This window comes from Psittacicella melopsittaci (assembly GCF_003585925.1).
Classification (GTDB): Bacteria; Pseudomonadota; Gammaproteobacteria; order Enterobacterales; family Psittacicellaceae; genus Psittacicella; species Psittacicella melopsittaci.
Window position 1 is genome coordinate 1 of the sequence record NZ_NRJH01000045.1, and the last position, 57,671, is coordinate 57,671.

Sequence of the window (57,671 nt, forward strand, 5' to 3'; positions counted from 1 at the left end):
AAATCAAACTTTTATAAACTTATTTTAAATTAAGAAAAAAAATATATTGATTTTATTTTTTTTATTGGTTACAATGGATTCATACTCAGAAAGATAATAAAAAATCAAAATATCTTTCTTCACTTATCACCCAAAATTATATATAAACGAGAAACTAAATATGATTATTATTAGCAACATTATTAATGTCATTATTATTTTGTAACTTCAAGTTGAGTTTTAGCTTAATTTCTTTTAACCTAACTCAACCGAGAGTTACGCATACTAAAAGAAATTTAAGTTCTAAGATTGACTTGAAGAAGGCATTAAGTTACTAATAAATAACATCTAAAGTTTAACGTCACACTTATCCTTCCTCTTTTCATTTCCCTTTATATCTTTGTTTCCTGCACTAAAATTATTGTTTTGGTCCTTTGTTTTCTTCTTTAAAGATTTTATTGTAGGCAAACCCTAAGTTATTTCACCTTATTTTTCATTTTAGTAAGCTAACTCTTAGACATTAATAATTGCTATTCTAAGCATATAAAGTTGTCTCCACCACAGTGGTTGATAATTTTATCAAAGTTCAGTGCTTTTGAACTATTACTTATGTTTGTTTGATTGATTTTTTTCCAAATGCAAAATATTCTTAAAAATATCTTGCAAGAATTGGAGAAACTGTTTACACTATACAAGTGTTACTTTTAAGATTATTTTTATAATCTTTTATATTAAAACGCCAATTATATTTCTATCGGAGTAACTAAAATGACAAATGCTAAAGTTCGTGTTGAATTAACTCAAAATCCTAAAGAAAAAGTTCCAGAAGATAAATTAGGTTTTGGTACAGTATTCACAGATCACCTTTTCCTTATGGATTGGGATGAAGAAAACGGTTGGCATGATGCCCGCGTTGTGCCATATAATGCATTACAATTAGACCCATCTTGCGGTGCTTTACACTATGGTCAAGCAATCTTTGAAGGTTTAAAAGCTTATAACAATGGTGGTAAAGTTTACCTCTTCCGTCCTCAGAAAAACTTCGAACGTTTAAACAACTCAGCAGATCGTGTATGTTTACCTAAATTAGACGAAGAATTTGCTCTAGAAGCATTAAAAGAATTCGTTACTGTAGATCGTAGCTGGGTTCCAACCACTCCAGGTACTTCATTATACTTACGTCCTTTAATGTTCAACTCAGAAGCAAGCTTAGGTGTACACCCAGCTAAGAAAGTAACATACCTTGTTATGGCTTCTCCATCTGGTGCTTACTTCACTGGTGGCTTACAACCTATGCGTTTATATGTTGAAGACGAATATGTTCGTGCAGCTGTAGGTGGTATCGGTTTTGCTAAAACAGCAGGTAACTACGCAGCTTCATTAAAAGGTCAATTAAAAGCACAAGAATTTGGCTGTCAACAATGTCTATGGTTAGATGCTAAAGAACACCGTTATGTTGAAGAAGGTGGTGCTATGAACGTATTCTTCAAAATCAATGGTGAATTCTACACTCCAGCATTAACTGGTTCAATCTTACCTGGTGTTACTCGTGACTCAATGTTACAATTATTAAGAGACCGTGGTGAAAAAGTACACGAAGCTCGTTTAGATGTAAATGAACTATTTAAACAAGCACAAAACGGTGAATTAGAAGAAATGTTCTGTACAGGTACAGCTGCAGTAGTTACTCCAGTAGGTACTCTTGTTCGTCAAAACCATGAAACAGGTCAATTAGAAGAAGTTTCAATCAATGGTGGTGAAACAGGCGAATATACTCGTTCATTATACGAAGAATTAACAAACCTCCAACTAGGTAAAGGTGAAGACAAACACGGTTGGTTAGTTGAAGTTTGTGATGCAGAATAATTGAGGTATAATAGTATGAAGATTTTAGTTGCCGGTGCTGGTGCTATGGGTGCTACCTTTGGACATGTTTTACATAAAGGTGGTAACGATGTTACTCTTTGTGATAAATGGGAAGAGAATCTTGCTGCGGTTAAAGCTCGTGGTCTAAAAATCACGGATGTGGATAAAAAAGAAGATTCTCCGTTAAAAATGTATCACCCTTCAGAGGTTTCAGGTGACTTTGACTTAGTGTTATTTTTCACTAAGTCAATGCAACTTGAAGATATGATTGCAGATGTAAAACATTTAGTAAAAGAAAATACTAAAGTATTATGCTTATTAAATGGTTTAGGTCACCTTGAAACTTTACGTAAACATTTTGATGATAAACACATTTTAATGGGTGTTACCGTTTGTACTGCAAAATTATTAGGACCAGGTGAATTTTTACTTTCATCTCACTCAAATACTGAAATTAAAAATATCGATCCTAATGAAGAACAAGCGTGCAAAGCTGTTATTAAAGCGTTTAATGATAGTACAATGCCTGCAACTTATTCAGAAGACATTGCCTTTTCTACATGGCGCAAGGCTTGCTTAAATGGAATGACTAATACCGTATGTGCTCTTTTAAATATGAACATGCGTCAACAAGGACAAATGGACGATTCAAAAGAGATTGTACGCCAAATCATTACTGAATTTGCCGCTGCAGCTGCGTTAGAAGGTGTACATTTCGATGTAGATCAATTTACTGAATGGGGATACTCATTCTTAACTCCTTCATTTGCAGGGGTTGATCACTACCCTTCAATGTGGCAAGATCTAGTAGCCAACCAACGTCCAACCGAAGTTGATTACTTAAATGGATATGTAGCTCGTAAATTAAAAGCTGCGGGTCAGTGGGCTCCTTACTGTGAATTAATTACACGTTTTATTCACGGAAGAGAAAAAGTGCAAGGGATTCCATATACTTTTGTTAAATAATCACTTTGGTATCAAATGTCAGAGCAAAATAATAATAAATTAACAGCGAAGCAATTCACTCTGAATGTACTAAACGGGATGGCCATAGGTATTGTGGCCGCCCTGATTTCAAATGCGGTAATCGGCGGTTTACTTTCTGCATTTGCTGAAGAGTCTGCAATTGCTCGAGGCTTGCAATTTGTTGCAACTGCAATTCAGTTTGCAACGGCGCCATTAATTGGCTTTTTAATTGGCCTTAACTTTAAATTCAATCCTTTCCAATCAGCTTGTTTAAGTTTAGTAGCTTACATAGCTGCAGGTAACGTTCAATTTGTTCCTGCTCAAACCTTAACTGTTTTAGTTGACGGAGTAGAAACTACTAAAACTATTGCTGCAGGCTTTGTGGTTAAAGGAATTGGGGACATTCTTAATGTTCTAGCTGCTACTTCTATTGCAGCCTTACTCACTTTATTTATTAAAAATAAATTCGGGTCTCTAACTCTTTTATTACAACCTATTGTTGTTGGGGTTGGTGTAGGCTACCTAGGTTACATCATGGGACCTTATGTGGGTGCTGTTACTAAATACCTCGGTGAGTTAATTCGTTACTTTACAGAATTACAACCATACATCATGTGTCCTTTACTTGCAATTACTTTCTGTTTTGCAGTATCATCACCATTATCATCTGTTGCATTAGCACTTATTACTGAAGTGAATGGACTTTCTTCTGGTGCTGCAAATATTGGTGTGGCTTCAGCTGCAACTTTCTTAATTATTGCAAGCTTTAAAGCGAACCGTATTGGTGTTCCAGTTGCAATTTTCTTCGGTACAATCAAAATGATGTTACCTAAGTTAATTATGCGTCCATATCTCTTCTTACCAATGTTTGTTCTAGCAGCAATTAATGGTATTTTTGTTGCTTTCTTTGGTATTATCGGAGATACAGCTTCTGCTGGTTTCGGTTACATTTCTTTAATCGGACCATTAAAAGCTTACGCGCTGATGGACTCTTCATTTAAATTATTATATATTGTCCTAGCATACTTAGTTATTCCATTTACTGTGGGATACATTATTCACTTTGTATGTACACGCGTATTAAAACTGTACAATAACGAATACTTCAAATTTGAAGCATAAACCGAAAAAAGAGGAGCCTTGGCTCCTCTTTTTCAGTTTTACGCTAATTCTAATAATTTTGCGTAACGTGCGTCTACTTTTACCACACATTTTTTTACTACCTCAGGGGCTAAAACTGCAAAGCCCGCAAAATGAGCTATCCCTGGAGAGATAATAATTCCTTCGTGCGCATTTAAGTAAGTAGTTTTTAAGTAAGGTAAATTATAAGCAAAGATAGTATCATGCGCTTCAACTGGATCTTTTTCTAGCTGGGTATTTGCCTCTAGGCTACCAAGTTGATAAATATATTGCTCTTTGCCTGAAAAAACTAAATGAATATCATAGGTATGCTCATGAAACTCACTGCGCGTTAAGTTTAAAGGAGCACTCTCGAACTCATTAAATATTACTTTGTTAACGAGGTGATTTATATTTCCTTGTTCTAAATCATCTTGCTCTAAAGCAATTAAAGATTTTAGTTGTGCTGATAATTTGTGCTGAGGAATTTCTTTTTCTACTTGGGCAAAAAAGTCAGCAAAGTATAAGGTTTGCTTTTGGGGTTGCACTTTAGCTTGAAAAGCTACTAATAGTTGCAGAAATTCGTTTAGAGTTGGTCGCTGAGCAAAAGCGTGATTAAGATTCTGAACATGGAAAAATTTCATTGAATCTCCTTAAAGTAATAACGATTCTTATTTGGTCGGAAGGATCTATAATTTACTTTTAACAGTTGAACAAATATGTTGTAAAATATAGAACAGGAAAAAATACTACTTTTAATATTATATATCTATATTAACTAATTGTAATGGAAATTATATTAGCAAATCCAAGAGGTTTTTGTGCCGGTGTTGATCGAGCTATTTCTATTGTAAACCTTGCCTTAGAAAATTTTGATCAACCTATTTACGTGCGTCATGAAGTTGTTCATAATCGCTACGTAGTTGATGATTTACGCAGTCGTGGAGCTATTTTTGTTGAAGAGCTTGATGAAGTTCCTGACGATAGCATAGTTATATTTTCGGCGCACGGGGTATCACAAAAAGTACGCCAAGAAGCAAGACAACGTAAACTTACAGTTTTTGATGCAACTTGCCCTTTAGTAACTAAAGTACATATGCAAGTAAGCCGAGCGGCTCGTAAAGGCGTAAATGCAATTCTTATAGGTCACCAAGGACACCCGGAAGTAATTGGGACTATGGGACAATATGTCTCAGATAGCTCTAAAATGGTACTCGTGGAGTCAGTAGATGATGTTGCCAAACTAGATTTTGTTGATGGGCAACCTCTAACCTATATGACGCAAACTACTCTTTCTTTAGATGACACTAAAGAAGTTATTGAGGCTCTAAAAGCTAAGTATCCAAATATCGAAGGACCAAGAAAAAATGATATTTGTTACGCTACTACCAACCGACAAAATGCCGTACGCGATCTAGCCGTACAAGTAGATATACTCTTTGTTGTTGGTTCAAAAAACTCTTCTAACTCTTCTCGCTTAGCAGAGTTAGGCAATCGTCTTGGCACTAAAAGCTATCTAATTGATGACAAAAAAGATGTACAATTAGATTGGTTAGCTGGAGTAAATAAAATCGGTATAACCGCAGGGGCTTCGGCACCAGATATTTTAGTGCAAGAGTTAATTAATTTTCTCAAAGATAATGGGGTTAATAAAGTAAGCAATCTTACAGGTTTAGAAGAAGATGTTTACTTCCAAGTACCCAAAGAACTTCGTATCAAAAATATTACTGAGTAAATTAAAGGATCTTAACGCAAGTTAAGACCCTTTTTTTTATTCATATTTTTTCCCTGTAACAGGGCAAGTAGCACCTGGACGGGCTTGTTCGCGTGTTACAAATGGACAAGTTTGCTCGTCAGAGTATTCTCCTTGTGCCTGAGGATTTTGCTTTTCCTCTGGCTTTTGGGAAGCTGCTTGAGCTTGTTCTTTTCCTTTTACAGGACATTGAGCAGGCTCTGGCTTTTGGGAGTCTGCTTGAGCTTGTTCTTTTCCTTTTATCGGACATTGGGCAGGCTCTTGCGTTTGCGCAGCTACACGTTCAAGGAACGTAGTTTTGTCTTCGCTTTCTTTTACTTCCCCTTTGTCTAAAAAGGCAAGATATTTTTCTCGATATTGCCCTTTATAAACTTGTAGCACCTGTTCAGTGATTTCGAGTTCTACTTTAACACTTTGCCCGTATTTAAAGCCAACTAAAACAAACTCTGCTTCTAAATGTAAAGGTGAGTCTAAAGCAATAGCAGCTTCTACCGCAATTTCTTGAGCTAAAAACTCTACATCACGCACTATTTTATGCCCGATAAAACTATTGATATACTTTTCAAAAGTAAAAACTTCGAGCATTTTATTATGAGCAGGATAACTAATTTTTAAGTAAGATCCTTTACCTGGATTTCCTGTTGCAGTACAAAAGGCTGGAAGGTTAACTATATTAGTTATTTGCGTTTGAATTAATGGGTTAGGGTTTTTAATTGTCTTAATTGATTTACCCGTGTGATATGAACGATAGTCACTTTGGGTATCAGGTACATAAACGTGAGAATCCTCAATCCCCTCGAGAGATTGCCCACTAAAATCTATCTTTTGCGTCATTGCTTGTTTCTATAACTTTTTTCTTACTATAATCTATCACTACATAACTTGCCGTGTAAAACGGAAAAGCAAAAGTTTTACCTAAAGCTAATTCCACTAAGTCATAAACAATTGGAATATGCGAAACTAGAACCACCGCTTCATTTTCTTTTAATACGGCTTCGAGTTCGCCTAACTTAAGGGCAAGACTATGTAAATCTTCACCAGAGATTGATAAGTCTGGTGTTAAAGATAATTCTCCTTGCGTGAGTTCGGCTACTTGAGCCCCAGTTTGGGCAGCTCGATCATAATTTGAAGCCAGAACTTGCACTACTTTTAAGTCAGGATTTGCCATAATTGCTTTTGCAGCTTCTTGGGCTTGTTTTATTCCATTAGGTGATAACTGGCGATATCTATCTCCAGCTAAAGTATGACAACCTTGGGCTTCACCATGACGCATTACAATTACAATCATAAATTCCTCACTTAAAAAATGTATTTTATTGCTATATATTATAGCCTAAATTAGCCTCACAAAAAATTTTGCCCATTAATCTTTTTTCATCTTTGTTAAATTAGCTCCTCTATATGTTTTAATTTTGTTAAATAAGTGTTAAATATAGGCTAAATTATCGCATCACTTAACAAATTTTTACATTTTATTAAATTCTGAGGCAAAGAGAAAAAATTTAGCGGACAAAAAACCTATCTCACTAATCAAGTTTAAAGAAAAAATTCTTATTTTTCTTTTTTGTTCTTGTCCTTAGATCTGCATAATTATCAAAATTAAAATAAATTGTAAAACCTAGGTTATACGGGAAGAAAATCCGAAAAAAAATTATATAAATCTTCTCTTACTGTGGTAAAATATGCACTGAAAAGTTTGGATTTAACTACTTTAAAAACGATAAATTAGTTGACAAGTTTAGCTTTTCCTTTGTGAATTCGACATACTAAAAATAAAAATTAGACGCTTACATTAAGTTTTACTTTGAAGTCGCTTAATGTGCTAGTTTTAGTAAACAATTTTAATTAATTTAATTAGAATTGGAAAAACTTTTTTAGACTTCAAGCTATTTCAATTGGAGAATAATAATGTCTGAGATTAGAAGACGCCGTACAAAAATCGTATGTACTATGGGTCCATCAACAGATGCAGGTGACAATTTAGAAAAAATCATCGCAGCTGGTGCTAATGTGGTTCGTATGAACTTTAGCCATGGTTCACCAGAAGAACATATTGAACGTGCTGAACGTGTTCGTTCTATTGCGAAAAAATTAGGTCGTGAAGTTGCTATCTTAGGTGACTTACAAGGTCCTAAAATTCGTGTGTCTACTTTCAAAGATGACAAAAAAATCTTCTTAAACGTTGGTGATAAATTCATCCTAGATGCTACTTTAGGTCGCGGTGAAGGTACTCAAGAAGCAGTAGGTATTGACTATAAAGAATTACCAAAAGACGTACAACCAGGTGACATTTTATTATTAAACGACGGTTACGTTCAATTAGTAGTAGACGCTACTGACGGTATCCGTGTTCAAACAACTGTTATCGTTGCTGGTCCTTTATCAAACAACAAAGGTATCAACAAAAAAGGTGGTGGTTTAACAGCTCCTGCATTAACAGCTAAAGACCGTGAAGATATTAAACTAGCTGCACGTATTGGTGTTGAATACTTAGCAGTATCTTTCCCACGTACAGGTGCTGACTTAGATCTAGCTCGTGGTTTAGCTGAAGAAGCTGGTTTATACGCTAAAATCGTTGCTAAAGTAGAACGTGCTGAAGCTGTAGAATCTATTGAAGCTATGGATGATGTAATTAAAGCTTCTGACGTAATCATGGTTGCTCGTGGTGACTTAGCGGTTGAAATTGGTGATGCTGAATTACCAGCAGTACAAAAATTATTAATCGAACGTTGCCGTGCTCATGGTAAAGTAATTATCACTGCAACACAAATGATGGAATCAATGATTAAAAACCCATTCCCTACTCGTGCTGAAGTAATGGACGTGGCAAATGCTATCATTGATGGTACAGATGCGGTGATGACATCAGCTGAAACAGCTGCAGGTGACTTCCCAGCAGAAACAGTTAAAACTATGGTAGAAGTTGCACTAGGTGCGGAAAAACTACCTTCAGTTTCAACTACAAACGTAATTGAAAGTGAATTTACTTCAATTGAAGAATCTATTGCGATTTCAGCAGCGCACTTAGGTAACCACTTACCAGGTGTTAAAGGTATTATCACTATGACTTCTTCAGGTCGTACTGCGTTACTAACATCTCGTGTAAACTCTTCATTACCAATTTACGCTTTATCTAAAAACCAAACTGTATTACGTACTTGTGCGCTATACCGTGGTGTTTACCCTTACTTCTTTGATGGTAACACTCGTTCTAACGAAGGTATTCGTGCTGCAATTAATATGTTACGTGATAAAGGTTTATTCAGCAAAGGTGATAAAGTTATTGTAACTTCAGGTGATGCTGAGACTTTAGGTTCAACTAACTGTGCACGTGTTTTAATCGTTGACTAATCAACAAAAAACAAAAAAAGGATCTACATTAAGTAGGTCCTTTTTTTTTATGGCTATTGTAATTTAGTAAGAATTTCTTCGATCTTAAAAGAAAAGGCTTCACGATACTGCTGTGTCTTAGGATCATGAGCTAAAATATGATTATAACATATTGAATCTTGTCCAAAAACTTTAGCATAGAGTAAAGAAGATGATTGAATTCCGTGTAGCACTAAACTACCATGTGGCATGTTTACACACTCCAGTTCTAGTGAAACACTATCATCTAACTCATCTAAAATAATTGGTAATTGAACTAGTTTTTCCCGTAATTTTTCTCTAACTTGAGCTGGACTTAAAGGGTGAAACTTGTACTGGGCATATTTTATCCCACGGGCAATTACTTGTTGCACTAACTCAGTACAATAATCATAGAACTTGCTACCATCTAATGTATCCCCAATCCCCTCAAAAACAATTACATTTAAAACTTGAGCTTGTGGGTCTCCGAGTTCAGGATGTTTGAGATAAGCTTGTTTTTTCTTCTCTACAAGTTTATGCTCATCTATTTCTCCTTTAAGCAAATCTGTATCTAAAACAATTAACTTATCTCCTGCTCTAGATTCATATGGATAACTAAACTTAGTTAAACCATAAAACAGAGAGTCTTTATCATTTAAATAAGGATGATCATTGGCAAAGTCTTTTAAATGAAAAGAAGTAAACTGACGATAGAAATTAATGCCTGTACTTGAGTATTTTAATTCGGGCGTAATTTCTAACGCCTTTTCCATTCTTGCGGTTAACTCAGTATTTTGATACTCGACATTAATATAGTTTAAAGTACCTTCTTCAAAGTAATTAACTTGCACGCAATTAGGTAATCTTACCACTAGATTACAAAGATAATCAGCTAGGTGAGGAACATAAGCAATATATTTAATATTTTCTGGTTTATGCTCGTCGTTGTAATTATCTAACTTATGACGATCTATAGGCTTGAATGCACTTTTAGTATCATTGCGGTTAAATGCTGACTGAATTAACTGACTTAGTAAGCGCGAAGCTAAGACCTTTTTTAAAACTGAACTATCATGTCCACGTTCACGAGTAGTGTTACTTATTAGATTATCTGCAACAATTATTTTGGCAGCAGGAAGAATTTTTTTGCATGCTGTAAAATATTTTGCCGACAAACAACTACTACATCTTCCACATCTAATTTTAATTGCAAAGTAATTAACTTAGCCACTAAACTGGTAATAGGACTATGGATAACAAATATATGTTTGAGACTCATAACTAACTTTATAAAAAAATACTATTTGACCTTACCATTATAACAAAAAAAGAGTACCACTTTTTTAGTGATACTCTTTTTTTCTTAAGCTTGAGCTTGTTCTTTTTTGAGATAAACCTTGTTACATAGGTTATAGAAAATAAAGCTCATAAAAATTAAAATTGAGAAAATTCCCATCGCCATTAACATAGTATAGCCACGATAAGGATCAATATTTTGCGTAATTGCAGTAACTATTCCAGGAAGAATCCAACGGGAAATATTTACTAAACTCGAAGCTGTACCTGATTGACGATAGTGAATTTCGAGGTAAAGGGCAATACTGTTAAGGAAAATTAATGGGCTCGCTGACATAGCTAAAATAACCCCAATTAAAATTCCGTAAAAGCCTGTATCTAATAACGAAGCTAGAATACAGAAAATACCCGAAAAGAGTTGCCAGCACATACCGATTAATAAGAGCTTAGCTGGAGCCATATATTTAACCATCTTAGTGTTAAAAATATTAAACAATACTTGGGTTATAACACTTAAAACAAAAATATATGGGAACATGCTTTCGCTAATGCCATAAAAGCCTTGGAATACTCCCGACGCCATAGATACATAAGCAAAAATTACACAAGTAGAACAAGACATAAGAATTATTAACCAGAACGAACGTCCGTCACCTAATACTTGCGTAAACACTTTAAAAGTTTGCTTAAAGTTTACCTTACGTTTAAATGCAGGATTTAAAGTTTCAGGAATGTATTTAATAAATAACACAAAGCAAATTAGCGACATTAAGGCAATACTATAGAAAATATAATGCCATGAGCTAGCTACGGCGATATAAGCACCTACTAATGGAGCTAAGAAAGGAGCAGCGAAGAAAATTAAAGTTACAATACCATTAATACGAACAAAGTCTACGGTTTCGTAGATATCTCTTAGAATGGATGTTGAAGTAACAAGAATAGCTGCACAGAAAAAGCCTTGGGCAAATCTTAAAGCGAATAAAGTGGTCAGGTCATCAATATTGGCAATAATAACCGAACTTATTAAGACACAGATAAAAGCCACACAGGTTATTCCCTTTCTCCCTATCGAATCTGATAAAGGTCCCCATAAAAGTTGCCCTAAAGCAATACCTATAAAGTAAATGGAAAGAGAAAACTCAATTCGACTAATGTCTACACTATACTCTCGTGCCATTGCAGGGAAAGCACTTAAATACATATCGATGCAAAATGGTAAGAGCATCGAGGTTAAAGCGAAAATAATAATTACCAAACTTTGTTTTGGTAGTAAACCTTGCAGGTATTTTTTATGTAAATGATCTAATTCTTCTAAGTTATTTTTTGGGGACAGAACATGACTTACTTGTTCTAACTCATGATCTATTTCCTTAGCAACACTTGGGGCAGCATTAGCCTTGGTTAAAAGAACAGTATCTTCTTTTAGTTTTTCTAACTCAGTTTCCATGAGTTGACGTCGACGTTGATTAATTTGTTCAACATCAGACTCTTCTAAAAGCTCTACCATCTTTTTCCGAATTGCTTCCCGGTCGAGATAAGAATAATTGTAATTTGTGTTCTCTGACATGAAAAACTCAATTAATTATTGTAAAAAAAGCTAGTGTATTATATAACAAATTTTATTTTTTCCCATAAAAAACATCAAAGACATATGCCTTTGATTTTTTTATTTGGCTATTTATTTTGCGTAACTAAGAATTTCTCTTAATACTGCAGGAGTATAGATTTCATTTAAGCCCCAACTATACGTATCACGCTCAAGAACTTTTAGAACATGTTCAAGGGTTGCGTCATCAATATTACCTTGGCTTAAAGTAGTTGGTGTACCTATTTGGTTATACCAATCTTTTAAGGCTGCAATACCTTCCTCGGCTGTATCCTTAGCAAAAATCTCTTGAGCAAAACGTTTAAATTGGTCTGGATTTTGCTCTTTATACCATTGCATCCAAGCAGGTACAACAATTGATAAACTTGCTCCGTGGGCAATATCATTTACGGCTGACATAGCTTGACCGATCATATGGCTCGGATAAGAAGCCCCTTCAAAACCAATTAAAGTTGTACCATTTAAGGCAAGAGTAGCTGCCCAAGCAAACTCACCACGTGCTTCTGTGTCATTAGGGTTAGCTAATAAAGCATTTGTGGTACGAATAATAGTTTTAATGTTAGCTTCAACTAAAAGGTTGATTAGCTCAGGACGATCTTTAACCGTTAAGTAAGCTTCGAGCGAGTGAGTTAGTATATCAGCTGCTGAGTAAACTAAGTATTCTTTACTTACGCTGTTTTGTAATTCAGGGTTAATTACTGATAGTTTAGGGAATAAAGCAGGGTTCATCACAAAGAATTTTTCTTCAGTATCTTCTTTTGTAATCACCGCTCCAGTATTCATTTCCGAGCCTGTAGCAGCTAAAGTAATAATAGAGAAAATATCTAAAGCTTGCGTAATCGGGGTACCTGAAAAGAAATCCCATACGTCACCGTCATATTTAACACCCGCAGCTACAACTTTTGCGGTATCCAGTACCGAACCGCCACCTACAGCAAGCACAGCATCTACATTTTCTTGACGGGCAAACGTAATTATTTCTCTAGTTTTAGTGAGTACTGGATTAGATTTTACTCCACCTATTTGAGCGTAGGCAATATTGTTTTCTTCGAGGCTTTTTACTACACGATCAAACAGACCGTCTTTTTTAATGCGTTCTGAACCATAAATGATCAGAGCTTTTTTTACACCAAACTCAGCCATATATTGGCCAATGTTGTTTTCTTTATCTTTACCAAATTCAATACGAGTTGGATTTACAAATGTAAAATTTTTCATAACTAATTGATTTCCTATTGTGATTGTTACTAAAAATATAGGCGTTGTCTTATACCTTTGTGTTATGTGCCTTATTATATCCTTAGCAAAATCGGAGATAAACTAGCTAAAATTACAAATGATCTTGAATTAAATTCAACAAAGCAAAAATATTGGTGCTCTTGTTAATTTTTAGACATAAAAAAAGGAGGTCTACCACCTCGCTCTATGAAAAAAATCCTTCGAGCTTTTGATAAAGTTCGAAGGATTTCTTTGCAGTCTATATTACTTACGTGGAAAGTTGTCACGGCGAGTTTGTACTGCATTAGCTAACATAGCTAAAAGTTGTTCAGTAGTTTCCCAACCTACACAACCATCGGTAATCGATTGTCCGTAAGTTAGCTGATCAATATTATCGTCTTTAAGATCTTGTCTACCTTCTACTAGGTGAGATTCAATCATAACGCCGTTAATACTGTATGAGCCTGATTTAATTTGTTCTGAAATATTTTCACATACTTGGCTTTGACGACGATAGTCTTTTTCTGAGTTAGCGTGTGAACAGTCAACCATTACTGATGTAGTGAATGGAGTTTTTTCTAATTTTTCTACTACGTTTGCTACAGAGGCAGCATCATAGTTAGGACCATTAGAACCACCGCGCAGAATAACATGTACGTCTTTGTTACCAGTAGTTTCGATAATTGCCACTTGACCAAATTTGGTAATACCTAGGAACGTATGTGGATAAGATGCAGATACCATAGCATCTACAGCAATTTGTACAGATCCATTAGTAGCATTTTTAAAACCAATTGGACAAGATAAACCTGAAGCTAATTCACGGTGAAGTTGAGATTCTGTAGTACGAGCTCCAATAGCACCCCATGACATTAAGTCGGCAATGTACTGTGGAGACATAGTATCTAAGAATTCCCCAGCCGTAGGAACGCCCAGTTCATTAATTTCAACTAAAATTTGACGCCCTAAAGCAATACCTTCGTTAATTTGGAATGTATGGTTTAAATAAGGGTCATTAATTAAACCTTTCCAACCAACAGTTGTACGAGGCTTTTCGAAGTAAACACGCATTACAATACATAATTGGTCACGATATTTTTCAATTTGACCTTTTAGTCTTTCTGCATATTCACGTGCAGCTTTTACATCGTGAATTGAACAAGGTCCAATTACTACTAGTAAACGATCATCTTTACCATGTAAAATTTCTGATACTTCTAAACGTGTTTTAGCAACACGATCTACCCCTGCTTTTGAAAGTGGGAAACGTTCAATAATTGATACTGGCGATAACATGTCACGGATTTTGTGAACACGAACGTTATCATTAGTGAAATTAATATCGCCTTTTTTGAAATTAGCTGCTGACATAAAGTTAAATTAACACCTCTGACGAGGCTTTTTATAAAAATTTAGAACTTACGTCTCCTTTAGAAAAAAGAGACACCATAAAGAACTAATTTTTTAACAACACTTACTGAAAATATTTTAACAAAAATCACAATTAACTGCAAACCATTATTCTAAAGGTTCATAATCATCGTCATAGTAAATGTCATTAAATTTAGAGTTATCGACTCGACTCTTATTAATATGAGCAATAAGACTGTCGTAATTTTTTGCATCCTGTTCTTTTTTCTTAGTACTTGCTCTTTGCGCAACTGCTTCATTTACCTCAAGCACCTCTTCAGGTAATTCACCGATAAAGCGCGAAACCTCAAGATCTTGCACCTCTTGGGCACGTTTAGCTTGCAGAGAATAGTTTAAGGTAAGCTCTTTTTGAGCTCGCGTAATCCCTACGTACATTAAACGTCTTTCTTCCTCAATATTGTCTTCTTCAATACTGTTTTTATGAGGAATAGTTTCTTCTTCACAACCTATAATGTGTACATAAGGAAACTCTAATCCCTTGGAAGCATGAATGGTCATAAGTTGCACAAAGTTATCTGTGTCGTCTTTGGCTTTACTTGCCGAAAGCTCACGTAAAAATAATCTCTGTACCACTTCGCTCAGAGTCATAGGTTCATAATAAGAATCTGACATCCATCTTCTTACCATATCGAGTAGATTCTCGATATTTTTCATTTGCGTTTCAACTACTTTTTTATTGTCGCTTTGCTCGTAGAGAAATTGCTCGTAATCTAACTCATCAAAAAATTGTTTTAAAGCCAGAAAATCATTATTTTCATTTATTCTCTCGGCAGTGTGCGTAATCAGCTCCAAAAACTCTTGCAGTTGAAATAAAGCTCGCCCATTTACTCGCGTCAATAGATCTTCATGAAAACAAGCGTCAAAGAAACTACAATTGTAGAGTTTAGCCACTTCACCAATTGCCGTTACCGTTTTCGAACCAATTTCCCTTCTTGGTACATTTATAACCCGCATTAGCGCTTTATCATCGTCAAAGTTGCTTAAAAGTCTTAAATAGGCAACACAATCTTTAATTTCTGCTTTTTCAAAGAAAGAAGTATCCCCGTTAATAACTATAGGGACATCATTTTCAGCAAATTCTTTTTCTAATAAGCGCGATTGATGGTTACCACGATAAAGTACGGCATAGTCACCAAACTTGGTATTATGCTCAAACTTGTGACTTAAAATACTATTAACCACATAAAAAGCTTCCTCTTCAGGATTTTCATGGGCAACTACTTTGATGAGCTCGCCTTTACCATGTACAGATTTTAATTGTTTTTGATAAACATGGGGATTATTAGCAATGAGCTTATTGGCTGCCTCTAATATATTTTCGGTCGAACGATAATTTTGTTCTAGGAAAATTACTTGCAAGTTCGGAAAGTCTTGTTGTAAACGAACAAGGTTTTCTGGTTGGGCTCCACGCCAAGAGTAAATACTTTGGTCATCATCACCTACCACCGTAAAGTTAGGATTTTCTCCTACTAATAATTTGACAAACTCATACTGACTCGTATTAGTATCTTGATACTCATCTACGAGTAAATACTGCACACGTTTGTTATATTTTTCTCTTACTTTACGATTGTATTTTAATAAGGTTGTAGGTAATAAAATTAAATCATCAAAATCTAAAGTCGAAATACTTTGCATATAGGTAAAGTAGTAGTGATAAAGCTTACTATAGATTTGATAATTTTGGATAAAGTCAGGATTTTTAGAAAACTCAAGCGGATTTTCAGGTAAGTCACCTGGGAGCATTAATTTATTTTTGGCCGTAGAAATAAAGTTCATTACCAAAGAAATTTGTTCATCAAGCACCCCTTGCAAATTAGTATGGAGAATTAAATCTCGCAGTAAAACGCGTTGATCATGAGGGTCACTGAGAATTACTCTTTCTTTTAAATTAAGACGCTTGTATTCGCGTTTAACAAAATCTAAACCTAAAGTATGGAAAGTACTGATATTTACTTTGGCATTTGATTTAAGATCGGCTTTTAAACGCTCGCGCATTTCGGCAGCTGCCTTGTTGGTAAAGGTTACAGCATAAATATTTTGTTCAGGAATACCATTTTTTATTAGGTTTTTTATTTTATTAATAATTACCCTAGTTTTCCCTGAACCTGCTCCAGCAATAACCAGACACGGTCCTTTGATCGTCTCTACCGCTTGCTGTTGTTGAGGATTTAATTGCATAAAATATTAAGGATTGTTTAGGAAATGAGAAATAAAAAGAGCTTAAGTAAAGTTTACTAAAGCTCGTTTATTATACCAATTTTATTTGTTTAAAGTGTTGATTTATCGACTGGCAACCTTATCAATAATTTCAACATATTTTAAGTGCTTAATTCTAAAGCCTAAAATAAAGAGAATTACTCCATAAACTATAACCCCACTTAGACCATAAAGAGCTAAAGTGAGAATTTTTGCCCACAGAGTATAGTGCATCCATTCTTGATAAGCTACTGGAAGATAATAAAGCACTAAGGCTAGTCCTAAAGTTGCCCCTATAGCTCGTCCTAAAGTTAACCAAGCTAATTTACCAAAATGATAGTAACCTTTTTTGCCTAAGAGATAATAAATAATTACCATATTTAGTAAAGAAGCTATCGACGTAGAAAGAGCTAAGAACCAGAAGTTAATTTTTAAGGCAATTAGATTGAGAATTATATTTACCCCTATAGTAAACAGACTAACATACATAGGAGTTTTTGTATTCTCATGAGCATAAAAGCCATTATTTAAAGTTTTAGTGAGCATTGAAGGTAAAATAGCTAAACTAAAACAGATTAAGGCTATATTGGTCATACTCAAATCGTGTAAAGTAAAACGACCATGGAAAAAGAGTAGATCAATAATATAGCTACTTAAGAAAATTAAAAATACACTTGCAGGTAAAGAGATTAAGAAAATCATCCGCACGCCCCAATCCATAGCTGCATTAAAGCCAGCCTGATTAGCTTGGGAGTTATCTTCTTTTAAAAGTTTTACTTTACGCGACAAAGTAGGTAAGAGGATAGTTGAAATAGCTACGCCAAAAATACCTAACGGAAGCTCAATTAAACGCTCGGCATAGTATAACCAACTCATAGCTCCAGCAGCAAAAAATGAAGCTACTATAGTGTTTACCAGCATATTTAGTTGCGAACCAGAAGCTCCTATTAGAGCTGGCACCATGTTTTTAAACATGGTTTTTAAGCCTGAGGTAAAACGTAAGCTAGGTTTTACTAAAAAACCAATCCGATAGAGAAAAGGAATTTGAATCGCAAGTTGGATAACGCCACCGATAAAGGTTCCTAAAGCTAGAGCTAGGTTAACATCGCCACCTAAATATTGCGGTAATACTAAAGCACAAACTATTAAACTTACATTAAGTAAAGCTGGGGTAAAAGAAAATAGCGCAACCTTACCTACCACATTTAATATAGCTCCCGAAAGAGCAACTAAAGAAACAAAAAATAAATATGGAAAGGTTATTTTTAGTAAAAAGGAAGCTTGGACAAATTTATCACTTGTACCTTGCAAATAATCTTGATACCAACCATTAGCCAAGGCTATAGTAAACCAACCGCTTCCTAGCACCCCAATTATGGTAATTGACAAAGTAATAAGCGAAAGCCAACCAAAAGCACTTGCAATTAGAGCTTTCATTTTACTTTGGTCTTCTTCGGTATAGTACTTAGAAAGAATTGGCACAAAAGCTTGAGAAAAAGAACCTTCGGCAAATAAACGGCGAAAAAGATTAGGAATTCTTTGGGCAAAAACAAATACATCGGAAGCCGAACCTAGTAGGTTAGCGGTAACCATATCACGAATAAAGCCCAGAATTCGTGAAAATAAAGTAAAACTAGAAAAGATTAATCCAGTTTTTAAAAGACTATTAGACTTTTTCATGGCTATGTCCAAAGCAAAGATAATATTTAACAACTTGTAATTATAAAACAACTACTCTAAAATCTAACAATTTTTTCTGCAAAGGTAAGAAAATATTTTCAAAATCACTAGGTCTTTAAGTTATAATATAAAAACACAAAGCAAACCAATCTCCCACTTTTGAGGTCTTTTACAATGGCTAATATTAAGCTTTTTGCTGGTAATGCTACACGCGAACTAGCAGAAAAAGTTTCAAAACGCCTTTATTCTAAAATAGCAGAAGCAACTTTAGATAAGTTTAGTGATGGCGAAGTTCATGTACAATTACATGAAAATGTACGTGGTGATGAAGTATTCTTAATTCAATCAACATGTTCTCCTGCAAATGATCATCTAATGGAAGTATTATGTATGGTTGATGCACTTCGTCGTGCTTCAGCTGGTCGTATTACTGCGGTTATTCCTTACTTTGGCTATGCACGTCAAGACCGTCGTGTACGTTCACAACGTGTACCAATTACCGCACGTTTAGTTTCTGACTTATTACAAGTTGCTGGTGTAGATCGCGTATTAACTGTTGACCTACATGCTGAACAAATTCAAGGCTTTTTCGACATTCCTGTAGATAACATCTATGCTACAGATTTATTAGTTGAACACCTCCACAACACTTCTGACTTAGTAAATCCAATTATCGTTTCTCCAGATATTGGTGGGGTTGTACGTGCACGTGCTATGGCTCGTTTATACAATGATTCAGAAATTGCTATTATTGATAAACGTCGTCCAGCTCCAAACGTTTCTCAAGTAATGAACGTAATTGGTGATGTTAAAGATCGTGACTGTATCTTAATCGATGATATTATCGATACAGGTGGTACTTTAGTAAATGCTGCTAAAGCCTTAAAAGATCGTGGTGCAAGACGCGTATTTGCTTACGCTTCACACGGTATTTTCTCAGGTAATGCAGTAGAAAAAATCGCATCAGACTTATTAGAAAAAGTGGTAGTAACTGACTCAATTCCACTTAGAAAAGAAGTTGAAGCTTTAGGTAAAGTTGAAGTATTAAGCTTAGCTGGTACTTTAGCAGAAGCTATTCGTCGTATTAACAACGAAGAATCTGTTTCAGAAATGTTCTCTTCTTTAAGTTAAAGCGTAAAATATCTCAAAACAAAAAAGCTAGGGGTTTATACCTCTAGCTTTTTTTGCATGCGCAATTATTTTTGCATTGTGTTATAATGTACACGACAAAGATTATTATATAGTGAGCAATTGTCATATGACACAGAATTTTAAATTAGAAGGCACTGCTTTAAGTCGTATCCAACAAGCAGCAAAAGCCCTACAAGATAATCGCGGGGTTTTAATCCTTGACGATGAAAATCGTGAAAACGAAGGGGATTTAATCTTTCCTGCAAAAACTATTAATATCCAACAAATGGCACACCTAATCCGTTACGGAAGTGGAATTGTTTGCCTTTGTATTGGCCAAGAGTTAGCAGACAAGCTCGAACTACCTTACATGGTAGAAAAGAACACCTCAGTAAATAAAACTGCATTCACTGTTACTATTGAAGCAGCTAAAGGAGTAACTACAGGGGTTTCGGCAGCCGATCGCGTAACTACTATTCACGCTGCAGTTAAACCAGGGGCAGTACCTGAAGACCTACACCGCCCAGGACATGTATTCCCTTTAATTGCTAATCCACAAGGCGTGCTTGGTCGTAGAGGCCATACTGAAGCTTCAATCGATATTACTCGTCTTGCAGGCTTAGGTAACGAAGCAGTTATTTGTGAAATTACCAAGGATGACGGTACTATGGCTCGTGCTCCTGAAATAGTTGAATTTGGGAAAAAATTCAATTATCCAGTAATTACCATTGATGATCTCGATTGGTATTTAAGAGAATACGGCTATAATTTAGTATAAAAAAATGGAGAGGTTTTGCCTCTCCATTTTTTTATTTGGTTCCAAAGATTTTATCACCTGCGTCACCTAAACCAGGGATAATGTAACCATGTTCGTTTAAGTGGTCATCTACTGATGCACAGTATAATTCAACATCAGGATGTGCTTCTTGTAAAGCTTTAATACCTTCTGGTGCAGCTACTAAAACTACGCACTTGATAGAAGTGCAACCTTTAGATTTTAAAAGGTTAATAGTTTCAATTAACGAACCACCAGTAGCTAACATTGGATCTACAATGATAGCTAGACGTTCTTGAATGTCACCAGCTAATTTTGAAAAATAAGGAACTGGTTTTAAAGTTTCTTCATCACGGTAAATACCAACTACAGAGATACGAGCTGAAGGAATGTGCTCTAATACGCCGTCCATCATCCCTAAACCTGCACGTAGAATTGGTACTACTGTTACTTTTTTACCTTTAATACGTTGAACTTTTACAGGTCCATTCCAACCTGAAATCTCAACTTCTTCAAGCTCTAAATCTTTTGTTGCTTCATATGTTAATAATGAACCAACTTCACGTGTTAAAGTACGGAACTCCATAGTACTAATATCTTTTGCACGCATTAAACCTAATTTGTGCTGTACTAATGGATGTTTTACTTCTACTACTTGCATAAAACCATTATTCCTATTCATGATACACTTGCTTATATTATAGCAAAAATTATCTTAAAGAGGTTATAAAATCAGTACAGATTTAGTATAATAAAACAAAGAACCTTATTTTTAGATTTTTTCAAAAAAATAAGGCAGGGTAGGATGGAAAAAATAATTATCTTTTAAGGAAAGTAGAATGTCAAATCCTATTTTACGTGGTTCTATTGTTGCAATTATTACGCCATTAGATAATCAGGGCAATGTAGATTACCAAAGTTTGAAAAATCTCGTTGAATATCATATTCAATCTGGAACTAAAGGTATTGTTGCTTGCGGGACAACTGGTGAAGCTGTTACTCTAAGCGATGAAGAAAGTTTAGAAGTTATTGCTAAAGTTGTTGAGTTTACAAATAAACGTGTACCTGTAATTGCTGGTACTGGTTCAAACTGTACTGCTAAAGCTATTGCTTATACTAAAAAAGTAGAAGCTCTAGGAGTAGACGCTTGCTTAACCGTGGTTCCTTACTATAACAAACCAAGTCAAGAAGGTTTATACCAACACTTTAAAGCAATTGCGGAATCTACCCATTTACCTCAAGTACTTTACAATGTACCAGGACGTACTGTTACTTCATTAGATGTTGATACAATTGTACGTTTAGCTCAATTACCTAATGTTATTGCTATCAAAGATGCACATCCTGATCTCCATCGTGTAGGACAAATTGTTTCTCGCACTAAAGACTTAAACTTCATTCACTTATCAGGTGAAGACGGTACAGCTCTTGATGCTATTGCTTTAGGTTCAAGTGGCGTAGTATCAGTAAGTGCTAATGTAATTGCGAGAGAATGGGCAGAAATTGTTGATGTTGCTCTGCAAGGTGATTATGCTAAAGCACTTGAATTAAATAGACCATACGAAAAACTTCATGCAAGCTTATTTATTGAGCCTAACCCAACTCCGGCTAAATGGGTTGCTCATCAACTAGGCTTAATTGCAACGCCAAATCAAAGATTACCTTTACTAACTTTAAGTGAAGCAGGTGAGAAAAAACTTACCCAAATCTTTACCGAAGCAAAAATTTTTAAATAAAAAAAATATAACAAACCCAGCTTTTTTAAAAAAGCTGGGTTTGTTAGTTTTCTAATTTATTATTTATTCTTATTTATTCTCTAAAGGAGTAAATCTTACAATTTCAAAAGTATAGATTTTGAAGATTTTAATGAAAATAAAGTGCACAAGAGAACAAATTACAAATGGTATAGCAATATAACCAATTAATAAACGAATAATAGCTTCGCCACTGGTAATTACTTGAGCTGCCATATAGTTTTCATAAGCAGCTAGAGGTCCAATTAAACCACTATAACCAAATCCGGCTGCAAAGGCTGTACCGTGGATATCTAATAAATATGCACTTAAGCCACATAGAGCACCAGAAATAGCTAAAGGTAAAGCAAGAATTGGGTATTTTAAGAGGTTACCCACAAGCATTTTAACAATTCCTAAACCTACTGTAATTGATACACCAGGTTTATTTACAAAGATCGAACCGATTAAAACACTGATCATAGTTGCCGAACAACCTAAGTTAGCAATTCCTGAGTTAACCGCATTTAGTTTAATTGCTAAAGCAATTACTACCGAAGATACTGGAGAAATGATAATAATTGCAAAAGACGCCCCAATTAATAAAGACATAAGAACTGGGTTTAAAGTCGTAAAGTATTCAACTGCGTCAGCAATACCTGTTGTCACATAACTTACAACAGGAAGAGAGAAATCACGCCCGATGTAAGCAAGAGCTACCCCGAAAATAGGTAAACAAATAATCTCTAACGAACGGAAGATATTATTCATTTTTAAAATTATAGCCGAACTAACTCCAGCCATAAAAATTGCGTTAACTAAGTCGCCTAAACCTCTGAGTTGGAGAACACTCACCGCTTCTCCTGAAGCCGTAAATAAATTCGCTACACTTAAGTTAGCTGCCGAGATAAAGGAAATAAAACTTACAACCCCTGCTCTTAAAGGGTTAAGCCCAACAAATGTACCCACCAAAAAACCGATTAGAATTGGGGCTACACCCTGAATTTGTTGGCTATACTTTAAAAAGGAAGCAATTACACTGTAGTCAGCAGCTAATGGTTTTAATAAAGTGCCAAGAATTGCATAAGGAATTAAAGGTAGTACAATACCCAATCCCCCTGCGTTCAATGTTTTAATACTAAAATCTTTAATAGACATACAAGCAAGTCCTTGAATAACAAAAATAAATACGCATGCAAATTGAACGCAATGGCAAAATTAAGAATTTGTAAATAATTGACCTTTTACAAGACGTTGTAATAGATTTAAATTTCTTACATACTCTATATCAGCGTTAATTTGAGCTTTTAGTTCATTTATCGAAGCAAATTTTTTCTCTGCTCTAATAAACTCTACAGGGGTAATTTTTAACTCTTTACCATAGAGGTCTTCGGCAAAATCAAGAATGTGAACTTCAACCAGCCAACGTTCTTGATCTGAGTTTACTGTAGGTTTAAAGCCGATATTACAAACGCCTGGATAAATTTTTCCTTTTCCTTCCACCTTAACTAAACAAGCGTAGGTTCCATGTAATGGAGATAAGACCCGATTAATAGGTATATTAGCCGTTGGAGCATCTAGAGTGCGGGCTAACTGACGTCCTTTTTCTACTTGACCAGTAAAACTAAAGGGTTCAGCTAGTAAGCTATTTGCCGTAGCTAATTGACCTTGAGCTAAAAGGTTACGGATTAAAGTTGAACTAACCCGTTGCTGTTGGGCATTAGTTATAGTTTCAATTACTTCAACCTTATAACCGTATTTTGGCGCTAAAGCTTGAAGTTGAGCTAAATTCCCACTCCGGTTTTTGCCAAAATGAAAATCATCACCGATAAAAATAGTGTTTATTTGTGCGGCTTGACATAACTCTTGCACAAAGTCATCTGCTTCCATATTTGCTAGATTAGCGTCAAAGTTTAAAACCAGCACATTATCTACTAGCTTGTACTTTTCAAGAACATTAATTTTATCTTGTAAGGTTAGTAAGCGTGCTACCTTTTTTGTAAAAAACTCTAAAGGTTGCGGTTCAAAGACAATTAATAAAGTTTGCCCATTAACTGCTTTTGCCTTCTTCTCTAAAGCTTGCAAAATAGATCTATGTCCATAGTGTAAGCCATCAAAGTTACCTATGGTAACAAAGACTTTTTTTAAATCAGAAGCTTTTAGTTCTGAAAATGATTTAAATACTCGCATAATTGATAAATAATTTTTAATTTTTTAGTTATTTAGCCTTTTGATTATAACACAGACAAGGCGGTCTTTTTTACTAGTAAATAAAGAAATATGGTAAAATAGGACAGAAAATTTTCGTTATCTTATAATCGGAAAATTTAAAGAAGGAAATTAATTTTAATGTTAAAAAGACTAACTCCAAGCGAACTCGATATTAAGTTCATTCTTGATAACTATAGTCGCTGTCTCGATGCTTCCAGTCTTTCTCTTTTATCGTTTCTTGGCAATAAATCACTTACCAACTCCCTTAGCTTATTAGCAGGAGAGTTTTTTACTTATAAAGTAAATAATAAAGCCAAAGTTTTACAAGATTTAGATCTAGAAATTTCTTTAAAAGAACACGAATCTTTTAATAATGAACAACAATTAATTGAGATTCTCAAATATAAAAGAGAAAATGAGCAAGCTCAACTTGATCAAACTTATATTCGCAATTACTTTTTAGCTAAATGGCTGGTTTTTGATAACCTCGAAGTAAAATTAGGCGACTTTATCTCGGGTAAAGCCCCTATTTTAGCTGTACAACAAAATTCGAGCTTACACCATGTGCAAGCAAGCTTTTTCAAACACATGCTCAATCAAGCGAGCAAAACGGCTTTTGCCCACCAAGCATTTAGCCCTGAAGAAGTTTGGCAGTACAAAAACAATCTTGCCCGTATTGAAGTAAACTCTTTATCTACGACCAAAGATAAAAGTAAAGTTACTTTAAATATTGCCAGAGAGCGTATTGAAGCTAATATTTTTAGTAGCATCGAACTTACCGACTTTTCTCGTGGGGCTATCTTTGGTAGCTATGATGCACAAGATCCAGACTCTAAGTATACGCCTGGGATTCTTGCCCACCCTAATAGTGTAATTATCGTTCAAGCGCAAAAACTCTTTAATGATGTAGAGTTGGCGCATGAGCTAATTAGTGCAATAGTTAACCAAGAGTTTAATCTAACCCAAGCCGAACAAATTGACTTAATGCATAAGTCACGTTCAATTAGTGTTGAAACTAACACCAAACTGATTATTCTCTTTAATAGTGCTGAACAAGAACTAATCAATAGTATTCTTGATGATTATGATCCTTACCAAATTCTGGGTGCCTATAGCTATCATTACAGTGAGACATCCTTTTTAACTCAGGCTGGGCAAATTAATCGTCAAGCTTATTTACAAGCATTTTTAGCTCAAACTAAAAGTATTGTAGAAAGCTCGAAAGAAAATAAATTCCCAGATTATCTTTATAAAGATAAGAAAAAGCAAGAGCTAGATGAGCAAAGTACTTATTTACATACAGACTTAGATCAAGAGACTTTAGACGAAATAGCCTATAACCTCACTTTTGCTTTACCACCAGAAAAAGAAACTGAGCAAGTAAGTAATACCGCTAGTTACCCTAATTACTCACCTACTGAGTTAATTGCCCAACAAGTTAAAAATGCACGTCTACAAAAAGACAAGGTTGCGCAAAAATTAGAACAAGCAACTAGTATTGACTCGCAAAGTCTTGTCGAGGAAGGGAAACACCCACTTGAGCATCTCGAAAAAGTGCGTCAAGATTTTCTCAAACAACAAGCTAAACTTACTGACAATAGCTATCAGTATTTAGTTTTACTTTGTCGTTTAGTATCTTTACAACACCTCTTTGCTCTGAGCGGTACTTTATCTTTACAGTATCTTAATAATCTCCTTTATCAATTACTTCGTCTTAACGAGACTCTTGATAAGGTTTATTGGTCAGTAGATCGCTTACACTACCTCATGCTTCGGGCTGGCAATAGTGAGCAAAAGCTCGAACAAGTATTACAAAGCCTAGACGCAAGCCAAGATACGCAATACCAAATGTTCTTAAACTATGTCCTTGATGGTTATCAAAGAATTGATACCCAAGGCTTTAAAGTTGGTACGGCAAATGGTTTAGCTTATGCCGAAGCAAGCGAATACTCTAAAGATCCTCAAGGTCTTGTATTTCGTCTTTCGTGCTTAGCCCAAAGTGATGCTGGTTCTACTTTTGATGTGGATGCTGAAATCCAACTTGCAGGTGGCTTAGCAAGAAGAGCTAATATTATTAGTACTTCTTACTTAAAATCTCTTTTTGAAGATTCACTTGAGTTTGCAGCTACTATAGTAACCGAGCAACTCTATGAACCTACTGACGGCGATAGTGCTACAGTTTGTAGCTTTATTGCTTTAGCTTCGGCATTAGGTAAAATTCCTGTTAACCAAGCCTTTGCGGTTACAGGAAGTATGGATCAATTTGGTCAACTTCAAGCTATTGGTGGCGTAAACCAAAAAATCGAAGCTTTCTATGATATTTGTAAAAAGCGTGGTTTTACTCGTGAACAAGGGGTAATTATTCCTGAAATAAACTGTAAAAACCTTGTCTTACGCGATGATGTACTTGCCGATATAGCTGCAGGAAACTTTTCTATATTCTCAGCACAGCACATTAGCCAAGTCTTTGAGCTTATGACCAATACCCCATTTGCTCTTGCTGATGATAAAACTACGCTTAACCAAGAAAATGAAAAATACCAACAAGCTTACTTCCAAGTAGAACAAAGTAATACTTCTTTAATTTCAGCTATTCATCAACATATAAATGGTGAAGATAAAGATCAAAAAAGCTGGTTAAAAAACCTATTTTCATTTTTCTTACCTAAGCAAAATTAAACAAATATAACCTTCTCTGCTATAATATGCAGGTAATTCTAATCTAATAACAAACTAAAGGACATTATGACTCGACCTACGTCTTATTCATATGAAGATCTTATTAAATCTTCACAAGGTAAACTTTGGCAAGATGGTCCACAATTACCAGCGCCAAATATGTTAATGATCGATTCAATTGACGTTATTGAAGAAAAAGGTGGTAATCATAACTGTGGCTATATCGAAGCTACATTAAACATTAAGCCAGATTTATGGTTCTTTGGCTGCCACTTTATTGGTGATCCAGTAATGCCAGGTTGTCTTGGTTTAGATGCCATGTGGCAATTAGTGGGCTTTTTCCTAGGTCACTTAGGTCACAAGGGTAAAGGTCGTGCTTTAGGAGTAGGTGAAGTTAAATTTACAGGTCAAATTTTACCTACAGCAAAAAAAGTACAATATCGTATTAACCTCAAACGCGTAATTGCACGTGGTTTAATTATGGGTATTGCTGACGGTGAAGTTCTTTGCGATGGTGAAGTAATCTATGAAGCAAAAAACTTAAAAGTTGGCTTATTCCAAGATACAAGTTCATTCTAATATGGCAAGATTTAAAAAAGATTTTGACTGGGATCAAATTGCAAGAGATAATCAAGCCGACGAAGAAATCATTTACGTAAGTAAATCTGAAATTAAACGTGATGCTAAAGATTATCGTAAAATTGCCGCTCAATTAGTAGAACTCAATATTACTAAAATCATTCCTCTTGGTTTTGATAATGCGACTTTAGATGCCATAAAACAAGCTAAAGTTATGAAAAACATGGAAGCTAAACGTCGCCAAATCAACTTTGTTGCTAAACAACTGCGCAAATATGACCTTGAAGAGTTAAGTCTTCTTCTAAAAGAGACAGATCCTACTGGGCAAGTGGCTGCAGGATCAGATGTGCAACTTGATAAACAAATTCGAGTAACTATAGATCGTTTACAACAACCTCAGTTCCAAGAACGTGCCCTTGATTCCCTTGAGCGTCAAGATCCTAGTTTTGATCGTGCAAAAGTACTTGAGCTTTTAGCTCAAACTAAAGCGGGCGAAGATCCACTTAATACTGAATTATGGAATTATTTCTTTGCTCTTTTCCGCAATCGCATTAGTAAATAAGAAAAAAAGACAGGCACTATACCTGTCTTTTTTTCGAAGCTTTTTAAAGTGATTGAGGCAAAAATGATGATTTGGGCTGATAAAAAATCTGACTTGCCATAACAAAAAAGTACATAAAGTTAATATTTGCCACTCGTAGCAAAGGAGAGCTTATAATATAAGGGGATTTACTTTGCAACATGCGATAATTAAGCACTTCTGAGTCTGTATCTGTACCATAATAAAAGCCTACGGCATAAGTATAAATACTATACATATTTCGTAGTACGGTATTTAAGTAATCGTACATTTGTTGCAATACTAATTCCACGAGCTCTAAATCATGACGCGAAACAAATTTATCTAAATGAATTTGTTCATTTGCCCAATCGCGTGTTGAGTAAAGATAACTATAAACTTCATCTAGATCAACATACAAGCGTAACAGGGCCATGCTTTGCTCAGATTTTTCACTTTCAAAGTTACTGGCAAAAGTTGATAATGGATTTAATAAAACCCCATATCTTAATCTCTTTTGCACTCCTTCAGAAATTTTTACCGTTTCTAGTTGCTCAGGTTGATTTATTCTGCGAATAAAAGCTCTGACACTAGGAATGAGTTCACGATAATAATTTACTAAAGCATTTACTTGAGCTTGGTGTTCGATTTTATGCTCTTTTTCTGGAATCTTGTAATTTTCCACCAGAGTTTGAATACGATTAGCATCAATCTTATCTAAATTAGTTGGTTTCATATTATATGAGTTATTTTATTCGTTCGGATATTTATGCTATAGCTAAAGAGCTCCTTGCCCCTGAAGTAGATTTGCCTGATGCTAATCTCCTTCCGCAATTAAATTTGCTCGAGCTCGAGCTAAAGCTTAAAAAAAGTTTTTCGCACCACCCCTTGTGGCAAAAAAGTAATTATGTGCATCCTTACCCTATACCTCACATTTATGTAATTGTCGATAACTATCAATACTGGCAACAAATATTTAGTGCGTTAAACACTATTCAACAAAACTTTGCCACCGATTTTTATAATCCTTATAATGCCCACCAGCACTTACCCTCACGCTATAAATTAGCAAAAGGCTTTTCTTGGCTCAAAAAGCTATTTAGATTAAGACCGAACAAAGCTATAGAGCTAAAGCAAGTGCTTTTGCGTCTTGCAAAAGAGCAAGGAGATAATTTATCTTGGTGGAAAGAACATGTTGGGGTTGTTAAGAGTTTACTCTTGGTATATTTAATTAAAAAGCAAGGCTGTTTTAGTCTTTTACCTTTAGTAGCTTGTGAGCCAGGAGAGTATATTCCCGTAAATATAAAAGCCGAGCAAGTTAATGATCCGACTTTAGAACTTTATTATGATCAAGAGCAAGGTTACTGTTTAAAAACCTACGCTTGGTATAATTCATCTTACCAAAAGCTAGAAAAAGATGCAAAAATCGACAATAAATCCTATGCTTTTAGTTTAAGTCAAATTATGTTTGCTCAAGAACATCCTGAATCTCGAGTTTACCAAACTTTAGGAAGTAATCTTGCTAGTTTACATGCGCTGGGAATAAGTTTAGGACAAGGCAATAATTTGCATAGTTGGGTATATAATTCCCAACGCCAAAGCTGGACAGTTTTAGACCTTAGTAAGGCTAAATTGCACCTTGGTTATAATGCTTATTATAGCAATGAAGATATTCGAAATCTCTTAGATCAAATAAATATCACCAATCAAATTTATATGGGATATTTTTTCTATGAGGATTGGCAAGTTATAGCCAAGGGATATGAGGAATAAAAAAAAGCTTTGTTACCTTACGATAACAAAGCTTGATCAAGAACTCTATTTAATAATAAAATTAAACAGGATATAAAACAAAATGGCGGAGGAAGTGAGATTCGAACTCACGGAAGGCTACAAACCTTCGCCGGTTTTCAAGACCGGTGCCTTAAACCACTCGACCATTCCTCCGAAATAAAATCTGGCTAAAGAAAAACAAGTGGCGGAGGAAGTGAGATTCGAACTCACGGATGGCTACAAACCATCGCCGGTTTTCAAGACCGGTGCCTTAAACCACTCGACCATTCCTCCGTTCTAATTAAATTGTTTTGTTTTCTTCAACGAGGGTTATTATATCCCGAATAAGTTTTTTTGTAAATAGTTTAAAACTAACTTTTTCGAAATATTTCCTCAAGTTAATGATTTTTATTTAAAAAAAATTGACTATTTTTAGCTGACAAAATTAATTTATTTTCTCATTTTTCTCAATTGCGGTATAATTTACAAGCTGTACTAAAACAATTTTTGCAAATAATTATGGTAAAAAAGAAATCAACTCTCCACCAAAATGCTAATAGTAAAGGATTTATAAATATTCAAGCTGGGGCATTAAAAGGAAAAAAACTAGAAGTTATAACTAGTCCTGGTTTACGTCCTATAGGTTCGCGAGTAAAAGATGTATTCTTTAACTGGATTCAATTTGAAATCCGTGGTCGTAGAGTGCTTGACTTATTTGCAGGTTCAGGAGCTTTAGGCTTTGAAGCTCTTTCCCGCGGTTGTCAAAGCTTACAAATGTATGAATATACTAAAGCGGTATATGATCGCTTAATTCTTAATTACCGCAGCTTAAATCTTGCAACTCTCGAACGCAACTATGGAGCTATAGCTGAGGTTAAAATTAATCTTGCTAACTCTTATGAAGTAATTAAAAAACCTGCTTCGAGCGCTTATGATCTAGTTTTTGTTGATCCACCATTTATGCAAGAGCACGAGCTCGAGGTCTTAACTGACTTAGCTAATAATGGCTATCTTGCTGACCAAGCGTTAGTTTTCTTACAGCTTGACGGAGCCTATGCTCACCTTGTTTCTAATTTAGACGCAAGATTTAGTCTAACTAAAGAAAAATCAATCGGAAACGTCTTAATTTACCTCTTAACTTTTTCATTAAAATAAGCACGTTTTTTGATAAAATATAAGAATATTTTGGGGTACATTAAACCTTGTTTAATGTATGTAGTTGCAACAATTCTTTGCTTTTATTCTTTTAAAGAGTACTAGCACTGAACTAAGATATCGAGAGTTTTAATGACTCTTAATAGGAAAAATCAATATTATAGTCAGCGCTTTTCTGTAGCGCCTATGCTTGATTGGACTACGCGCCATTGTCGTGTTTTCCACCGTACTCTTTCCAAGCATGCAGTGTTATACACCGAAATGGTGACCACTACTGCAATTTTACATAGTAAGTCAGATCAACTTTATTTTCGTCCTGAACATGAAGGTAACGTAATTCTGCAATTAGGCGGTTCTGATCCTTCTGACTATGAAGCAGTAGGCAAAATTTTACAACAAAATAAAGATAAATATCCTTATTTTGGCGTTAACATTAATGTAGGTTGTCCTTCGCCTCGCGTTTCAGAAGGAAACTTTGGAGCTTGCTTAATGCAAGATCCTGAAATAGTTGCTAACTGCATTGAAGCCTTTGCTTCACAATGTGATATCCCTGTTTCAGTAAAAACACGAATTGGGGTAGATGATGTAGAATCTTTTGAATTTCTTGAAGATTTTATTTTACCGCAAATGGAAGTTGGGGTAAAAGATTTTACTATTCACGCTCGTAAAGCTTATTTAGAAGGGCTTTCACCAAAAGAAAACCGTGAGGTGCCACCATTAAACTATCAACGCGTATATGACTTAAAAGCTGAATATCCGCAGTTAAATATTACGATCAATGGAGGCATAACTGATATGCTTCAAGCTCGTGAACATTTAGCTCATGTTGACGGAGTAATGATTGGGCGTCAAGCTTATAACCAACCTTCGGTTCTCTTAGAAGTAGATGCTCTCCTTTTCGATGACTTTGACAATGCATTTAGTGAATACAATCGAATTTTCGATAATTCATTTATTCTCGATCAAGAGTTCACTTTAAATCCTGATAAGGTTGATTTCCATAAAACCTCACATACAGCTTTTGAAAATCGTCTCAAACACTCATTAGCTGCTGGTTTTAATGTAATGGATTCTTACGATCCTTTACTGGAGAAAATTGAACACTTAATTTGGCAAATTGATCGTAAAGCAGCTAAGCGTTTTGATATTGCTATTCGCGAAAAACGCAAATATGCTTTTGAAACCTTACAAAATCCGCGTGCTTCCCGTGTCCATGCCCCTAAATCGGATATCTCAGATGCTGCACGTTTTAAACGTGCCCAACAACTAGCTTCAGGTCAAGCTATGTTTGAAGCTGTTGATAGTCTGCGTCCTTATTGGCAAGAAGAGTTTGAGCGTGGTGTAAGCTTAAACCATTTAATTCGTCCAATTATGGGGGCTTTTAATAGCTTCCCTGGGGCTCGTCAATTTAGACGTTATTTATCTGAAAATGGTTTCCGTCCTGATGCAGATGTAAGCGTATTACTCTATGCAATAGATTTAATGCACGACAAATACATGCAATTTTTAGAAACCTCAGCTGATATGTAATCTTTTATACACCTAGGTCATTTGTGACTTAGGTGTTCTTTTCTTACCAACAGGATACCAATTTTTATGACACATCATTTTTTCATTAGCTGTCAAATCGGTTTTGAAGAGATGGTTAAAAACGAGTTGTTACATCTGCTTGTAGCCTCGAGCCAATTAAATAATCCTCAAGAAGACCCTATTCCGCAAAAATGGGATTTTAGTAGTGCCGATGAACTTGCTTTGCTAAGTGAAAAGCACCAAATTAAAATTAAAGTAGGGGGAGTTAGTGCACATTTAGAGCTCTACCAAGCTTACCAATTTATTCTTTGGTCTCGTATAGCTGCACGTACTCTATTAGTTCTAAACACTACCTATGTCGAAAACGACTTAGATTTATATAATGCAGTTTATGCCCATAATTGGTTAGATACTCTTCTACCAGGCTTTGATTTTAAAGTAAATTTTAATGGCTCTAATGAGTTCTTAAAAAATACTAAATACTCATCTTTACGGGTTAAGGATGCTCTAGTTGATTATTTCCAAAATAAAAACCTCCCGCGTCCTGATGTAAATACCGAAGAACCAGATGTTCTCCTTGATTGTCGTTTGCACAATAATCAACTGCAAATTGCCTTAGATCTAACCGGAAGCATGAATAAGCGTTACCGCAGTCGAGCAGGTTTTGCACCTATGCGTGAAACTCTAGCTGCTAACCTTATTTTACGTTCGGGTTGGGATAAACAAAGTCCAGTATATAACCCTATGTGTGGTTCTGGGGTGTTAGCTATCGAAGCGGCTTTAATTGCTTTAAATATAGCACCAGGTCTTCATTGTCAACATCATTTAGACTACTGGAAAGAGCATGACGTGCAAACTTGGCTTAAAGTAAGTCAACAAGCCAAAAACTCACAAATTACTCCTGCTCCTGACTTTAAAGTATACGCTTCAGATAGTGATCGCCCAGTACTTATTGTGGCACAAATGAACGCTCAAAGCGTAGGCGTTGAGCAATATATCGAGTTTAGTCAAACTGAAATAAAAGACCTGCAAAGAGCCGAAAATAGCTCTACAGGTTTAGTTATTGTAAACCCACCTTATGGGGTGCGTTTGGCAAATGAACGTGCTCTTTATAACACTTATTTTACCCTTGGAGCTGCCTTAAAATCTCTGTTCCCAGGTTGGATTTGTGGGGTAATTTCTTCTTCAACCAAACTTTTAGACGTAATAGGTCTAAGTGCAAATCGCAAATGGCAAATTAAAAACTCAAATCTTGATTGTCAGTATCGCGTTTATTCAATTCGTGCTAATACTGAACAAGATCTCGGACAAGTAAGCCTAGACGAGCAAGCTCAAGCTTTATATAACCGCTTGCCAAAAAATGCTGCTCGCATTAAAAGCTATTTAACGCGTAATCAAGTGCAAAACTTCCGTCTTTATGATGCCGATATCCCTGAGTATAATGTTGCCGTTGACGTTTATACCAATACTGAAAATGAACAAAAATACTATGTTGTGCAAGAGTATGCCGCAAGTAAAAAAATTCCGCTCCATAAATCGGTAAAACGCAGTATGCAAGCTCTGGCGATGGTACAAAAATATGCCCAAGATCAAGTTAAAGGAGCATATGAACCTTTAGTGATTGATAAGCTCAGAGAAAGACAAAAAGGTGAAGCACAATATAACCGCATTACCCATGAAGGTCTGGAGTTCTATATTGACGAATATGGTTGTAAATTTAAAGTAAACCTCACTGACTATATAGATACAGGTATTTTCCTTGATAACCGTGAGTTACGTTACTTCCTTCGCAGTTTAGTTAAAGCAAAACAAACACGCTTTTTAAATTTATTTAGTTATACTTCTACAGCTACAGTGCATGTAGTTAAAGCTCAGGCTGCTTTTACTAAATCGGTTGATATGAGTAATAACTACTGTAATTGGTCTGCTCATAACTTTAGAATTAATAACGTTAATCCTCAAACTAATAAAATAGTGCAAGCAGATGTTTTAGCTTGGTTAGATGCAGCCCAAACTAATGAAGAACGTGAAGCTTATGATTTAATTTTCTGCGATCCACCTACGTTTTCTAATAGTAAACGTATGGAAGGTACTTTTGATGTGCAAAGAGATCATATTGACTTAATTGGAAAAATTGCTAACTTGCTGAAATCTCAAGGTCAATTGGTTTTCTGTAATAATAAGCGTGGCTTTAAACTTGATACGCAAGCTTTAGCTGACTTAGGCTTACAGGCACAAGATATAACGCAAAAAACTATGCCTAAAGACTTTGAGGGTAGTAAAATCCACCAAGCTTGGTTAATTCGCAAAATCTAAGGAGACTTATGTTTACCGGAATTGTACAACAAGTAGGGCAAATTTACTCTCTTGTTGATAAACCTAATGCTCGCTCTTATACCGTTAAACTTCCTCTTAGCTACTGCCAAGGAATAAATATTGGTGACTCAGTAGCTAATAATGGTTGTTGCCTAACGGTAGTAAAATATGAGTATTACCACCAAGGTAAGTTAATTAGCGAACAAGAATTAGAAAACCTTGAGCAAAAATACTTTACTCTGGAGCAAAATACTTATGCTCTTTTAAGTTTTGATTTAATTAGTACCACTTTAGAGCTTACTAATCTAGGTCAACTTAAAGTAGGTGATAGTTTAAATATTGAACGTAGTTTTAAACTCGGAGCTGAAGTAGGTGGGCATATAATGTCAGGTCATATTGACCAAAAAATTCAAGTGGTTAAGCTCTATCAAGAAGATAATATTTACCAACTTGAATTTGCCCTCCCTGACGAATTTAAGCCGTTTGTTTTTAATAAAGGCTTTGTTGGCATCGATGGTATGAGTCTAACCGTAAGCTCGCTAACCGAACGCGGCTTTACGGTTAACTTAATCCCAGAGACTCTCGAAAAAACTACGATTAAGAAACGTCAAGTAGGTGATTACGTTAATTTTGAAATTGAAAACAATACTAAAGTTATTGTTAATACCGTTAACGCCTATTTAGAAAAACTTAAATTAAAATAGAAAAAAAACCGAGGACAAACCTCGGTTTTTTTTAAATGTATTTGGCGTAAAAATCACTTAATTCAAAATTAGTCATGGTGGCAAGAAAATCACAAATAAAGCGATTGCGTTGCTTTTGGCTCTCCAAAGCAAAATATTGTAAGCTTTTCTTTCTCCCTAAAATATAAGGATTACTTTGAATATTAGTAAAACATTTAGCCAGCATATTTTTTCCGCGATTATTCACCCCACGTATATCTTGCGATAAAATCGGAATATTATATTCTAACTCTTTTAAAAACTTACACACTTTACTTATTTTTTCAGGTAAGTAAGCTTCTAAATCTAGTAAAGGTTCGCTAAAAATATTCTTTTTCCGTACCATTACATGCGAAGTTAAAATATCAATTAGCGTAGAGTAAATTTGGCGACGCACTATTATATCTTTACTAAATAGACGATCAACATAATCTTCTGGGATATATTTTTTCTCTACTAATTCAGCAAAAATCTCTCTTACTTGTGGATCATGATAGTTGGCAAAAAACTCTTCCCAATCTTCGCGTTCTACCTCCAAAATATTAACGGCATCTTCAAGATCATGTACCGAATAGGCTATATCGTCAGCAAGTTCCATAATCGAACAATCAAAGCTCTTATGCAGTGTAACAGGACGATTATCTTTAATTACATATTCTTGAAAGCGTTGACTATCAGCTTCACTTAAAGGGGCTAAAACCCAGTTAAAAACATCTTGATCGTCTTTGTAAATTCCTTTGATAATTTTTATATTGTCATTTTGCTTGAGTTGTTCGGGCGTTAGCTTTTCTGGAAACTCTTCAAAAACAAAAGGATATTTAATTACACCTAAAAGAGTACGACGAGTTAAGTCTAATCCATACTCACGAGAATAGTTTGCCAAGCGCGTAAGCACTCTAAAAGTTTGAGCATTACCTTCAAAACCACCTGAGTAATACATTAGACTACACAGAGCGTATTCGCCTGAGTGCCCAAAAGGAGCATGTCCTATATCATGCGTTAAACAAATTGACTCCATAAGAGCGTCAGGTGGTAAATAGGCTTGAATAAGTTTTCTTAACTCAAGATCTGCATTAAGATAGTCATTTTCTACTAATCTAGATTCAGCATCATAATATCGTCTAAATTCAGGATCATACTTAGCTTTAATAACTCTGAGTAAGCCATTTGAAATTTGGCTTACTTCTAAAGTATGCGTTAAACGCGTATGGGTTTTATCTGAATCTTCAATATTAAAAAGTTGCGTTTTATGTTGTAAACTCCGGAAGCTACTATTATGAATTATGCGAGCACGGTCTCTTTCATACGGGGTACGCATGTAAAAACTACCGTCATCTTCATAGTATTTTTTCCCTGAGTATCTTTCATGCCATACTTTGTTATTGATCATAATTTTTAGCTAAAATAAAAGGCTTACTATTGTAACAATAGTAAGCCTAAACTGTTAATTTGTACTACCTGAAATAGAACTTAAAGGTATCTCAAATTGTAAACTTGTGCCTTGACGGTTCACTTTTAAAATTACTGTTGAACCTAAAGGTAAGCTACTAATACGATTGAAAAAGTCGTTAACTTGATTAATAAAAGTTCCATTTAAACTAACTACTCGGTCTCCTAGACGCACTCCCGCTTTGTAAGCTGGACCATCTGGATCTATGTAACTAATTACTAAGTAGTTGTTATTATTAACATCGGTCATTAAGGTCGTTTGAGCCCCTATATAAGGGTGTTCAGCATAACCTTTTTGAATAATTTGATTCATTATTAGTAAAGCTTCACTCGTAGGTACCGCAAATCCTAAACCAGAAACTTGTTGACCATAAGCTTGGTTTACAATTAGGGTATTAATCCCAATGAGATTTCCCTTTGAGTCTATTAAAGCTCCACCAGAGTTACCTACATTTAAGGCAACGTCAGTTTGAATAAGATCTTGGTAACCTACTTTATCTACGGTAGCTCGTCCTAAGCCCGAAACTATCCCCATAGTTGCAGATTGACCTAAATTTAATGGATTTCCTAAAGCTACAACAACTTCACCAACTCTTACGCCTGTAGTACGAATAGTTTTAATTGGCGATAAGGTTGCATAGTTTGTAGTCACAATTTTAAGAACGGCTAGATCTGTGAGAGTATCTCTACCTACAAGTCTTGCTCTATATACGGTTCCATCAACAAGGGTAATGGCAAAATCAGTGGCATCAGCAACAACATGGTTGTTTGTTAAAACGTAACCATCTTGTGTCATTATTACTCCCGAACCGTAAATATTTACTACATCATTACGGTTCTGTAATTGTGCATACACATTCACTACTGAAGGAGAAACTTTGGCTACTGCTGCACTAAATGAGATTGCATTAACGTCAAGATTATCGCCATCAGATAAAGCTGTTGTTACTTTATCCATTTTAGGCTCTTGGTATATAGGTAAGTTGACTATTTGTCTTGGTACTTTAGCAAGCTCTGCGTCTTGGTTTTTTACCATTTTGTAGACATATACCACACAGAAGGCACTAGCTATTCCTAAAGCTAAGAAAATTAAAAAAGAAATCGCTGTCTTGAGTGCATGCATAATTCAATAGAAGTAAAACTACTTTACTTTATTTGCTGTGTTATCTTAAATATTAATCATTAAATTTTGAACATATATTAGCTTATTATACTATACTTTGGACAAAATTTAAGCATAAACGATTAAATTTATTCTTAACTAACGTTAAGGGACAAATTAATGCTTGATTTTTAAATATTTAGTTACTTATTCTTTATATGCAGCAAACTTTTTCGGATAACCTTTATTTTTCTTATCTCTTGCTCTTACTTTAACCTTAGGTTTTTGTTCTTTTTTCTTTTTCTGGTTATCTTTTTGTTTTACCTTTCTTTCCCCTTTTAAGGCATCAGGACTAACTGAGGTAGTAGGTTCAAGACCTGGAAAAACTTTTGCAGGAATAACCACTTTCATAAAGCGCATAGCTTTACCTAAAAGCTTATAATCATGAGCTTGTACTAAACTAATCGCTAAACCTTTTTTGCCAAAACGTCCTGTACGTCCTACACGGTGCATAAAGGTTGCTCCGTCATATGGCAGATCATAGTTAAATACAGCTTTTACATCTTCAATATCTATACCGCGAGCCAGAAGATCGGTAGTCACTAGTACATTGATTTTTCCTGCTTTAAATAAACCTAAAGCTCTTTCTCTTTCTTCTTTAGTCATTTCCCCAGAAATACCTGTAGCTCTTAAGCCCATTCTCTGGTTCATTATATATTTAGCTAAAGGTTGTACTGTATCTACTTTACGCACAAATACTATCGTACGTGTTAAAGCTAAGTCCTTTAATAAATTTACTAAGAGTTCTTTTTTGTGCTCGATATTATCAGCATGATAATAGTATTGCGTTAAGGTATTTTTCTCTGCACGTGAATGCGAACCGCGAATGGTTACCGGATTATTTAAGGCAATACTACTAAATAAATCTACTACTCTTTGCTCTAAAGTTGCACTAACTAATACAGTGTTTTCGCGTTTAGGTAAATGCTGAACAATTTTGTTAATATCTTCACCAGCACCCATTTCTAATAAACGGTCTGCTTCATCGAGAATTAATAAAGATACGCCAGTAAGATCTATATCGCCGTTAGTTTCAAGTTGTTTTACTAAACGTCCTGGAGTTGTTATTACCAGTTGATGTTGCGAAAAAATAGTAAAAGCTTGCTCGCGATCTTGCTTGCCACTGGTATTATTAATATCGCCAATAAACGAAGCTACTTTATAGTAAGTATTAGCTAATAATTCCTGAGCTAAAGCATGAATTTGGCTTACTAAATCACGTGTTGGAGCAACAATTAAAACATGACAATGTTGTTGCACACCTGGTGGCAGGGTAAATAAACGTTCAATTGCAGGAATTAAATAAGATAAGGTTTTACCTGTACCTGTTTCAGCTGAAATTAGCACATCATGCCCTTCGGCAATCACAGGAATTGCCTTAGCTTGAATATCTGTAGCACGATTGTAACCATGCTGTTGTAAATTTGCCAGAAGCTTAACAGGGAGAAAGTAATTATTAAAATCTCTATCCACTTCCCCTTGCGCCATGCGTTGCGCTTTTTCTTGGGCTTTTTGTGCTTTTTTCTCCGCAACTAATTCTAACAGCTTTTTATCTAGCTTAGGTTGCTTGAATTTTTTCTTTTTTTCAACCTTAACTTCGGGCTCATTAGCTGGGGCTTCTACTTCTTGATTTAGCTTATCTAAAAGTAAAGCTATACTGTCTACTTTATTTTCACTATTTGACATAAACTTTTAAACTAAAGAAGAACCCACAACTCAAAATTGCGGGTTCCAAAACATTTTTAGAATGGCTTACGACCACGACCAAACATATTAGCAAGACCTGAAAGACCGCCACCACCCATAGCTTTTAATAACCCACTTAAAGCTCCAGATGAGAACATAGATTGTAATTTTTTCATTTGTTCAAACTGAGTTAAAAGTTGGTTAATTTCTTGTACAGGTTGTCCACAACCTTTAGCAATACGTAATTTACGTGAGTGCTTAATGATTTTTGGATTACGTCTTTCTTCAGGCGTCATTGATTGAATAATTGCACGAGAAATTCTTGTTTTCTTCGCAATAGTTTCGTTATCAATTTTACCTGCTAATTGACTTTGTAAAGCCTTACCACCAGGAAGAGCAGAGAATAATGAATCAGAACCACCCATTTTTTCCATTAACGCAGTTTGCTCTAAGAAATCTTCTAAATCAAATTCTTTTTTGTTTTTTAAGATTTTATTAGTGCGTTTAAGTTGCTCTTCGCTAACTTCATTTTGTAACTTATCAATATAAGTTAACATATCACCCATGTCAAGAATGCGGTTAGCAATACGATCTGGGTGGAAAGCTTCTAGGGCGTCAGTTTTTTCCCCAACCCCTAAGAATTTAATTGGTTTACCAGTAATTTGACGAATAGATAGAGCCGCACCACCACGTACGTCACCATCTAATTTAGTTAGGATAACCCCTGTTAAAGGTAAAGCTTCATTAAAAGCTTTAGCTGTATTAGCAGCATCCTGACCTGTCATAGCATCTACGGTAAATAGAGTTTCAATTGGCTTAATCGCAGCGTGAATTGCTTTAATTTCATCCATCATGGTTTGGTCAACGTGAAGACGACCAGCCGTATCGACAATTAAAACATCATAATAGCCACGTTTAGCTTGTTGTAGTGCATTAGTTGCAATTTCTACTGGATTTTGCCCTACTTCTGAAGGGAAGAAATCAACTTCAACACTTTGTGCTAGAGTTTCAAGTTGTTGAATAGCTGCTGGACGATAAACGTCGGCAGATACAACTAAAACTTTTTTCTTTTGCTGTTTTAAGAATTTTGCTAATTTAGCTACAGAGGTAGTTTTACCAGCCCCTTGTAGACCAGCCATTAAAACTACAGCAGGTGGTTGCGTACGTAAATCTAGAGCTTCATTTTTTTCACCCATAGCTTTAATTAAGCTCTTATGGATAATATCAATAAAAGCTTGTTCTGGGTTTAAGCGTGGATTTACTTGCGTACCTATAGCTTCTGATTTTACTTGATCAAGAAAAGATCTTACTACTGGTAAAGCAACGTCAGCTTCAATTAAAGCACGTCTTACTTCAGATAAAGCGTCAGCAATATTATCTTCACTTAAAGTACTTTTACCAGTTAGGCTTTTAAATGCCTGCTGTAACCGGTTGGTTAAATTATCAAACATTGTAATTCCTTATTCTTTTGAGTGAGTAGTTTGCGAGGTAGAGTAGCTCAGGACAATCTGCAAACTCAAAAATTTACACCTTAAAATTATAACATACTCAGCAAGACAAACCTATAATAATTAGCAATATAAATGCTATAATAAAGAAGTTAAATATTAAAAGACATTTAAGGTTCTCTTATGCCTTTTCAAAAAAAGAAAACTCTTTTTGATCGTCTAAATATAAAGGCCTATACCATTAAAAATGAGGGATTATTAGAAATGCCGACCCATAAACTTGTCTTCATTAGTCGCGAAGATAATCCTCAAGCTCGCGATATACTCAGCAAGGTTTTTAACGGTAAACAAAACTTACACTTTAAAAATCTTAATGATTTTCGTACTTACGCTCAACAAAACCCTCAGTATATTTACGATATCTTACAGCAATTTGCTTTAACAAATGTTCTTGACCCGCAAGAGTATAATCAAGATACTCCTGATAGCATTAAACTAGGTTTCTATTTAATCTTTGATGATTGGAACTTTGTCCAAGATAATGAGTCCTTATTACACATTACCCAAATGATTAAACATCACCTTGATGGTAATGATGTAAGCACGCCACAAGCAATTAACCGAACTATGAGTCAAGAACTCCAGCAAGTGCAGGGCGACAAAATTATTAATGTGTATATTCTTGCCGAGCAAGGACAACTTAGATCTAGTATCGAAAGTGGTATTGATAAATTCCTTACCGAAGCAGCTGGCTTTGAAGATGTAAAATTTGTCTTTAAAGAACCAGTTATTCGTCCCCAAATACCAGAAGTTCAAGGTAACGAGCAAAACTGCTTATTTATAAATATTACGCAAATCCCTTTTGCTTTTTTACAATTTAAACAAAATACTTTTGGTTACCTTCATGTAAATGAAGACTTTTTTAACGATCAAGATCGCGTAGATACTGCAATCCAACAATTACTAACTTCATTAGAATACTTTGTTCAAGCGACAGGTAATTTTAATCCGTTAAAATTTATAATTCCAGAATACCTCGGTTTATATGCTCATCCTTTTGATTTGAGCATCTGGAACCAGGTAAGTCATAATATGGCTATAAATCCAACTGTAGAAAAAATCGTGGACAACGCAAATTTAAACCGAGAACAAGGAAGTCAACAAATCCAGGTTGCCGACCCAGATAACAAAAATATTATTCTTGTTTTCTTAGGCACCAATGGTAGCGACGATAAAGAAAACTTTGTTTCTCGTTTACAAAAATTCTTCAATGCTTTTTCAGCTCAGTGCTTTGTTAAGCCAGAAGAATTTATGGCACAAAAGTCTTTATTTGATAATGACAATGAAGCAATTTACTGCTTTTTAGATTTTGCTGATTTTGATCATCAGCAAATTTGTGCAGAACTCACTTCAGGTTTTTATGTTCATTTAACTGATTGGGAACAAATTAAAGACAAAAATGTGTATAATATGTTCGTAATCTTTAAAAACTTAATTGAGACCAACTACTATGGTCATTACATTAACTACAAGTATCCTAAAAATAACTAAAGGATAAATACATGAGTATTGCATATTTTCTTCTCTCTCCTCGCCAAAAAGCAATTCTTTTAGCCTTAGTAAAAGAAGTAACTATCGCTGATGGTCACGTTAGTAGCTATGAAGGTAAGTACCTTCTTTTCCTTAACGAGCTATTAAGTAATGATATAACTCTTAATGAAGACCCGTATAACCTAGTTACTAGCGAGTTTACTTCTGCCGAGCATAAATTTGCTCTTATAACTACATTATTTATTGTTCCATTCTTAGATAATCAAGTTCATCCGCAAGAAGTAAAATTTATTAAAGATCTAGTGGCACAACTAAATCTTCCTGAAGAGAAAATTAAACAAATGCTTCTCTGGGCACAACGTCAAGCCCTACAAATTACTGAAGCTTTAGATTTTAAACTATAAAAAAGAAGTGGTTTTTACACCACTTCCTTTTTTTTGCCCATAAAACAAACCCTAGATCGGTGATCTAGGGTTGTTTATCTTTCGAATACTATTAAATTAAATATATTTTAACTGCGTGTTTAAAGAGTGATTAAACGTTAAGAGATTTTTCTACAACACGTACTAAATCAAAAGCTTTAGTTTTTGATAGAGGACGTGATTGTTTGATCTCTACTAAATCACCTTCTTTAGCAGCGTTTGCTTCATCGTGAACGTGAAGTTTAGTTGTTTTACGAACATATTTACCGTAGATAGGGTGTTTAACACGACGTTCAACAGCAACTACGATAGTTTTGTCCATTTTGTCACTCAGAACACGACCTTGTAGAGTACGAACTTGTTTAGTCATTACTTACCAGCCTTGTTTAATTGAGTTAATAAACGTGCAACGTCACGGCGAGCTTTTTTAACTAGGTTAGTTTTTTCTAGTTGTCTAGTTTTTAACTGTTGACGAAGACCAAATAAAGTTGTTCTTGCCTCAACTAGTTCTTGATTTAAATCTTTTTCACTCATTTGCTTACATTACCGTTTTAGTTACAAAAGTAGTTTTGAAAGGTAGTTTAGATTGAGCTTTACCAAAAGCTTCACGTGCTAATTCTTCTGAAACCCCACCGATTTCGTATAATACTTTACCTGGTTGGATTAAAGCTACCCAGTACTCTACGTTACCTTTACCTTTACCCATACGAACAGATAATGGTTTTTCAGTAATTGGTTTGTCTGGGAACACACGGATCCAAATTTGACCTTGACGTTTTACAGCACGAGTCATAGCACGACGAGCTGCTTCGATTTGACGAGCAGTTAAGCGACCACGACCAGTTGCTTTTAAGCCGAATGAACCAAAGCTTACTTCTGTACCTGCAGCTAAACCACGGTTACGGCCTTTATGCATTTTACGGTATTTTGTACGTTTAGGTTGTAACATAATTCAAATTCTCCTTATTTACGACCTTTACGTGGTGCACGTCTGTTATTGTTGTTTCTTGGTGCTTGTTTACGTTCTGGTTTAGCAGTTTCTTTTGCAAGAACTTCTTCAAAACCACCTAAAACTTCACCTTTGAAAATCCAAACTTTAACACCAATCACACCGTAAGTTGTGTTAGCTCTAGCTGTAGCGTAGTCGATATCAGCACGTAGAGTTTGTAAAGGAACGCGACCTTCACGGAACCATTCTGCACGAGCGATTTCAGCACCACCTAAACGACCTGATACTTGAACTTTGATACCGATAGCACCTTGGTTCATAGCAGTTTGGATAGCACGTTTAGCCGCACGACGGAACATCACACGACGCTCTAATTGTTGTGCAATTGATTCAGCTACTAATTTTGCATCTAAATCAGCTTGTTTAACTTCAACGATATTGATTTGACAGTTTTTAGCACCTGAAAGAGCTAAAACTTGTTTACGTAATTTCTCAATATCTTCACCGCCTTTACCGATAATAATACCAGGGCGAGCTGAGTGAATATTTAATTTAATAGCATTAACTGGACGCTCGATCACAATACGTGATACAGCAGCGTTAGCTAATTCTTTGTTTAAAAACTCACGAATTCTAAAATCGTTTTCTAGAGTTTTAGAGAAGTTTTTTGTATCCGCATACCAGGTTGAACTCCATGGTTTAACAATACCTAGGCGAATACCATGAGGACTTACTTTTTGACCCATTTCGTTACCTTATTTTGCGATTACTAAAGTGATGTGAGCAGTACGTTTACGAATATGATCCGCACGACCTTTCGCACGAGGCATAATACGTTTCATTGTTGGACCTTCATCAGCGAAGATTGTCGCAACTTTGAATGTACCAACGTCACTTAAACCTTGATTGTTTTCAGCATTAGCTACTGCAGAAGCAAGTAGTTTACCGATCATTTTAGCAGCTTTACGTGGAGTGTAGCGTAAAATGTAAGTAGCTTCTTCCACTGATTTGCCGCGGATTAAATCACATACTAAACGCGCTTTTTGAGCTGATGTACGAGCGTTACGTAAGATAGCACGTGATTCATATTTAGTAGTCATGTTCTATCTCCTAATTATTTTTTCTTAGCTTTTTTATCAGCTGCGTGTCCACGGTAAGTACGAGTAGGTGCGAACTCACCTAGTTTGTGACCAACCATTTCATCAGATACTAATACTGGAACGTGTTGACGTCCGTTGTGAACAGCAATGGTTAACCCGATCATATCTGGGAAGATTGTTGAACGACGTGACCAAGTTTTAATTGGTTTGTGATCGTTCGTTTCCACTGCTTTTTCTACCTTCTTCAGCAAGTGTAGGTCAATGAAAGGACCTTTCTTGAGAGAACGTGGCATAGGATTTACCTCTTTTAAGTGTTAATTATTATTTATCACGACGACGTACAATGAATTTATCAGTACGTTTGTTGTGACGTGTTTTCTTACCTTTAGTTTGAACGCCCCAAGGTGTAACTGGGTGTTTACCGAAGTTTTTACCTTCACCACCACCATGCGGGTGATCTACTGGGTTCATTGCAGTACCACGAACTGTAGGACGGATACCTCTCCAACGAGATGCACCAGCTTTACCTAATTCGCGTAACATGTGTTCTGCGTTACCAACTTCACCGATTGTCGCACGACATTCAGCTAATACTTTACGCATTTCGCCTGAACGTACACGTAGAGTTACGTATTTACCTTCACGAGCGATGATTTGAACATATGAACCAGCTGCACGCGCTAATTGACCACCTTTACCAGGTTTTAATTCAACGTTGTGAACTGTTGTACCTACTGGGATAGAACGCATAGGTAAAGTGTTACCTACTTTGATCTCTGCGTCAGCACCAGATACGATTGTATCACCTACTTTTAAGTTTTTAGGTGCTAATACATAACGACGCTCACCATCTGCATATAATACTAATGCGATATTTGCAGAACGGTTTGGATCATATTCTAAACGTTCAACTTTAGCTGGGATACCATCTTTAAGACGTTTGAAGTCGATTAAACGGTATGATTTTTTGTGACCGCCACCAATGTGACGAGTTGTGATACGACCAAAATTATTACGGCCACCAGTGCGTTTTAAAGGCTCTACTAAAGCTGCAAAAGGTTTACCTTTGTGTAATTCGTGGTTAACTACTTTTACAACGTGGCGGCGACCTGGGCTGGTCGGCTTACATTTAACAATAGCCATTTATTTAGTTCCTTTCCTTACTCAATAGCAGATTCGATTTGATTTAAGTTAGCATCTGCTGGAAGAGTGATATAAGCTTTTTTGAAATCGCTACGACGACCTTTACGGTTACCGCGGTATTTAGTTTTACCTTTAACATTAAGAATGTTAATAGATTTAACTTTTACACCTAACACAGCTTCAACAGCTTGAGCTAGTTCAACTTTGTTAGTTCTTTTATCAACAACAAAAGTTAGAACACCTTTTTCACTTTGAAGTTTTGCTGCTTTTTCAGTAAAAATAGTGTACTTAATAGCTGACTGTAAACGTGAATTGTTAGACATTATTTTAACATCTCCTCAAGATCTTTTACAGCTTCTTTTGTTACTAATACTTTTTCATATGAAATTAGTGAAACTGGATCTACTTCGTCAGTTAAGATGTAACCAACTGAGTATAAGTTTCTTGAAGCTAAGTAAAGGTTAGTTTGTAATTTACTATCAATAATTAAAACGTTTTCTGAATTTAAACCTTTTAATGTTGATACTAATTCTTTAGTTTTGTGAGATTGAAGAGTTAAATCATCCACTACCACTAAACGATCTTGACGAACTAACTCAGAGAAGATGCAACGTAATGCACCCCAGTACATTTTTTTGTTTACTTTTTGGCTGTGATCTTGCGGACGAGCAGCAAATGTCACACCACCTGAACGCCATAATGGGCCTTTACGGTCACCAGCACGAGCGTTACCAGTTTTCTTTTGGCTCCAAGGCTTTCTGTTAGAACCGTTTACTTGTGCACGAGTTTTTTGCGCACGAGAACCTTGACGAGCTCCCGCTTGGTATGCAACTACTACTTGGTGCACTAGTGCTTCGTTGAATGCAACGTCAAAAGCTGATTCTGATACACTAATAGAACCTTGACCATTTACTAATGTTAATTCCATTTATAGTTACTCCAGACTTAAGCTTTTACTTTTACAGAAGGTTTAACAACAACGTTACCATTTTTAGCACCTGGGATAGCACCACGTACTAATAATAAGTTGTTCTCAGCATCAACACGTACTACTTCAAGGTTTTGAACTGTAACACGCTCGTCACCCATGTGACCAGACATTTTCTTACCTTTGAATACACGACCTGGAGTTTGGTTTTGACCAATAGAACCAGGAACGCGGTGTGATAATGAGTTACCGTGTGTAGCGTCTTGAGTACGGAAGTTGTGGCGTTTAACAGTACCAGCGTAACCTTTACCTTTTGAAGTACCAGTTACATCAACTTTTTTAACTTCAGCAAATACTTCTACAGTGATTTCTTGACCAACAGTATATTCTGCTGCATTGTCAACACGGAATTCACGTAATAAGCGACCAGCTTCAACACCTGCTTTCGCAAAGTGACCTTTTTCAGGTTTGTTTAAGCGTGATGCTTTTTTAGAACCAGTTGTTACTTGAATAGCGTTGTAACCATCAGTTTCATTTGTTTTAACTTGAGTTACGCTATTTTTTTCAATTTCAATTACAGTTACTGGAATTGATTGACCTTCAGGTGTGAAGATACGAGTCATTCCAACTTTACGACCTAATAAACCGATCATTGTTTCTAATCCTCTTTAATTTACGTCAAATAAAATTAGTCTAAACTGATATTAATTTCCACACCAGCAGCTAAATCTAGACGCATAAGAGCATCTACAGTCTTCTCAGTTGGCTCTACGATATCAACTACACGTTTGTGAGTACGAATTTCATATTGATCACGTGCATCTTTATTCACGTGTGGAGAAATCAGTACAGTAAAACGTTCTTTACGAGTAGGTAAAGGGAAAGGACCACGAATTTGTGCGCCAGTACGTTTTGCTGTTTCAATAATATCCTTTGTTGACTGTTCGATTAAACGGTGATCGAAAGCCTTTAAGTGGATACGGATTCTTTTTTGGTTAGACATTTAACCCAGAGCTCCAATTAATTAAAAATTAAACACATACAGAACCTTACCTCAATGTGCCTAGAAGAACACGAGGTAAGTATACAATATTGCCCCTGCGATTGAGGGGTGTCAGATTAGCTTAAGAGGTATTTACTAACTTTTTAGCAATACTCTGACTAAATTCTTTTGCCACTAAGTTAATAACCTAGTGATAAAAGACGCTTACCATGAGAGAGCAAATAAATATATAAATGGAGAAAGTTGTATACTTTCTTGTAAGCTAGTCGATACTTTGGTCTAGTTATATTCAACGAACAACTCAAAGTATAGATAAGAGATTGTTTCATACAATCGGGCTTATCCGCTAATCCAGTGCAAGATAGTGATTGATAATATTTTTCCTTGCATAACCACATATGTAACTACTCTCATTTTTATCATGTTACATATGGAGATACTAATACTTTATAAATAACTAAAAGAGGTGATTTCCTATCTTCTTGATGTATAACCACTTTCTAGTAATGTCTATTTATCTGAAATTCGATTTTTCGTTTCGGATACATATTAATATCTGCGGGAAATTATAGCAAATAAAAAAAATGATTGCAAATTCTTTTACAAAAATTTTACTTAATCTATTGATTATTAAGACTAATATAACGCGACGGAGTTTTTTTTATTAACTTAAAGTAAGCTGGGCTAAAGTAAGAGGGGATATAGGTCTTGTAAGTCTTTTCCCTTTTTTGCCCCTTTACTTTATAATAATGAGGTAAAGAAATTTATTTAAACTCACCCTATTATTTTAATTATGAAAGTTGTTTTTATTAATAACCTCCAATTTTTACCCCAAAGCGAACGCGAACAACTTGCTTTACTTTTCGAGCCAAATTGGCTTGAACAGCGTTTAACAACTATTAAGCAAAAGCTCCTTAAGCTCAATATTCCTTTTATTGACGGCGATCAACTTTTAGAGGATGTAGACTTAAATACCATTCCTTTTGCTAAAAGTAATGACCTTTATCAAAATCCTCTTAGCCAAGAAGATATTAACCGTAGTCGTTATTTTTATAAACTCTACCAAATTCTTGGTCAAGCAAATAAACTCCAGTGGCGCGAAAGCTCATTTATCGATTGGCAAGAGCAAGAAGATAGCATTTATAAAACAGCTCTTTCTCTAGCTCAAAAAGAACAAATTTCGGATGATCTACTTAAGCAATATATTGAAGACAGCCTAAGCACTCTAGATCTAGAGACAAGAAAAGATGAATGGGTATTGGTGTTAGATAAGTATGCTATTTTACACCCTAACTTTTTTAATAAACTTCGCTTTTTTAGTAAGTTTAAAATTACTCCGGAAATTGTTTGCCTTAGCGAACCTAGTCATGAAAACTTTTTACGTCACAGTTTATTACAACTGCAACAAGAAAGTAAGCACGAAGCTCGCTCAGATCTCGATGAACTCTACAATCACACACAAAGATATATTGGCAAAAATAACCAACTTGGTGATATAGCTAATATTATTTTTAGTCCAGATTATTATCCTGAGTATGATTATAAACGTGCCTATGCTCGCTATAACAAACTCTTAGATAGCTACTTTTTTGTTAAACGCTATGACTCGAGCTTTGCAACCAGTGCTTTTTTAATCCGTGTGAGCACTATGCAAAAACTAGGTAAGATTCCGACTTTAGCTCGCTTAGCTAATGACATTTTTACTCTGGCTTATGGTAATACGACTCCTGACATTGCCTTTATTAGAAGCTCTTGGGCTGTAGCTCCAAATTTACCTGCCAATTTGCTAAAACTTCCACAAAACCCTTGGCATAGATTTATGCAAAAATGGGCACGTGGCTTAGGCTGTTATATCCGACAATTACGCTTAACTGCAAGTTTAGATAGCGATGATCTTAAAAATCTAAAATAAATTTAATTTGGCATAGAAAAAAAATTTTTTTATGGGTATAATCTAATAAGATAGCATAATTATTTTAGCCTATATTTTATAGTATTGCCTATCTCAACTAGACATGAGTCTTTAAATAAATTAGAACTTTATATTTAAAAATCAACATCTCTTTGATTTAAGTATCCAATTTTTATAATAAATTTTCATCATTTTACACACTAAATAAGCTGCTTGGATACTGATACTTAGCAACCTAAGGATTAATTAATATGTCAAACGAAAAGAAAATTAGTGCTATAAAGGCCATAACACCTAAGAAATCTGCATTAGCAAATCGACAATCTGAAGGATACTCTCGTCCAAGCACTGGTTACAAATCATCTTCAACTGGCAGTAGACCACCGCGTTCGGGTTTTAAACCTAAAGGTAACGGCGGTCGTCCTAATTTTAGAAAGCCAGCTTCACGTCGTCCACTGTCACCTAAAGAACTAAAAGCTTTAGAAGATAAAAAACTACGTCGTGAACGTTTAGATTTAACTTACAATGAACTAAAAGCTTTATACCCTAATGCATTTGATCGCATTCATCCAAAACCTTTAGCAGTAGACGTGCATAAAGAGCTTTTCCAACACGTAACTGAAGAAGGTCCATTACGCAAATCGGCTATTCGTCAATTCTTAGCGAGCTATATTAGAAATGACGCATACCATGCCTCAGCTTTAAAATACAAAAAACGTTTCAACTTACAAGGGGAAGCGGTACAAGATCTTGACGAATCAGAGTTAGAATATCACCGTCAAAGCCTTCGCCCAGCTAAGCCTGCACGCAAGCCATCTTTTGGGAGAAAACCAGGCTTCAACAAAAAACCAGGCTTTGGTCCTAAACGCTTTGGTGGCAAACCAAACGACCGTCGTGGCAGACCACACCCTAACTTTAATGTAGGGCAAAAAGTTATTGCTGGTGGCAATAAAGAAGGTACCGTTAAAGAAGTAATTGGTGATAAAGTACGTGTTACCTTAGATAATGGTATTACTTTATTATTCAATATTGCTCAAGTGAAAAAAATCTAACAAACAAAATTAAGGTGGATTAAATAATCCACCTTAATTTTTTAGCAAAAAAATAGGCAAACAGAATTAACTGTTTGCCTTTTTTGTTAAGAAAAAACTTAACACGTGATATCAATCTAATGAAATTACACGAAATTATTTAGCTTCTTCAGCTAAAGCAGCTTCAGTAGCACGGATACGAGCTACTAATTTAGATTTGTGGTTTGCTGCTTTGTTAGCGTGAATTAAGTTTTTAGACGCCATACGGTCAACAACTTTTTGCATTTCAACAAAAGCTGCTTTTGCACCGTCTACATCTTTAGCTTCAACTAAAGCGTATACTTTTTTGATGTGAGTACGCATCATTGAGCGTAAAGATTGGTTGTGTTTACGACGTTTTTCTGATGTAATTACACGTTTTTTAGCAGATTTGATATTAGCCACGTTAGAACTCCAATATAATAAAAAATTAAAAAGAATAAATATTACATATAGGAGACACTCTATATGGGACTTTTTAATATCGAGATCGGTCATTATTATATAATAATTTTTAAGCAAATTAAAATATTTATTTAGCTATCTCGCTTTTTAAATGCAATTTTGCTCTTTTAAGTATTTTATTTTCGTATCTTCTTAGGGTAAAATATAATTAATTGTATTAATTCACTCCATAACAACAGTTTGACAATATATACATGTCAGCTTTTAATTTAAGTACAGCAGAAATATTACCCTTAGGAAAAAACATAGAAAAGGAATATTTCTAATCTTAGCCCCCGCCGCTTGTATGGAAGACCTAGGATTACTAAATGCTGTCGATAGGGCTTTAAGTAAAATGGAGAGCATTTTGCGTGCTGTAGCCCTATGTACGCATCGTCGGGTAAATTAAAAGACCATTACTTTTGTAGAAAGAATAAGATCTTATCTTAAGACCATTATATTTTCTTGGGTGATTCTAGTGAAGTTACTAGAATAAATGTATCAGCTGTTGTTTGTAGTAACGGCTTTTCCTATTGTATACATTAATCAAGATCCTTGTTCATTTTGCAGTCTATAACTATTATCAGTTTAATAATTATTTTCTGTTTAGCGAGGTTATTCTAATGTTAAAGCCTTTTTCTTATTTGTTTCGCGGAAGCCTAATTCTGCGTATTCTTGTTGCCATTATTTTGGCACTAGTGTGTTATTATTTAATCCCTACTTTATCTAGTAAAGCTGCCATTCTAGGGCAATTATTTATTACTCTATTACGTTCAATTGCACCTTTCCTAGTATTTATCCTCTTAATTGCAGCTATTATCCGTGCTGATTCAGGGACTAATAAAATCATTCGTGCTATTGTAATTGTATATATTACAGCTACTTTAATTTCAGCATGTATCTCTGCAGCTGTTACTTTATTTGCCCCTGCAATTCAAATCAACTTAACTGGCGTAGACGGTTCAAGCATTCAATTAGCTAAAGAACAAAGTGCGTTAGAAGTAGTAGAAACTCAATTCTTACGTATGTTCGAAAACCCAGTTAAAGCTTTAGTTGATTCAAACTTCATGGCTTTATTAACTTGGTCAGTATTCTTTGGTATTGCTTTCCGTTTTTGTAAACAAAATGTCAAAGATATTCTTTTTGAAATTGCTGACGCTACAGGTCGTGTAGTTGGTTGGATTGTACAATTAGTGCCAATTGGTGTTTTTGGTATTTTCTCAGATGTATTAACTAACCACGGTATTGGTGAATTAGCTCGCTATGGTGAATTAATTCTTTTACTATTAGTAATCTACTCTATTATCGCGTTAGTATTCTACCCGTTAGTAGGTTTTTACTTTACGAGAAAAAATCCATACCCTACTTTATTTAAATGTTTAGTAGTGTCTGGGGTTCCAGCATTCTTCTCACGTTCATCAGCAGCAAACATTCCAGTAAACTTAAAAGCAGCTGATAACTTTGGCATTCCTCGTAGTGTTTCAGCGTTTATTATTCCATTAGGAGCTAATATCAGCTTAACGGCAGCTGCCGCTACAATTACCGTTCTATCGATTACTCTTGCACGTACTCTAGGTATCGAAATTCACTACTTAACAGCACTATTAGCTTGTGTTGTAGCAGCTTTATGTGCTATTGGTTGTTCTGGTGTGCCTGGTGGTTCTTTATTAATGATTCCTATTGCAGCTTCATTATTTGGTGTACCACCTGAAATCTCAGCACAAATGATCGGTATTGGTTTCCTAATTGGTGTAGTTCAAGACTCAGTTGAAACAGCAGTTAACTCTTCAGGGGATATCTACTTCACTAAAGTTGTATGTGACCACTATGGTGTAAGTGACGACCCTAACTTTGAAAACGATTAATACAACTAACTCCCTAAAGCAATTTTAGGGAGTTCTTTTTTATTTTTCTTAAAAATATAGTATAATAATATTTTGCAATTATAAAACATAACTTTACATTCATCCCTAGGTAGCCCCTAGGCACAACTTCGAGGTTTTATAAATTGAAAAAATCACTTCTAACAAAGGCACTAGCTGTTTTTGGGGTTTCACTTTTTTCTTTATCTAATCTTAGCAATGCTTATGCAGCCGATGAAAAACCAGGTAGAGTTTTATACGTATACAACTGGACGGAATATATCCCTTCTGACGTTTTAAGACAATTTACAAGAGAGACTGGCATTCAGGTTCGTTACTCGACTTACGAAAGCAACGAGGAGTTATACTCAAAGCTAAAGCTTGTTAAGGGAGAAGGTTATGATTTAATCTTCCCTTCTAGTTACTATGTAAATCTTCTCAAAGATGAAGGCTACTTACGTAAGCTAGATAAAAGCAAGATTAATATGGACAATGTTCTCCCTGAATTATTAGGTCGTGAATACGACCCAAATAACGAATATTCTGTTCCTTACACTTACGGCTTTACTACTCTTGCCGTAAATACTAACACTTACGATATTAGCAAAGTAACTAGCTGGAACGATCTATGGAAACCACAATACACTAGTCTTACTCTTTTAAATGACGTACTAGACAATTTCTCCGTGGCTCTTTTAGCTCTAGGTTATGATCCTAATAACGCTACAGATGAGCAAATCGAACAGGCATATAATAAATTACAAGAGTTATCTCCTAAAGTAGTACAATATAACTCTGACTCACCAGAAGTTCCTTATGTAGAAGGACAATCTAGCATAGGTATGATTTGGACAGGTTCGGCTTTTAGAGCACATCTAGAAGGCAACCCAAATATTAAAGTAGTTTATCCAAAAGAAGGTTCTATTCTTTGGATTGATAACTTTGCTATCCCTGCTAAAGCAAAAAATGTTGCTGGGGCATATGAGTTCATTAACTTCATTTTAAGACCAGATATAGCTCTGAGAATTGTAGAAGAAATGGGCTTCCAAACTTCAAACAGCAAGGTTAAAGCTTTAATGCCAGAAGAATGGCAAAATGATCCAGCATTATTCCCATCGCCTGAAATTTACCAAAAAGCGATTATGAATAATGTACCTACATCTCGTTTAAATCTTTTAAACAGCTATTGGAATCGTTTAAAAGTTGAATAACGATTAATTTATCCCCGTCTTATAATTGCAATTAAGCCTAGAGTTTTTTAAACTCTAGGCTTTTCCTTTAGCAATTTTGATCAAAAACAATCAAAACTTAAAGAAAAAATGTGACCTACGACTCATTTTGAACATTTTGAGTATCAAAAAATAAAAAAATTAATATAATAAAATTAAGAAAAAATTCAGCACAACAACTTAACTATACTTACTTTTTTAACTAAAACTTACTATATTAAAACTTTACAATTTACTTTATTAACTATTACAAGGAGTGTCAAAAGTGTCACAAAAAGTAGCAGTAATTACAGGTTCAGCAGGTGGTTTAGGTAAAGCTATAGCTTTACGTCTTGCCGAAGATGGTTTTGCAATTGTTCTCCATGACATTAACAAAGAGCTTCTTTCTATTACTCATAATGAATTTACTGAAAAAGGCTATCGTGTAACTGCAGTTACAGGTGATGTAAGAAAAAAAGAAGATCAGGAAAACCTTGTGCAAAAAGCTGTTGAAGCTTTTGGTTCGGTAGATGTATTTATTAACAATGCCGGGATTGAATCTGTAGAACCTTTTGAATTAATTACTTCAGAAAAATTCGATCTAGTTTTTGATGTAAACGTTAAAGGGGTAGTATTTGGTACCCAAGCTGCAGCTGCAGTTATGAAAAACCAAGCTACAGGCGGAAAAATCATTAACGCATGTTCAATTGCTGGACATGAATCTTACGAAATGCTATCTCTATACTGCGCTTCAAAACACGCGGTAAGATCCTTTACCCACTCGACAGCAAAAGAGCTTTCTAAGTACAATATTACCGTAAATGCTTACTGTCCAGGTGTAGCTGCTACAGCTATGTGGGATCGTATTGACCAAGCTTTTGTTGATCACAATGGTTGGGAACCAAAACAAGCATGGAATACTTTTACCAAAGATATCCTTGTTGGTCGCCCACAAGTTCCAGATGATGTAGCTAAACTAGTGTCTTTCTTAGCTTCTTCTGATTCAGATTATATTACTGGACAAACTATTCTCACTGATGGGGGAATGGTATTTAGATAAGACCTATTTGCCTCTTACAAAAGTGGCAAATTCGACCAGTTTGTAGTTGCAAAAATTGAACCCGAGAGAAGCTTTGTATCTACAAACATTAACACCTGCGAGCACAGCTCGCAGGTGTTTCTTTTGTTAGTTAGCAACATAAGTATAAGGTTCGAGAAGACGAATACGAATACTATCGCTTTCACGTTGAATACTTATTGCAAATGGAACTAAATACTTATTATCCAACAGACGATAGTCGCCATAAGTTATTAAAGTATTTCCATCATAAACTTGTGAAGCAAGAACATTACCTCTTACTACAGCATTGCTAGGATCTAAAGGGATACCTAGCACAATTTTATTTAGTACGGTTAAAGGAACTGCAAAGCCAAATAAAGCCTTAGAAAACTCTTGTTCGTTATTTGCCGTGTAGGTTTTTCCACCCTCGCTATAAAAATAGCGTGCGTTTACTTTCTTTAGACTAGCTTGGCGTGCAGTATAAGGAATATTTAAATTCACACTATAGTCACCATTGGCTAAAGAAGAAAAAGTAAAGGTGGTTGATGTTCGATCTTGGCTGGTAATTATTCCCACTTGACCATTTAGATCTAAAGACTGGATTCGAGCTAAAGCCGCTTGGTTTTGGCTAAAACTAATATTTTCACTACCAACAACTACGCTAACTGGCTCTTGTGCCACATCAGGCATGCGGGTAGTACAGGCAGCTAAAGTAACTACCAGGGTAGAGGTAATTAAAATTTGCGAAATTCTTTTAATAAGGGTCATTATTTTACTTAATAGTCAGAGAAAAAAAGACGTTGATTTATTATAAACTGATTCCGATTATAATCATAATTATTTTTAAGAATTAGAACTTTAAATGATATAATACAGGCAGTTTTAAGTTTAGAAATACGTTAAAACAAGGATTTTTAATGACTAAATACGCTTTAGAAATAGAAAACCTAACTAAGGTTTACGATAATGGTTTCCAAGCTCTAAAGAATGTTAACCTAAAAATAAAAGAAGGAGACTTCTTTGCTCTGTTAGGACACAATGGAGCTGGTAAATCTACCACAATTAATATTGTTAGCTCTATTATTAGTAAAACTTCAGGAACAGTTAAAGTTTTTGGTGAGGATCTTGATAAAAATGTCGTTGCCTGCAAAAACTTTCTTGGCGTAGTATCACAAGAAATTATTTATGATACTAACTCTAACCTGCTCGAAGGCTTAATTATCCAAGGTGGATACTATGGCATCCCTTTCCATGAAGCAAAAATTCGCGGTCTTTATTGGCTAGATAAAATGAATCTTTTAGATAAAGCCCAAAATACTACCCGCGAACTTTCTGGGGGTATGGCAAGACGTTACATGATTGCCAAGGCTTTAATGCATAACCCAAGACTGCTTATTCTCGATGAGCCTACCGCAGGGGTTGACGTTGCCTTAAGAAGAGAAATGTGGGATTTCCTCCAAGAAATTAATAACCTTGGCATTACGGTTATTTTAACTACCCACTATCTTGAAGAAGCTGAGTATTTATGTAAAAACATTGCCATTATTAAGCAAGGGGAAATTAAAGTAAATACTAGCATGAAGGCTTTAATTACTTCAGAAGAAGATGACCAATATACGCTAGATATTTCTGGTTATAAGGATC

Annotated in this window: 54 protein-coding genes and 2 tRNA genes (1 of these 56 running past the window's edge); 24 read left to right on the plus strand and 32 right to left on the minus strand. The window is 35.3% G+C overall.

Annotation, left to right across the window (positions count from 1 at the left end; translation table 11 throughout):
- Positions 1–747 precede the first annotated feature (747 nt).
- The 3 genes from CJP74_RS05100 to CJP74_RS05110 are packed head-to-tail and all read left to right on the plus strand — an operon-like array spanning position 748 to position 3,933.
- Complete coding sequence (locus CJP74_RS05100; RefSeq protein ID WP_119497202.1) at positions 748–1,845, plus strand: branched-chain amino acid aminotransferase; 1,098 nt, start codon at positions 748–750, stop codon at positions 1,843–1,845.
- Positions 1,846–1,860: 15 nt separating this feature from the next.
- Positions 1,861–2,811 carry a ketopantoate reductase family protein gene (locus tag CJP74_RS05105; RefSeq protein ID WP_119497203.1) on the plus strand — a complete coding sequence of 317 codons (951 nt, stop codon included), beginning with the start codon at positions 1,861–1,863 and terminating at the stop codon, positions 2,809–2,811.
- Positions 2,812–2,826: 15 nt separating this feature from the next.
- Positions 2,827–3,933 (plus strand): PTS sugar transporter subunit IIC, encoded by a 1,107-nt coding sequence (locus tag CJP74_RS05110; RefSeq protein ID WP_119497204.1) that lies wholly within the window; start codon positions 2,827–2,829, stop codon positions 3,931–3,933.
- A gap of 38 nt (positions 3,934–3,971) precedes the next feature.
- Here the strand turns inward: CJP74_RS05110 and CJP74_RS05115 are convergent, their stop codons facing one another.
- Positions 3,972–4,574 carry a YhcH/YjgK/YiaL family protein gene (locus CJP74_RS05115; protein ID WP_119497205.1) on the minus strand — a complete coding sequence of 201 codons (603 nt, stop codon included), beginning with the start codon at positions 4,572–4,574 and terminating at the stop codon, positions 3,972–3,974.
- A gap of 143 nt (positions 4,575–4,717) precedes the next feature.
- Between CJP74_RS05115 and ispH the strand changes: the two genes are divergently transcribed.
- The gene (gene ispH, locus CJP74_RS05120) at positions 4,718–5,665 is read left to right on the plus strand and encodes a 4-hydroxy-3-methylbut-2-enyl diphosphate reductase (protein WP_119497206.1); all 948 of its coding nucleotides are present in this window, start codon (positions 4,718–4,720) and stop codon (positions 5,663–5,665) included.
- A gap of 36 nt (positions 5,666–5,701) precedes the next feature.
- Here the strand turns inward: ispH and CJP74_RS05125 are convergent, their stop codons facing one another.
- Positions 5,702–6,517: a hypothetical protein gene (locus CJP74_RS05125; RefSeq protein ID WP_119497207.1), complete on the minus strand. Its 816-nt coding sequence runs from the start codon at positions 6,515–6,517 to the stop codon at positions 5,702–5,704.
- Entirely contained in the window at positions 6,495–6,971 is a 477-nt protein-coding gene (locus tag CJP74_RS05130) for a SixA phosphatase family protein (protein WP_119497208.1), read from the minus strand. Before CJP74_RS05130 ends, CJP74_RS05125 begins: the two co-directional genes overlap by 23 nt.
- 620 nt (positions 6,972–7,591) lie before the next feature.
- Between CJP74_RS05130 and pyk the strand changes: the two genes are divergently transcribed.
- Positions 7,592–9,034, plus strand: a complete 1,443-nt coding sequence (gene pyk, locus CJP74_RS05135; protein WP_119497209.1) for a pyruvate kinase — start codon at positions 7,592–7,594, stop codon at positions 9,032–9,034.
- 53 nt (positions 9,035–9,087) lie between these two features.
- Here pyk and CJP74_RS05140 read toward each other — a convergent pair whose 3' ends face one another.
- From CJP74_RS05140 to murJ, 6 genes are all read right to left on the minus strand, one after another.
- Entirely contained in the window at positions 9,088–10,209 is a 1,122-nt protein-coding gene (locus tag CJP74_RS05140; RefSeq protein ID WP_119497210.1) for a hypothetical protein, read from the minus strand.
- Positions 10,210–10,397: 188 nt separating this feature from the next.
- Positions 10,398–11,900 (minus strand): Bcr/CflA family efflux MFS transporter, encoded by a 1,503-nt coding sequence (locus CJP74_RS05145; protein WP_119497211.1) that lies wholly within the window; start codon positions 11,898–11,900, stop codon positions 10,398–10,400.
- Between the two features lie 111 nt (positions 11,901–12,011).
- Positions 12,012–13,157 carry an iron-containing alcohol dehydrogenase gene (locus tag CJP74_RS05150; RefSeq protein WP_119497212.1) on the minus strand — a complete coding sequence of 382 codons (1,146 nt, stop codon included), beginning with the start codon at positions 13,155–13,157 and terminating at the stop codon, positions 12,012–12,014.
- Positions 13,158–13,421: 264 nt separating this feature from the next.
- On the minus strand, positions 13,422–14,528 hold the full coding sequence (locus CJP74_RS05155; protein ID WP_282432513.1) for a 3-deoxy-7-phosphoheptulonate synthase: 1,107 nt from the start codon (positions 14,526–14,528) through the stop codon (positions 13,422–13,424).
- A gap of 147 nt (positions 14,529–14,675) precedes the next feature.
- The gene (locus CJP74_RS05160) at positions 14,676–16,769 is read right to left on the minus strand and encodes a UvrD-helicase domain-containing protein (protein WP_119497213.1); all 2,094 of its coding nucleotides are present in this window, start codon (positions 16,767–16,769) and stop codon (positions 14,676–14,678) included.
- 102 nt (positions 16,770–16,871) lie between these two features.
- Positions 16,872–18,467, minus strand: a complete 1,596-nt coding sequence (murJ, locus tag CJP74_RS05165) for a murein biosynthesis integral membrane protein MurJ (RefSeq protein WP_119497214.1) — start codon at positions 18,465–18,467, stop codon at positions 16,872–16,874.
- A 174-nt stretch (positions 18,468–18,641) separates the two neighbouring features.
- Here murJ and CJP74_RS05170 point away from each other — a divergent pair, with 174 nt between their 5' ends.
- Positions 18,642–19,598 (plus strand): ribose-phosphate pyrophosphokinase, encoded by a 957-nt coding sequence (locus CJP74_RS05170; RefSeq protein ID WP_119497215.1) that lies wholly within the window; start codon positions 18,642–18,644, stop codon positions 19,596–19,598.
- Positions 19,599–19,725: 127 nt separating this feature from the next.
- Positions 19,726–20,376, plus strand: coding sequence for a 3,4-dihydroxy-2-butanone-4-phosphate synthase (gene ribB, locus CJP74_RS05175; protein ID WP_119497216.1), 651 nt, complete (start codon positions 19,726–19,728; stop codon positions 20,374–20,376).
- A 31-nt stretch (positions 20,377–20,407) separates the two neighbouring features.
- Here ribB and upp read toward each other — a convergent pair whose 3' ends face one another.
- Entirely contained in the window at positions 20,408–21,034 is a 627-nt protein-coding gene (gene upp, locus CJP74_RS05180; protein WP_119497217.1) for a uracil phosphoribosyltransferase, read from the minus strand.
- A gap of 178 nt (positions 21,035–21,212) precedes the next feature.
- Here upp and dapA point away from each other — a divergent pair, with 178 nt between their 5' ends.
- Complete coding sequence (dapA, locus tag CJP74_RS05185) at positions 21,213–22,109, plus strand: 4-hydroxy-tetrahydrodipicolinate synthase (RefSeq protein ID WP_119497218.1); 897 nt, start codon at positions 21,213–21,215, stop codon at positions 22,107–22,109.
- A 69-nt stretch (positions 22,110–22,178) separates the two neighbouring features.
- Here the strand turns inward: dapA and CJP74_RS05190 are convergent, their stop codons facing one another.
- Positions 22,179–23,264 (minus strand): PTS sugar transporter subunit IIC, encoded by a 1,086-nt coding sequence (locus CJP74_RS05190; protein ID WP_119497219.1) that lies wholly within the window; start codon positions 23,262–23,264, stop codon positions 22,179–22,181.
- A 60-nt stretch (positions 23,265–23,324) separates the two neighbouring features.
- The gene (gene ribF, locus CJP74_RS05195; RefSeq protein ID WP_119497220.1) at positions 23,325–24,296 is read right to left on the minus strand and encodes a riboflavin biosynthesis protein RibF; all 972 of its coding nucleotides are present in this window, start codon (positions 24,294–24,296) and stop codon (positions 23,325–23,327) included.
- A gap of 159 nt (positions 24,297–24,455) precedes the next feature.
- Between ribF and CJP74_RS05200 the strand changes: the two genes are divergently transcribed.
- From CJP74_RS05200 to CJP74_RS05210, 3 genes are all read left to right on the plus strand, one after another.
- Entirely contained in the window at positions 24,456–26,996 is a 2,541-nt protein-coding gene (locus CJP74_RS05200) for a S16 family serine protease (RefSeq protein ID WP_119497221.1), read from the plus strand.
- 66 nt (positions 26,997–27,062) lie between these two features.
- Positions 27,063–27,575: a bifunctional 3-hydroxydecanoyl-ACP dehydratase/trans-2-decenoyl-ACP isomerase gene (gene fabA / locus CJP74_RS05205; protein ID WP_119497222.1), complete on the plus strand. Its 513-nt coding sequence runs from the start codon at positions 27,063–27,065 to the stop codon at positions 27,573–27,575.
- Between the two features lies 1 nt (position 27,576).
- On the plus strand, positions 27,577–28,137 hold the full coding sequence (locus CJP74_RS05210; RefSeq protein WP_119497223.1) for a dual-action ribosomal maturation protein DarP: 561 nt from the start codon (positions 27,577–27,579) through the stop codon (positions 28,135–28,137).
- A gap of 43 nt (positions 28,138–28,180) precedes the next feature.
- Here the strand turns inward: CJP74_RS05210 and CJP74_RS05215 are convergent, their stop codons facing one another.
- Entirely contained in the window at positions 28,181–28,870 is a 690-nt protein-coding gene (locus CJP74_RS05215) for a hypothetical protein (RefSeq protein ID WP_119497224.1), read from the minus strand.
- A gap of 5 nt (positions 28,871–28,875) precedes the next feature.
- Between CJP74_RS05215 and CJP74_RS05220 the strand changes: the two genes are divergently transcribed.
- Positions 28,876–29,907 (plus strand): hypothetical protein, encoded by a 1,032-nt coding sequence (locus CJP74_RS05220; protein ID WP_119497225.1) that lies wholly within the window; start codon positions 28,876–28,878, stop codon positions 29,905–29,907.
- A gap of 83 nt (positions 29,908–29,990) precedes the next feature.
- On the opposite strand, the gene CJP74_RS05225 is transcribed toward CJP74_RS05220, so the two are convergent.
- A tRNA-Ser gene (locus CJP74_RS05225) sits at positions 29,991–30,081 on the minus strand.
- 29 nt (positions 30,082–30,110) lie between these two features.
- A tRNA-Ser gene (locus tag CJP74_RS05230) sits at positions 30,111–30,201 on the minus strand.
- Positions 30,202–30,426: 225 nt separating this feature from the next.
- On the opposite strand from CJP74_RS05230, the gene rsmD reads away from it, so the two are divergent.
- The 4 genes from rsmD to CJP74_RS05250 all read left to right on the plus strand — a co-directional run bounded on the left by rsmD (position 30,427) and on the right by CJP74_RS05250 (position 35,612).
- Complete coding sequence (rsmD, locus tag CJP74_RS05235) at positions 30,427–31,062, plus strand: 16S rRNA (guanine(966)-N(2))-methyltransferase RsmD (RefSeq protein WP_119497226.1); 636 nt, start codon at positions 30,427–30,429, stop codon at positions 31,060–31,062.
- Between the two features lie 132 nt (positions 31,063–31,194).
- Complete coding sequence (gene dusA / locus CJP74_RS05240) at positions 31,195–32,592, plus strand: tRNA dihydrouridine(20/20a) synthase DusA (protein ID WP_119497227.1); 1,398 nt, start codon at positions 31,195–31,197, stop codon at positions 32,590–32,592.
- A gap of 66 nt (positions 32,593–32,658) precedes the next feature.
- Positions 32,659–34,908 (plus strand): bifunctional 23S rRNA (guanine(2069)-N(7))-methyltransferase RlmK/23S rRNA (guanine(2445)-N(2))-methyltransferase RlmL, encoded by a 2,250-nt coding sequence (rlmKL, locus tag CJP74_RS05245; RefSeq protein ID WP_119497228.1) that lies wholly within the window; start codon positions 32,659–32,661, stop codon positions 34,906–34,908.
- 8 nt (positions 34,909–34,916) lie between these two features.
- Positions 34,917–35,612: a riboflavin synthase subunit alpha gene (locus tag CJP74_RS05250; RefSeq protein ID WP_119497229.1), complete on the plus strand. Its 696-nt coding sequence runs from the start codon at positions 34,917–34,919 to the stop codon at positions 35,610–35,612.
- Positions 35,613–35,643: 31 nt separating this feature from the next.
- Here CJP74_RS05250 and CJP74_RS05255 read toward each other — a convergent pair whose 3' ends face one another.
- The 4 genes from CJP74_RS05255 to ffh all read right to left on the minus strand — a co-directional run bounded on the left by CJP74_RS05255 (position 35,644) and on the right by ffh (position 41,378).
- A complete protein-coding gene (locus tag CJP74_RS05255; protein ID WP_119497230.1) occupies positions 35,644–37,020 on the minus strand; it encodes an anti-phage deoxyguanosine triphosphatase in 1,377 nt (458 codons plus the stop codon).
- A gap of 54 nt (positions 37,021–37,074) precedes the next feature.
- On the minus strand, positions 37,075–38,202 hold the full coding sequence (locus CJP74_RS05260) for a S1C family serine protease (RefSeq protein WP_119497231.1): 1,128 nt from the start codon (positions 38,200–38,202) through the stop codon (positions 37,075–37,077).
- Positions 38,203–38,388: 186 nt separating this feature from the next.
- Positions 38,389–39,927 carry a DEAD/DEAH box helicase gene (locus CJP74_RS05265; RefSeq protein ID WP_119497232.1) on the minus strand — a complete coding sequence of 513 codons (1,539 nt, stop codon included), beginning with the start codon at positions 39,925–39,927 and terminating at the stop codon, positions 38,389–38,391.
- Between the two features lie 56 nt (positions 39,928–39,983).
- Positions 39,984–41,378, minus strand: coding sequence for a signal recognition particle protein (gene ffh / locus CJP74_RS05270; RefSeq protein WP_119497233.1), 1,395 nt, complete (start codon positions 41,376–41,378; stop codon positions 39,984–39,986).
- Between the two features lie 261 nt (positions 41,379–41,639).
- Here ffh and CJP74_RS05275 point away from each other — a divergent pair, with 261 nt between their 5' ends.
- Positions 41,640–42,926, plus strand: coding sequence for a hypothetical protein (locus CJP74_RS05275; protein WP_147397055.1), 1,287 nt, complete (start codon positions 41,640–41,642; stop codon positions 42,924–42,926).
- A gap of 11 nt (positions 42,927–42,937) precedes the next feature.
- Complete coding sequence (locus CJP74_RS05280) at positions 42,938–43,330, plus strand: hypothetical protein (RefSeq protein ID WP_119497235.1); 393 nt, start codon at positions 42,938–42,940, stop codon at positions 43,328–43,330.
- 130 nt (positions 43,331–43,460) lie between these two features.
- Here the strand turns inward: CJP74_RS05280 and rpsQ are convergent, their stop codons facing one another.
- Genes rpsQ through rpsJ form a run of 11 tightly spaced genes read right to left on the minus strand, consistent with a single transcriptional unit; the run spans position 43,461 to position 48,471 of the window.
- Positions 43,461–43,718 (minus strand): 30S ribosomal protein S17, encoded by a 258-nt coding sequence (gene rpsQ / locus CJP74_RS05285; RefSeq protein ID WP_119497236.1) that lies wholly within the window; start codon positions 43,716–43,718, stop codon positions 43,461–43,463.
- Positions 43,718–43,882 carry a 50S ribosomal protein L29 gene (rpmC, locus tag CJP74_RS05290; protein ID WP_119497237.1) on the minus strand — a complete coding sequence of 55 codons (165 nt, stop codon included), beginning with the start codon at positions 43,880–43,882 and terminating at the stop codon, positions 43,718–43,720. The genes rpsQ and rpmC overlap by 1 nt, the downstream gene beginning before the upstream one ends.
- A gap of 4 nt (positions 43,883–43,886) precedes the next feature.
- The gene (rplP, locus tag CJP74_RS05295; protein ID WP_119497238.1) at positions 43,887–44,297 is read right to left on the minus strand and encodes a 50S ribosomal protein L16; all 411 of its coding nucleotides are present in this window, start codon (positions 44,295–44,297) and stop codon (positions 43,887–43,889) included.
- Between the two features lie 14 nt (positions 44,298–44,311).
- Positions 44,312–45,043, minus strand: a complete 732-nt coding sequence (rpsC, locus tag CJP74_RS05300; RefSeq protein ID WP_119497239.1) for a 30S ribosomal protein S3 — start codon at positions 45,041–45,043, stop codon at positions 44,312–44,314.
- A gap of 9 nt (positions 45,044–45,052) precedes the next feature.
- Positions 45,053–45,397: a 50S ribosomal protein L22 gene (gene rplV, locus CJP74_RS05305; protein ID WP_119497240.1), complete on the minus strand. Its 345-nt coding sequence runs from the start codon at positions 45,395–45,397 to the stop codon at positions 45,053–45,055.
- A 14-nt stretch (positions 45,398–45,411) separates the two neighbouring features.
- Complete coding sequence (gene rpsS / locus CJP74_RS05310; RefSeq protein ID WP_119497241.1) at positions 45,412–45,690, minus strand: 30S ribosomal protein S19; 279 nt, start codon at positions 45,688–45,690, stop codon at positions 45,412–45,414.
- 28 nt (positions 45,691–45,718) lie between these two features.
- A complete protein-coding gene (gene rplB / locus CJP74_RS05315; RefSeq protein ID WP_119497242.1) occupies positions 45,719–46,540 on the minus strand; it encodes a 50S ribosomal protein L2 in 822 nt (273 codons plus the stop codon).
- 17 nt (positions 46,541–46,557) lie between these two features.
- Positions 46,558–46,863 (minus strand): 50S ribosomal protein L23, encoded by a 306-nt coding sequence (rplW, locus tag CJP74_RS05320; protein ID WP_119497243.1) that lies wholly within the window; start codon positions 46,861–46,863, stop codon positions 46,558–46,560.
- Positions 46,863–47,468, minus strand: coding sequence for a 50S ribosomal protein L4 (rplD, locus tag CJP74_RS05325; RefSeq protein WP_119497244.1), 606 nt, complete (start codon positions 47,466–47,468; stop codon positions 46,863–46,865). Before rplD ends, rplW begins: the two co-directional genes overlap by 1 nt.
- Before the next feature lie 17 nt (positions 47,469–47,485).
- Positions 47,486–48,121 carry a 50S ribosomal protein L3 gene (gene rplC, locus CJP74_RS05330; protein WP_119497245.1) on the minus strand — a complete coding sequence of 212 codons (636 nt, stop codon included), beginning with the start codon at positions 48,119–48,121 and terminating at the stop codon, positions 47,486–47,488.
- A gap of 35 nt (positions 48,122–48,156) precedes the next feature.
- Entirely contained in the window at positions 48,157–48,471 is a 315-nt protein-coding gene (gene rpsJ, locus CJP74_RS05335) for a 30S ribosomal protein S10 (protein WP_119497246.1), read from the minus strand.
- A 793-nt stretch (positions 48,472–49,264) separates the two neighbouring features.
- Here rpsJ and CJP74_RS05340 point away from each other — a divergent pair.
- Positions 49,265–50,383 (plus strand): hypothetical protein, encoded by a 1,119-nt coding sequence (locus CJP74_RS05340; RefSeq protein WP_119497247.1) that lies wholly within the window; start codon positions 49,265–49,267, stop codon positions 50,381–50,383.
- Between the two features lie 251 nt (positions 50,384–50,634).
- Complete coding sequence (locus CJP74_RS05345; protein WP_119497248.1) at positions 50,635–51,435, plus strand: ProQ/FINO family protein; 801 nt, start codon at positions 50,635–50,637, stop codon at positions 51,433–51,435.
- A 135-nt stretch (positions 51,436–51,570) separates the two neighbouring features.
- Here CJP74_RS05345 and rpsT read toward each other — a convergent pair whose 3' ends face one another.
- Entirely contained in the window at positions 51,571–51,858 is a 288-nt protein-coding gene (gene rpsT, locus CJP74_RS05350) for a 30S ribosomal protein S20 (RefSeq protein WP_119497249.1), read from the minus strand.
- A gap of 662 nt (positions 51,859–52,520) precedes the next feature.
- On the opposite strand from rpsT, the gene sstT reads away from it, so the two are divergent.
- The 3 genes from sstT to CJP74_RS05365 all read left to right on the plus strand — a co-directional run bounded on the left by sstT (position 52,521) and on the right by CJP74_RS05365 (position 56,027).
- Complete coding sequence (gene sstT, locus CJP74_RS05355) at positions 52,521–53,762, plus strand: serine/threonine transporter SstT (RefSeq protein WP_119497250.1); 1,242 nt, start codon at positions 52,521–52,523, stop codon at positions 53,760–53,762.
- 143 nt (positions 53,763–53,905) lie between these two features.
- Positions 53,906–54,970 (plus strand): ABC transporter substrate-binding protein, encoded by a 1,065-nt coding sequence (locus CJP74_RS05360; RefSeq protein ID WP_119497251.1) that lies wholly within the window; start codon positions 53,906–53,908, stop codon positions 54,968–54,970.
- Between the two features lie 283 nt (positions 54,971–55,253).
- Positions 55,254–56,027 (plus strand): acetoin reductase, encoded by a 774-nt coding sequence (locus CJP74_RS05365; RefSeq protein WP_119497252.1) that lies wholly within the window; start codon positions 55,254–55,256, stop codon positions 56,025–56,027.
- 126 nt (positions 56,028–56,153) lie between these two features.
- Here the strand turns inward: CJP74_RS05365 and lolB are convergent, their stop codons facing one another.
- A complete protein-coding gene (gene lolB / locus CJP74_RS05370; RefSeq protein ID WP_119497253.1) occupies positions 56,154–56,795 on the minus strand; it encodes a lipoprotein insertase outer membrane protein LolB in 642 nt (213 codons plus the stop codon).
- A 149-nt stretch (positions 56,796–56,944) separates the two neighbouring features.
- On the opposite strand from lolB, the gene CJP74_RS05375 reads away from it, so the two are divergent.
- Positions 56,945–57,671, plus strand: the 5' portion of a protein-coding gene (locus CJP74_RS05375; protein ID WP_119497254.1) for an ABC transporter ATP-binding protein. The gene runs 194 nt beyond the window's last position; only the first 727 of its 921 coding nucleotides appear in the window; its start codon is at positions 56,945–56,947; its stop codon lies off the right edge, out of view.

Excerpts from the sequence above, each read along its gene's own strand:
- CJP74_RS05100 (WP_119497202.1), top strand. The coding sequence starts at position 748 with ATGACAAATGCTAAAGTTCGTGTTGAATTAACTCAAAATCCTAAAGAA.
- CJP74_RS05105 (WP_119497203.1), top strand. The coding sequence starts at position 1,861 with ATGAAGATTTTAGTTGCCGGTGCTGGTGCTATGGGTGCTACCTTTGGA.
- CJP74_RS05110 (WP_119497204.1), top strand. The coding sequence starts at position 2,827 with ATGTCAGAGCAAAATAATAATAAATTAACAGCGAAGCAATTCACTCTG.
- CJP74_RS05115 (WP_119497205.1), bottom strand. The coding sequence starts at position 4,574 with ATGAAATTTTTCCATGTTCAGAATCTTAATCACGCTTTTGCTCAGCGA.
- ispH (WP_119497206.1), top strand. The coding sequence starts at position 4,718 with ATGGAAATTATATTAGCAAATCCAAGAGGTTTTTGTGCCGGTGTTGAT.
- CJP74_RS05125 (WP_119497207.1), bottom strand. The coding sequence starts at position 6,517 with ATGACGCAAAAGATAGATTTTAGTGGGCAATCTCTCGAGGGGATTGAG.
- CJP74_RS05130 (WP_119497208.1), bottom strand. The coding sequence starts at position 6,971 with ATGATTGTAATTGTAATGCGTCATGGTGAAGCCCAAGGTTGTCATACT.
- pyk (WP_119497209.1), top strand. The coding sequence starts at position 7,592 with ATGTCTGAGATTAGAAGACGCCGTACAAAAATCGTATGTACTATGGGT.
- CJP74_RS05145 (WP_119497211.1), bottom strand. The coding sequence starts at position 11,900 with ATGTCAGAGAACACAAATTACAATTATTCTTATCTCGACCGGGAAGCA.
- CJP74_RS05150 (WP_119497212.1), bottom strand. The coding sequence starts at position 13,157 with ATGAAAAATTTTACATTTGTAAATCCAACTCGTATTGAATTTGGTAAA.
- CJP74_RS05155 (WP_282432513.1), bottom strand. The coding sequence starts at position 14,528 with ATGTCAGCAGCTAATTTCAAAAAAGGCGATATTAATTTCACTAATGAT.
- CJP74_RS05160 (WP_119497213.1), bottom strand. The coding sequence starts at position 16,769 with ATGCAATTAAATCCTCAACAACAGCAAGCGGTAGAGACGATCAAAGGA.
- murJ (WP_119497214.1), bottom strand. The coding sequence starts at position 18,467 with ATGAAAAAGTCTAATAGTCTTTTAAAAACTGGATTAATCTTTTCTAGT.
- CJP74_RS05170 (WP_119497215.1), top strand. The coding sequence starts at position 18,642 with ATGGCTAATATTAAGCTTTTTGCTGGTAATGCTACACGCGAACTAGCA.
- ribB (WP_119497216.1), top strand. The coding sequence starts at position 19,726 with ATGACACAGAATTTTAAATTAGAAGGCACTGCTTTAAGTCGTATCCAA.
- upp (WP_119497217.1), bottom strand. The coding sequence starts at position 21,034 with ATGCAAGTAGTAGAAGTAAAACATCCATTAGTACAGCACAAATTAGGT.
- dapA (WP_119497218.1), top strand. The coding sequence starts at position 21,213 with ATGTCAAATCCTATTTTACGTGGTTCTATTGTTGCAATTATTACGCCA.
- CJP74_RS05190 (WP_119497219.1), bottom strand. The coding sequence starts at position 23,264 with ATGTCTATTAAAGATTTTAGTATTAAAACATTGAACGCAGGGGGATTG.
- ribF (WP_119497220.1), bottom strand. The coding sequence starts at position 24,296 with ATGCGAGTATTTAAATCATTTTCAGAACTAAAAGCTTCTGATTTAAAA.
- CJP74_RS05200 (WP_119497221.1), top strand. The coding sequence starts at position 24,456 with ATGTTAAAAAGACTAACTCCAAGCGAACTCGATATTAAGTTCATTCTT.
- fabA (WP_119497222.1), top strand. The coding sequence starts at position 27,063 with ATGACTCGACCTACGTCTTATTCATATGAAGATCTTATTAAATCTTCA.
- CJP74_RS05210 (WP_119497223.1), top strand. The coding sequence starts at position 27,577 with ATGGCAAGATTTAAAAAAGATTTTGACTGGGATCAAATTGCAAGAGAT.
- CJP74_RS05215 (WP_119497224.1), bottom strand. The coding sequence starts at position 28,870 with ATGAAACCAACTAATTTAGATAAGATTGATGCTAATCGTATTCAAACT.
- CJP74_RS05220 (WP_119497225.1), top strand. The coding sequence starts at position 28,876 with ATGAGTTATTTTATTCGTTCGGATATTTATGCTATAGCTAAAGAGCTC.
- rsmD (WP_119497226.1), top strand. The coding sequence starts at position 30,427 with ATGGTAAAAAAGAAATCAACTCTCCACCAAAATGCTAATAGTAAAGGA.
- dusA (WP_119497227.1), top strand. The coding sequence starts at position 31,195 with ATGACTCTTAATAGGAAAAATCAATATTATAGTCAGCGCTTTTCTGTA.
- rlmKL (WP_119497228.1), top strand. The coding sequence starts at position 32,659 with ATGACACATCATTTTTTCATTAGCTGTCAAATCGGTTTTGAAGAGATG.
- CJP74_RS05250 (WP_119497229.1), top strand. The coding sequence starts at position 34,917 with ATGTTTACCGGAATTGTACAACAAGTAGGGCAAATTTACTCTCTTGTT.
- CJP74_RS05255 (WP_119497230.1), bottom strand. The coding sequence starts at position 37,020 with ATGATCAATAACAAAGTATGGCATGAAAGATACTCAGGGAAAAAATAC.
- CJP74_RS05260 (WP_119497231.1), bottom strand. The coding sequence starts at position 38,202 with ATGCATGCACTCAAGACAGCGATTTCTTTTTTAATTTTCTTAGCTTTA.
- CJP74_RS05265 (WP_119497232.1), bottom strand. The coding sequence starts at position 39,927 with ATGTCAAATAGTGAAAATAAAGTAGACAGTATAGCTTTACTTTTAGAT.
- ffh (WP_119497233.1), bottom strand. The coding sequence starts at position 41,378 with ATGTTTGATAATTTAACCAACCGGTTACAGCAGGCATTTAAAAGCCTA.
- CJP74_RS05275 (WP_147397055.1), top strand. The coding sequence starts at position 41,640 with ATGCCGACCCATAAACTTGTCTTCATTAGTCGCGAAGATAATCCTCAA.
- CJP74_RS05280 (WP_119497235.1), top strand. The coding sequence starts at position 42,938 with ATGAGTATTGCATATTTTCTTCTCTCTCCTCGCCAAAAAGCAATTCTT.
- rpsQ (WP_119497236.1), bottom strand. The coding sequence starts at position 43,718 with ATGACTAAACAAGTTCGTACTCTACAAGGTCGTGTTCTGAGTGACAAA.
- rpmC (WP_119497237.1), bottom strand. The coding sequence starts at position 43,882 with ATGAGTGAAAAAGATTTAAATCAAGAACTAGTTGAGGCAAGAACAACT.
- rplP (WP_119497238.1), bottom strand. The coding sequence starts at position 44,297 with ATGTTACAACCTAAACGTACAAAATACCGTAAAATGCATAAAGGCCGT.
- rpsC (WP_119497239.1), bottom strand. The coding sequence starts at position 45,043 with ATGGGTCAAAAAGTAAGTCCTCATGGTATTCGCCTAGGTATTGTTAAA.
- rplV (WP_119497240.1), bottom strand. The coding sequence starts at position 45,397 with ATGACTACTAAATATGAATCACGTGCTATCTTACGTAACGCTCGTACA.
- rpsS (WP_119497241.1), bottom strand. The coding sequence starts at position 45,690 with ATGCCACGTTCTCTCAAGAAAGGTCCTTTCATTGACCTACACTTGCTG.
- rplB (WP_119497242.1), bottom strand. The coding sequence starts at position 46,540 with ATGGCTATTGTTAAATGTAAGCCGACCAGCCCAGGTCGCCGCCACGTT.
- rplW (WP_119497243.1), bottom strand. The coding sequence starts at position 46,863 with ATGTCTAACAATTCACGTTTACAGTCAGCTATTAAGTACACTATTTTT.
- rplD (WP_119497244.1), bottom strand. The coding sequence starts at position 47,468 with ATGGAATTAACATTAGTAAATGGTCAAGGTTCTATTAGTGTATCAGAA.
- rplC (WP_119497245.1), bottom strand. The coding sequence starts at position 48,121 with ATGATCGGTTTATTAGGTCGTAAAGTTGGAATGACTCGTATCTTCACA.
- rpsJ (WP_119497246.1), bottom strand. The coding sequence starts at position 48,471 with ATGTCTAACCAAAAAAGAATCCGTATCCACTTAAAGGCTTTCGATCAC.
- CJP74_RS05340 (WP_119497247.1), top strand. The coding sequence starts at position 49,265 with ATGAAAGTTGTTTTTATTAATAACCTCCAATTTTTACCCCAAAGCGAA.
- CJP74_RS05345 (WP_119497248.1), top strand. The coding sequence starts at position 50,635 with ATGTCAAACGAAAAGAAAATTAGTGCTATAAAGGCCATAACACCTAAG.
- sstT (WP_119497250.1), top strand. The coding sequence starts at position 52,521 with ATGTTAAAGCCTTTTTCTTATTTGTTTCGCGGAAGCCTAATTCTGCGT.
- lolB (WP_119497253.1), bottom strand. The coding sequence starts at position 56,795 with ATGACCCTTATTAAAAGAATTTCGCAAATTTTAATTACCTCTACCCTG.